The sequence below is a fragment of the Avibacterium sp. 20-132 genome, assembly GCF_023611925.1.
Classification (GTDB): domain Bacteria; phylum Pseudomonadota; class Gammaproteobacteria; order Enterobacterales; family Pasteurellaceae; genus Avibacterium.
The window spans coordinates 1,530,001-1,587,671 of record NZ_CP091456.1 but is presented as its reverse complement, the minus strand read 5'-3'; the positions used below and the strand labels follow the sequence as shown (position 1 = coordinate 1,587,671).

General features: G+C 38.3%; 53 protein-coding genes, 2 rRNA genes and 2 pseudogenes (2 of these 57 only partly in view). 30 read left to right on the top strand and 27 right to left on the bottom strand.

Annotation, left to right across the window (positions count from 1 at the left end; translation table 11 throughout):
• Together L4F93_RS07550 and trxA are read left to right on the top strand one after the other, a co-directional pair.
• Nucleotides 1-894: the 3' portion of a 2-hydroxyacid dehydrogenase gene (locus tag L4F93_RS07550; protein WP_250349718.1), read on the top strand. 102 nt of this gene lie to the left of the window's left edge; 894 of the gene's 996 nt are visible here — the last part of the coding sequence; the start codon falls outside the window, past its left edge; its stop codon occupies nucleotides 892-894.
• Nucleotides 895-1,002: 108 nt separating this feature from the next.
• Nucleotides 1,003-1,326, top strand: a complete 324-nt coding sequence (trxA, locus tag L4F93_RS07545) for a thioredoxin (RefSeq protein ID WP_250349717.1) — start codon at nucleotides 1,003-1,005, stop codon at nucleotides 1,324-1,326.
• 117 nt (nucleotides 1,327-1,443) lie between these two features.
• Here trxA and L4F93_RS07540 read toward each other — a convergent pair whose 3' ends face one another.
• Nucleotides 1,444-3,159: a protein-disulfide reductase DsbD gene (locus L4F93_RS07540; protein WP_250349716.1), complete on the bottom strand. Its 1,716-nt coding sequence runs from the start codon at nucleotides 3,157-3,159 to the stop codon at nucleotides 1,444-1,446.
• A 239-nt stretch (nucleotides 3,160-3,398) separates the two neighbouring features.
• Between L4F93_RS07540 and L4F93_RS07535 the strand changes: the two genes are divergently transcribed.
• The 6 genes from L4F93_RS07535 to L4F93_RS07510 all read left to right on the top strand — a co-directional run bounded on the left by L4F93_RS07535 (nucleotide 3,399) and on the right by L4F93_RS07510 (nucleotide 7,418).
• The gene (locus L4F93_RS07535) at nucleotides 3,399-3,665 is read left to right on the top strand and encodes a type B 50S ribosomal protein L31 (protein WP_103852717.1); all 267 of its coding nucleotides are present in this window, start codon (nucleotides 3,399-3,401) and stop codon (nucleotides 3,663-3,665) included.
• A gap of 9 nt (nucleotides 3,666-3,674) precedes the next feature.
• On the top strand, nucleotides 3,675-3,818 hold the full coding sequence (gene ykgO / locus L4F93_RS07530; RefSeq protein WP_017806982.1) for a type B 50S ribosomal protein L36: 144 nt from the start codon (nucleotides 3,675-3,677) through the stop codon (nucleotides 3,816-3,818).
• Nucleotides 3,819-4,042: 224 nt separating this feature from the next.
• Nucleotides 4,043-4,756 (top strand): two-component system response regulator ArcA, encoded by a 714-nt coding sequence (gene arcA / locus L4F93_RS07525; RefSeq protein WP_250349715.1) that lies wholly within the window; start codon nucleotides 4,043-4,045, stop codon nucleotides 4,754-4,756.
• Between the two features lie 140 nt (nucleotides 4,757-4,896).
• Nucleotides 4,897-5,526: a lipoprotein insertase outer membrane protein LolB gene (gene lolB / locus L4F93_RS07520; protein ID WP_250349714.1), complete on the top strand. Its 630-nt coding sequence runs from the start codon at nucleotides 4,897-4,899 to the stop codon at nucleotides 5,524-5,526.
• Nucleotides 5,526-6,419 (top strand): 4-(cytidine 5'-diphospho)-2-C-methyl-D-erythritol kinase, encoded by an 894-nt coding sequence (gene ispE / locus L4F93_RS07515; protein ID WP_250349713.1) that lies wholly within the window; start codon nucleotides 5,526-5,528, stop codon nucleotides 6,417-6,419. Before lolB ends, ispE begins: the two co-directional genes overlap by 1 nt.
• 51 nt (nucleotides 6,420-6,470) lie before the next feature.
• Nucleotides 6,471-7,418 carry a ribose-phosphate pyrophosphokinase gene (locus tag L4F93_RS07510; RefSeq protein ID WP_250349712.1) on the top strand — a complete coding sequence of 316 codons (948 nt, stop codon included), beginning with the start codon at nucleotides 6,471-6,473 and terminating at the stop codon, nucleotides 7,416-7,418.
• Between the two features lie 118 nt (nucleotides 7,419-7,536).
• On the opposite strand, the gene miaB is transcribed toward L4F93_RS07510, so the two are convergent.
• A complete protein-coding gene (gene miaB, locus L4F93_RS07505; protein ID WP_250349711.1) occupies nucleotides 7,537-8,961 on the bottom strand; it encodes a tRNA (N6-isopentenyl adenosine(37)-C2)-methylthiotransferase MiaB in 1,425 nt (474 codons plus the stop codon).
• A 200-nt stretch (nucleotides 8,962-9,161) separates the two neighbouring features.
• Between miaB and L4F93_RS07500 the strand changes: the two genes are divergently transcribed.
• Nucleotides 9,162-10,334 carry an FAD-dependent monooxygenase gene (locus L4F93_RS07500; RefSeq protein ID WP_250349710.1) on the top strand — a complete coding sequence of 391 codons (1,173 nt, stop codon included), beginning with the start codon at nucleotides 9,162-9,164 and terminating at the stop codon, nucleotides 10,332-10,334.
• Between the two features lie 47 nt (nucleotides 10,335-10,381).
• Here L4F93_RS07500 and cpdA read toward each other — a convergent pair whose 3' ends face one another.
• The 9 genes from cpdA to thrA form a co-directional block, all read right to left on the bottom strand.
• Nucleotides 10,382-11,212 carry a 3',5'-cyclic-AMP phosphodiesterase gene (cpdA, locus tag L4F93_RS07495; RefSeq protein WP_250349709.1) on the bottom strand — a complete coding sequence of 277 codons (831 nt, stop codon included), beginning with the start codon at nucleotides 11,210-11,212 and terminating at the stop codon, nucleotides 10,382-10,384.
• 143 nt (nucleotides 11,213-11,355) lie between these two features.
• Nucleotides 11,356-11,985 carry an ADP-ribose diphosphatase gene (nudF, locus tag L4F93_RS07490; protein ID WP_250349708.1) on the bottom strand — a complete coding sequence of 210 codons (630 nt, stop codon included), beginning with the start codon at nucleotides 11,983-11,985 and terminating at the stop codon, nucleotides 11,356-11,358.
• Nucleotides 11,986-12,105: 120 nt separating this feature from the next.
• On the bottom strand, nucleotides 12,106-12,513 hold the full coding sequence (psiE, locus tag L4F93_RS07485) for a phosphate-starvation-inducible protein PsiE (protein WP_250349707.1): 408 nt from the start codon (nucleotides 12,511-12,513) through the stop codon (nucleotides 12,106-12,108).
• A 10-nt stretch (nucleotides 12,514-12,523) separates the two neighbouring features.
• Nucleotides 12,524-13,210 (bottom strand): M15 family metallopeptidase, encoded by a 687-nt coding sequence (locus L4F93_RS07480; protein ID WP_250349706.1) that lies wholly within the window; start codon nucleotides 13,208-13,210, stop codon nucleotides 12,524-12,526.
• Between the two features lie 9 nt (nucleotides 13,211-13,219).
• On the bottom strand, nucleotides 13,220-14,356 hold the full coding sequence (gene dapE / locus L4F93_RS07475; protein WP_250349705.1) for a succinyl-diaminopimelate desuccinylase: 1,137 nt from the start codon (nucleotides 14,354-14,356) through the stop codon (nucleotides 13,220-13,222).
• Nucleotides 14,357-14,369: 13 nt separating this feature from the next.
• Entirely contained in the window at nucleotides 14,370-14,717 is a 348-nt protein-coding gene (locus L4F93_RS07470; protein WP_250349704.1) for an ArsC family reductase, read from the bottom strand.
• 204 nt (nucleotides 14,718-14,921) lie between these two features.
• Nucleotides 14,922-16,196: a threonine synthase gene (gene thrC, locus L4F93_RS07465; RefSeq protein ID WP_250349703.1), complete on the bottom strand. Its 1,275-nt coding sequence runs from the start codon at nucleotides 16,194-16,196 to the stop codon at nucleotides 14,922-14,924.
• 180 nt (nucleotides 16,197-16,376) lie between these two features.
• Complete coding sequence (gene thrB / locus L4F93_RS07460; protein ID WP_250349702.1) at nucleotides 16,377-17,321, bottom strand: homoserine kinase; 945 nt, start codon at nucleotides 17,319-17,321, stop codon at nucleotides 16,377-16,379.
• A 9-nt stretch (nucleotides 17,322-17,330) separates the two neighbouring features.
• On the bottom strand, nucleotides 17,331-19,778 hold the full coding sequence (gene thrA / locus L4F93_RS07455) for a bifunctional aspartate kinase/homoserine dehydrogenase I (RefSeq protein WP_250349701.1): 2,448 nt from the start codon (nucleotides 19,776-19,778) through the stop codon (nucleotides 17,331-17,333).
• 290 nt (nucleotides 19,779-20,068) lie between these two features.
• On the opposite strand from thrA, the gene L4F93_RS07450 reads away from it, so the two are divergent.
• The 5 genes from L4F93_RS07450 to priC all read left to right on the top strand — a co-directional run bounded on the left by L4F93_RS07450 (nucleotide 20,069) and on the right by priC (nucleotide 24,059).
• Nucleotides 20,069-20,770 (top strand): YggS family pyridoxal phosphate-dependent enzyme, encoded by a 702-nt coding sequence (locus L4F93_RS07450; protein WP_250349700.1) that lies wholly within the window; start codon nucleotides 20,069-20,071, stop codon nucleotides 20,768-20,770.
• 70 nt (nucleotides 20,771-20,840) lie between these two features.
• Complete coding sequence (gloA, locus tag L4F93_RS07445) at nucleotides 20,841-21,248, top strand: lactoylglutathione lyase (protein WP_250349699.1); 408 nt, start codon at nucleotides 20,841-20,843, stop codon at nucleotides 21,246-21,248.
• 77 nt (nucleotides 21,249-21,325) lie between these two features.
• A complete protein-coding gene (gene rnt, locus L4F93_RS07440) occupies nucleotides 21,326-21,979 on the top strand; it encodes a ribonuclease T (protein WP_250351661.1) in 654 nt (217 codons plus the stop codon).
• A 53-nt stretch (nucleotides 21,980-22,032) separates the two neighbouring features.
• Nucleotides 22,033-23,391 carry a Na+/H+ antiporter family protein gene (locus L4F93_RS07435; RefSeq protein ID WP_250349698.1) on the top strand — a complete coding sequence of 453 codons (1,359 nt, stop codon included), beginning with the start codon at nucleotides 22,033-22,035 and terminating at the stop codon, nucleotides 23,389-23,391.
• Nucleotides 23,392-23,498: 107 nt separating this feature from the next.
• On the top strand, nucleotides 23,499-24,059 hold the full coding sequence (gene priC, locus L4F93_RS07430) for a primosomal replication protein PriC (RefSeq protein WP_250349697.1): 561 nt from the start codon (nucleotides 23,499-23,501) through the stop codon (nucleotides 24,057-24,059).
• Nucleotides 24,060-24,085: 26 nt separating this feature from the next.
• Here priC and L4F93_RS07425 read toward each other — a convergent pair whose 3' ends face one another.
• Nucleotides 24,086-24,436, bottom strand: coding sequence for a helix-turn-helix domain-containing protein (locus L4F93_RS07425; protein ID WP_250349696.1), 351 nt, complete (start codon nucleotides 24,434-24,436; stop codon nucleotides 24,086-24,088).
• 323 nt (nucleotides 24,437-24,759) lie between these two features.
• Here L4F93_RS07425 and L4F93_RS07420 point away from each other — a divergent pair, with 323 nt between their 5' ends.
• From L4F93_RS07420 to L4F93_RS07385, 8 genes are all read left to right on the top strand, one after another.
• Entirely contained in the window at nucleotides 24,760-25,665 is a 906-nt protein-coding gene (locus L4F93_RS07420) for a helix-turn-helix transcriptional regulator (RefSeq protein ID WP_250349695.1), read from the top strand.
• A gap of 14 nt (nucleotides 25,666-25,679) precedes the next feature.
• A complete protein-coding gene (locus tag L4F93_RS07415; RefSeq protein ID WP_250349694.1) occupies nucleotides 25,680-26,633 on the top strand; it encodes a dynamin family protein in 954 nt (317 codons plus the stop codon).
• 120 nt (nucleotides 26,634-26,753) lie between these two features.
• Nucleotides 26,754-29,066, top strand: a complete 2,313-nt coding sequence (locus L4F93_RS07410; protein WP_250349693.1) for a dynamin family protein — start codon at nucleotides 26,754-26,756, stop codon at nucleotides 29,064-29,066.
• A gap of 117 nt (nucleotides 29,067-29,183) precedes the next feature.
• Nucleotides 29,184-29,816, top strand: coding sequence for a hypothetical protein (locus tag L4F93_RS07405; RefSeq protein WP_250349692.1), 633 nt, complete (start codon nucleotides 29,184-29,186; stop codon nucleotides 29,814-29,816).
• A 4-nt stretch (nucleotides 29,817-29,820) separates the two neighbouring features.
• Nucleotides 29,821-32,955, top strand: a complete 3,135-nt coding sequence (locus tag L4F93_RS07400; RefSeq protein WP_250349691.1) for an ATP-binding protein — start codon at nucleotides 29,821-29,823, stop codon at nucleotides 32,953-32,955.
• A gap of 76 nt (nucleotides 32,956-33,031) precedes the next feature.
• Nucleotides 33,032-33,682 carry an HNH/ENDO VII family nuclease gene (locus L4F93_RS07395; RefSeq protein ID WP_250349690.1) on the top strand — a complete coding sequence of 217 codons (651 nt, stop codon included), beginning with the start codon at nucleotides 33,032-33,034 and terminating at the stop codon, nucleotides 33,680-33,682.
• A 2-nt stretch (nucleotides 33,683-33,684) separates the two neighbouring features.
• Nucleotides 33,685-34,092: an SMI1/KNR4 family protein gene (locus tag L4F93_RS07390; protein WP_250349689.1), complete on the top strand. Its 408-nt coding sequence runs from the start codon at nucleotides 33,685-33,687 to the stop codon at nucleotides 34,090-34,092.
• Nucleotides 34,093-34,159: 67 nt separating this feature from the next.
• Nucleotides 34,160-34,822 (top strand): HEPN domain-containing protein, encoded by a 663-nt coding sequence (locus tag L4F93_RS07385; RefSeq protein ID WP_250349688.1) that lies wholly within the window; start codon nucleotides 34,160-34,162, stop codon nucleotides 34,820-34,822.
• A 74-nt stretch (nucleotides 34,823-34,896) separates the two neighbouring features.
• Here the strand turns inward: L4F93_RS07385 and fabB are convergent, their stop codons facing one another.
• Nucleotides 34,897-36,117 (bottom strand): beta-ketoacyl-ACP synthase I, encoded by a 1,221-nt coding sequence (gene fabB, locus L4F93_RS07380; RefSeq protein ID WP_250349687.1) that lies wholly within the window; start codon nucleotides 36,115-36,117, stop codon nucleotides 34,897-34,899.
• Between the two features lie 157 nt (nucleotides 36,118-36,274).
• On the opposite strand from fabB, the gene mnmC reads away from it, so the two are divergent.
• Nucleotides 36,275-38,326, top strand: a complete 2,052-nt coding sequence (gene mnmC / locus L4F93_RS07375) for a bifunctional tRNA (5-methylaminomethyl-2-thiouridine)(34)-methyltransferase MnmD/FAD-dependent 5-carboxymethylaminomethyl-2-thiouridine(34) oxidoreductase MnmC (protein ID WP_250349686.1) — start codon at nucleotides 36,275-36,277, stop codon at nucleotides 38,324-38,326.
• Between the two features lie 53 nt (nucleotides 38,327-38,379).
• On the opposite strand, the gene metG is transcribed toward mnmC, so the two are convergent.
• Nucleotides 38,380-40,431, bottom strand: a complete 2,052-nt coding sequence (gene metG / locus L4F93_RS07370; protein WP_250349685.1) for a methionine--tRNA ligase — start codon at nucleotides 40,429-40,431, stop codon at nucleotides 38,380-38,382.
• Nucleotides 40,432-40,610: 179 nt separating this feature from the next.
• On the opposite strand from metG, the gene apbC reads away from it, so the two are divergent.
• Nucleotides 40,611-41,735 (top strand): iron-sulfur cluster carrier protein ApbC, encoded by a 1,125-nt coding sequence (apbC, locus tag L4F93_RS07365; RefSeq protein ID WP_250351660.1) that lies wholly within the window; start codon nucleotides 40,611-40,613, stop codon nucleotides 41,733-41,735.
• 296 nt (nucleotides 41,736-42,031) lie between these two features.
• Here apbC and rpsO read toward each other — a convergent pair whose 3' ends face one another.
• The gene (gene rpsO / locus L4F93_RS07360) at nucleotides 42,032-42,301 is read right to left on the bottom strand and encodes a 30S ribosomal protein S15 (RefSeq protein ID WP_250349684.1); all 270 of its coding nucleotides are present in this window, start codon (nucleotides 42,299-42,301) and stop codon (nucleotides 42,032-42,034) included.
• Nucleotides 42,302-42,475: 174 nt separating this feature from the next.
• On the opposite strand from rpsO, the gene L4F93_RS07355 reads away from it, so the two are divergent.
• The 3 genes from L4F93_RS07355 (at nucleotide 42,476) to L4F93_RS07345 (ending at nucleotide 46,218) form a co-directional block, all read left to right on the top strand.
• Complete coding sequence (locus L4F93_RS07355) at nucleotides 42,476-43,570, top strand: sugar diacid recognition domain-containing protein (protein WP_250349683.1); 1,095 nt, start codon at nucleotides 42,476-42,478, stop codon at nucleotides 43,568-43,570.
• A gap of 122 nt (nucleotides 43,571-43,692) precedes the next feature.
• Nucleotides 43,693-45,069 (top strand): GntP family permease, encoded by a 1,377-nt coding sequence (locus tag L4F93_RS07350; protein ID WP_250349682.1) that lies wholly within the window; start codon nucleotides 43,693-43,695, stop codon nucleotides 45,067-45,069.
• A gap of 12 nt (nucleotides 45,070-45,081) precedes the next feature.
• On the top strand, nucleotides 45,082-46,218 hold the full coding sequence (locus L4F93_RS07345) for a glycerate kinase (RefSeq protein WP_250349681.1): 1,137 nt from the start codon (nucleotides 45,082-45,084) through the stop codon (nucleotides 46,216-46,218).
• 259 nt (nucleotides 46,219-46,477) lie between these two features.
• On the opposite strand, the gene ruvB is transcribed toward L4F93_RS07345, so the two are convergent.
• From ruvB to L4F93_RS07305, 8 genes are all read right to left on the bottom strand, one after another.
• A complete protein-coding gene (gene ruvB / locus L4F93_RS07340; RefSeq protein ID WP_250349680.1) occupies nucleotides 46,478-47,485 on the bottom strand; it encodes a Holliday junction branch migration DNA helicase RuvB in 1,008 nt (335 codons plus the stop codon).
• A 13-nt stretch (nucleotides 47,486-47,498) separates the two neighbouring features.
• The gene (gene ruvA / locus L4F93_RS07335; RefSeq protein WP_250349679.1) at nucleotides 47,499-48,113 is read right to left on the bottom strand and encodes a Holliday junction branch migration protein RuvA; all 615 of its coding nucleotides are present in this window, start codon (nucleotides 48,111-48,113) and stop codon (nucleotides 47,499-47,501) included.
• 86 nt (nucleotides 48,114-48,199) lie between these two features.
• On the bottom strand, nucleotides 48,200-48,760 hold the full coding sequence (gene ruvC / locus L4F93_RS07330; RefSeq protein ID WP_250349678.1) for a crossover junction endodeoxyribonuclease RuvC: 561 nt from the start codon (nucleotides 48,758-48,760) through the stop codon (nucleotides 48,200-48,202).
• A 77-nt stretch (nucleotides 48,761-48,837) separates the two neighbouring features.
• Entirely contained in the window at nucleotides 48,838-49,578 is a 741-nt protein-coding gene (locus L4F93_RS07325; protein ID WP_250349677.1) for a YebC/PmpR family DNA-binding transcriptional regulator, read from the bottom strand.
• A gap of 373 nt (nucleotides 49,579-49,951) precedes the next feature.
• A complete protein-coding gene (gene nudB, locus L4F93_RS07320; protein ID WP_250349676.1) occupies nucleotides 49,952-50,395 on the bottom strand; it encodes a dihydroneopterin triphosphate diphosphatase in 444 nt (147 codons plus the stop codon).
• 42 nt (nucleotides 50,396-50,437) lie between these two features.
• Nucleotides 50,438-52,207, bottom strand: a complete 1,770-nt coding sequence (gene aspS, locus L4F93_RS07315; RefSeq protein WP_250349675.1) for an aspartate--tRNA ligase — start codon at nucleotides 52,205-52,207, stop codon at nucleotides 50,438-50,440.
• Nucleotides 52,208-52,291: 84 nt separating this feature from the next.
• Nucleotides 52,292-52,588 carry a type II toxin-antitoxin system RelE/ParE family toxin gene (locus L4F93_RS07310; RefSeq protein ID WP_250349674.1) on the bottom strand — a complete coding sequence of 99 codons (297 nt, stop codon included), beginning with the start codon at nucleotides 52,586-52,588 and terminating at the stop codon, nucleotides 52,292-52,294.
• Nucleotides 52,589-52,879 (bottom strand): type II toxin-antitoxin system RelB/DinJ family antitoxin, encoded by a 291-nt coding sequence (locus L4F93_RS07305; protein ID WP_250351659.1) that lies wholly within the window; start codon nucleotides 52,877-52,879, stop codon nucleotides 52,589-52,591. It lies immediately after the preceding gene.
• Nucleotides 52,880-53,076: 197 nt separating this feature from the next.
• On the opposite strand from L4F93_RS07305, the gene cmoA reads away from it, so the two are divergent.
• Nucleotides 53,077-53,802 carry a carboxy-S-adenosyl-L-methionine synthase CmoA gene (gene cmoA, locus L4F93_RS07300; RefSeq protein WP_250349673.1) on the top strand — a complete coding sequence of 242 codons (726 nt, stop codon included), beginning with the start codon at nucleotides 53,077-53,079 and terminating at the stop codon, nucleotides 53,800-53,802.
• Nucleotides 53,803-54,236: 434 nt separating this feature from the next.
• Here the strand turns inward: cmoA and L4F93_RS07295 are convergent, their stop codons facing one another.
• Together L4F93_RS07295 and L4F93_RS07290 are read right to left on the bottom strand one after the other, a co-directional pair.
• Nucleotides 54,237-55,424: a porin gene (locus tag L4F93_RS07295; protein WP_250349672.1), complete on the bottom strand. Its 1,188-nt coding sequence runs from the start codon at nucleotides 55,422-55,424 to the stop codon at nucleotides 54,237-54,239.
• Between the two features lie 354 nt (nucleotides 55,425-55,778).
• Nucleotides 55,779-56,210 (bottom strand): annotated as a pseudogene (locus L4F93_RS07290) (phage head morphogenesis protein); the annotation flags it as partial.
• 92 nt (nucleotides 56,211-56,302) lie between these two features.
• On the opposite strand from L4F93_RS07290, the gene L4F93_RS07285 reads away from it, so the two are divergent.
• Both L4F93_RS07285 and L4F93_RS12450 read left to right on the top strand, forming a co-directional pair.
• Nucleotides 56,303-56,491, top strand: coding sequence for a hypothetical protein (locus L4F93_RS07285; RefSeq protein ID WP_250349671.1), 189 nt, complete (start codon nucleotides 56,303-56,305; stop codon nucleotides 56,489-56,491).
• A gap of 123 nt (nucleotides 56,492-56,614) precedes the next feature.
• Nucleotides 56,615-56,870 (top strand): annotated as a pseudogene (locus L4F93_RS12450) (lipopolysaccharide kinase InaA family protein).
• A gap of 211 nt (nucleotides 56,871-57,081) precedes the next feature.
• Here L4F93_RS12450 and rrf read toward each other — a convergent pair.
• Nucleotides 57,082-57,197: ribosomal RNA gene (gene rrf / locus L4F93_RS07280) — 5S ribosomal RNA — on the bottom strand.
• A 113-nt stretch (nucleotides 57,198-57,310) separates the two neighbouring features.
• A 23S ribosomal RNA gene (locus L4F93_RS07275) occupies nucleotides 57,311-57,671 on the bottom strand (it continues 2,538 nt past the right edge of the window).

The window sequence follows — 57,671 nt, the reverse complement described above, 5'->3', positions numbered from 1 at the left end:
ACGGAATCGACAGCGAAAATGGCGGAACATTGCGATGTGGTGTGTATTTTCGTGAATGACGATGGCAGTCGAAAAGTATTAGAAAAACTCGCCGCACTTGGCGTAAAAATGGTGGCGTTGCGTTGTGCTGGTTTTAATAATGTCGATCTCAAAGCAGCACAAGAATTAGGCATTCAAGTGGTTCGTGTGCCAGCCTATTCACCAGAGGCGGTGGCTGAGCATACCGTTGGTTTAATGCTAACGCTAAACCGTAAAATTCATCGTGCTTATCAAAGAACAAGAGAAGCGAATTTCTCTCTTGAGGGTTTAACCGGCTTTAATATGCACGGACGCACCGTTGGCGTGATTGGTACAGGAAAAATCGGCATTGCGGTAATGCGCATCTTAAAAGGATTTGGTATGCATATTTTGGCTTACGATCCGTTTAAAAATCCTGTTGCCGAAGAATTAGGCGCAGAATATGTTGAATTAGATGAATTGTATGCAAAATCACATATTATCACGTTGCACTGCCCTGCTACGCCAGAAAATTATCATCTACTCAATCGTGATGCCTTTGCTAAAATGCGTGATGGGGTGATGATTATCAATACAAGTCGTGGAACATTGATTGATACACAAGCCGCAATAGATGCGTTAAAACAACGTAAAATTGGCGCATTAGGAATGGATGTGTACGAAAATGAACGTGAGCTATTCTTTGAAGATAAATCAAACGAAGTGATTCAAGATGATGTCTTCCGCCGTTTATCATCGTGCCATAATGTACTTTTAACAGGGCATCAAGCATTTCTTACTGAAGAAGCGCTAACCAGTATTTCTAATGTTACCTTAGAGAATATTTATACCTTGCAAACAGGTAAGCCTTGCCCTAACCTAGTGTTATCTTCTTAACTTTTAACAATTGAACTGATTAGTGTGAGCAACTTGATTTTATGCTATGATGCCCACACTTTAGCAATCACGCCAATATGGCTAGAAACAAAAAATAAGGAAAATAAAATGAGTGAAGTATTACATACTACTGACGCCACTTTCGAGGCAGATGTTTTAAGATCTGATGTCCCTGTATTATTAGATTTTTGGGCGCCTTGGTGTGGTCCTTGCCGTATGGTTGGCCCTATTCTTGATGAATTAGCTGCAGAACTTGGTGATAAAGTCAAAATCGTAAAAATTAACATTGACGAAAACCAAGCCACCCCAGCCCAATTTGGCGTTCGCAGTATTCCAACATTATTAATGTTTAAAGAAGGAAAAGCTGTCGCAACACAAGTAGGTGCATTACCAAAAAATCAATTAGCGGCATTTATTGCGCAAAATAGTTAATTTCCTCTAAAAAATAACCTCATCAAATGATGAGGTTATTTTCATTTCAATGGTAGAAATTTTGCATTCTCTCTCTTCCTTAACTTGGCAAAGTTCCCAAAATTACACAAAATTTATCTACTTCAAACGCTCTTTCAACCAATGAAAAAATGTATCGCCATTCATAAATCCTGTAATTCGAGCGGATTCAATTTCATTACCTTGCTGATCAAAAAAGATAAGGGTTGGTAACCCTAGCACATTTAATTTTTCCATTAATGCTTTGTTTTCATTGCTATTTTTTGTCATATCAACTTGTAACAATAAAATATTGTCAAACGCCTGCTGAACCTTGGGATCAGAAAAAGTGTATTTTTCAAATTCCTTGCACGCCACACACCAATCAGCGTACAAATCAAGCATAGCAAAAGTGCGGTCGTTTTTTTGCAAGATTTTTTGCAGCTCTTCATAAGTACTTACTTTTTGAAAAGTATTTTGATGAGCGTTTGTTACTTGCACTAAATTAGATTCAGCCCACAGCCACCCTTGCAAGGGCTTAACCAACATCATTGCTAAGATGAAAAAGCCAATACGCAACACCCAGCCAATGCCTCGCGCCTTTATTTGCAAGCCTGCCCATAAGCAGAAAGACACACCAAGCAACGCCCATAAGCGGTTTTCCCAGATTTCGGGCAAAATGCGAGAAAGTAGGAAAACTGGCAAAGCAAGCATAACAAAGCCGAAAATCACTTTCACTTTTTCTAACCAATCACCCGATTTTGGCAAGATGCGATTACCGAAAACCGTAGCTAGAATCAATGGCACGCCCATTCCTAAGGCGAGTAAATAAAGGGTAATCGCCCCCGTAAATAAATCACCGCTTTGCGCGACATAAAGTAATGCCCCCGATAATGGCGCGGAAGTGCAAGGTGATGCCACAAGTCCTGCGATCATTCCCATTACAAAAACGCCACCAAACGCACCGCCCTTTTGTTTTTGGCTTAATAAGGTCAGCTTTGTTTGCAATGATGAAGGCAATTGTAAGGTGAATACACCAAACATTGATAAGGCAAGCAAAATAAAAATCAACGATAAACCGATTAGCACATAAGGACTTTGCAGTGCAATTTGAAACGGCAAGCCTATCGCAGCCACCGCTAAACCAAGCAAGGTGTAAGTCAATGCCATTCCTTGAATATAAGCCAAACTCAAGCCTAAGGCACGCACGGTGCTTGGACGTTGCCCGCTACCAATCACCACCGCGGAGAGCAACGGTAACATTGGCAATACACAAGGGGTAAATGCCAAACCAACGCCTAATAAGAAAAAACCAAACACAGCATACTTGCTTTCAAAGAGACGTTGCGCCAAAGATTGCTGTTCATTTAATGCTGGCATAAGTGCGGTGTTTTTGGGCGAAGATTTTTCTACTAAATCTAATGATGAAGGCTGCCATTGCACAATTTTGGTTTCTGGCGGGTAACAAAACCCTTTGGTGCAACCTTGGTAGGTCACGCTAACTGTGTGTGGTGTTGTTGATGAAATTGGCACAGTTAAGGCTAAATGATTACGGTAAATTTCCGTTTCACCAAAAAATTCATCTTGATATTTTTCTGCGGGTGGAAACGGTAAATGTGCGACTTTTTGTTCCGCTTGTTCAACTGAAATTTCTTTTTTATAAAGATAATAATCGGGTGCAATTTGCCATATTAACTGCAAATTCTCCCCATTAGATTGGGTAGAAAATTGAAACGCCTCATCCGCGTGAAAAAATCGCGGTTTGCTATCAAACAGCCCTGCCTGTGCCACAAGTGCGGTACAAAAACAAAACAAAAAGGTAAAAATCTTTTTCATTCTCGCTTACTACCCTGATTAAATATTAAAACATAAAGCTCATTTGTGTGGGCTTATTCTAGCACAGTATCAACAGGCTAGATGGATAAAAAGTCTTGAGTTCTTTCACTTTATCTTATTTTCTTCGCTTACCTTCACCTTACTTAATTCTTAAAGAAAAATAAGAGTTGATAATCGTTATTATTTGATATAGTATGCCCACCTTAGTTATTTCGCAATAAAAAATAAGAGGCTATCAAATGAAAAAAGGAATTCATCCTGAAAATTACCGTACGGTACTTTTTTATGACAGTAACGCCAAACAAGGCTTTTTAATTCGTTCTTGTGCCAGAACTACACAAACGATGAAATGGGAAGATGGCAAAGAGTATCCCGTATTTATGTGTGATACCTCCTCTGCCTCGCACCCATTTTATACTGGCAAAACAAGACAAATTAATAATGAAGGCAGAGCAAGTAGCTTCCTGAACAGATATAGCAAATTTGGCTCACTCAAATCAAAATAAGGAGACATTATGCAGGTCCTTTCCTCATTAAAAACCGCAAAAACACGCCATCCTAAATGTAAAGTGGTTCGCAGACACGGTGTTGTTTATGTCATTTGCAAAGAAAACCCTCGCTTTAAAGCACGACAAGGTGGAAAAAAGAAAAAGCGTTAATTATTTGTAACATTATTTATCCATATCGCCCTCTAAGTTTGCTAGAGGGCGTTTTTTTCTTATCGCCTTAAATCCATTAAACCTATGATTTAGATCATAAAATTAAACAGAATTCACCACTTATACTTGTTACAATAATGTTGCAATTATACAATGGCGAACTTAGAATACCTCAGAATTATTAGTTTAAATCGCCAATAAAAATTGGAAAGGAAGACGTTAATATGGTTACAGCAAAAGTTTTGATCGTTGAAGATGAAGCCATTACAAGGAACACGCTAAAAAGCATTTTTGAAGCAGAAGGATATGACGTATTTGAAGCCAATGACGGCGTACAAATGCACAACATTCTTTCCAGCCAAGAAATTAACCTAGTCATTATGGACATTAATTTACCCGGCAAAAATGGACTAATGCTTGCACGAGAATTGCGTGAAACAACCAACACCGCGTTAATGTTCCTCACTGGGCGCGATAATGAAGTGGATAAAATCTTAGGCTTAGAAATTGGCGCGGATGATTACATCACCAAGCCATTTAATCCAAGAGAATTAACGATTCGTGCGAGAAATTTATTACAACGCACTATGGCTGAAAACACCAAACACACCTTGCAACAAGTGGAACAATATCGTTTTAATGGCTGGACGTTAGATCTCAACAGCCGCACATTGATTAATCCAGAAGGTGAAGAATACAAACTACCGCGTAGTGAATTCCGTGCGATGTTACAATTTTGCGAAAACCCGGGGAAAATTCAATCTCGTGAAGAATTATTGAAAAAAATGACTGGACGTGAACTAAAACCGCAAGATAGAACCGTGGATGTAACCATTCGCCGCATTCGTAAGCATTTTGAAGATCACCCTGATACCCCAGAACTTATCTCCACCATTCACGGTGAAGGATATCGTTTTTGTGGGGAAATTGAGGCATAAGATAAGCGAATTTTTTAAGTGCGGTATAAAAATAAAAATTTTTCCACCGCACTCATTTTTTGCTTTCTCTTCAAACGGCTTGCCTTTACTAATTTCCACTAACCCCTTAAAATGCTCCAAAATTTTTCTGGTATCACATAATGAACTCCTTAAAAACCCTTTTTATTCCTTTAATTATCAGTTTGTTACTGGCTGGCTGTGCGCTTGATATTGATGAGAACCGTCCAACCAATGTGCAATATATTGAAAAAAACGACCGCACTTGGCAGCAACATTTGCAACAAATTCAACAAATCCAAGCCTATCACGCAGAAGGGCAAATTGGCTATATCAGCACCAAACAGCGCTTTTCTACTGCCTTTGATTGGCAATATCAAACCCCCACCGCCTATACACTGATACTTTCTTCTGCACTAAGCCGCGCAAAACTTACCTTCAAAATGCACACGCAAGGTTTAACCATTTCTGATGAAAAAGGTAATCAGCGTTCTGCAAAAGATGCGCAACGATTATTACGTGAAATTATCGGAATGGATATTCCTCTCACCCAACTGGCCACTTGGCTAAAAGGGGAACCAAACAATCAGCAAGATTACAACGTAGGGACAAACCATTTGCTGGCGAACTTCACTTATCGCATAAATGATGAACAATGGACGGTAGATTATTTGAATTATCACCAAGAACGCTCGCCCGCCTTGCCACGAGATATTTTGCTAAAAAACGCCCAACAAACCTTAAAAATTCGCGTTAATCATTGGAAATACTAATGAAAAATTATCATTTTTCCACCGCACTTTTAAATCCACCAAAAAATGGACGATACCGCTTTCCTAGCCCTGCAAAATTAAATTTGTTTCTTTATATTAATGGACGCTTGGAAAATGGCTACCACGAATTGCAAACCCTGTTCCAATTTCTGGATTTTGGCGATTGGCTAGACATTGAGGTAAGGGAGGATTCACAGATTCTTCTCTCACCAGAGATACCTCAATTAAAACAAGAAGAGAATCTCATTTATCGTGCCGCGCGTTTACTCCAACAGCATACAGGTTGCCAACTAGGCGCGAAGATTCACTTGGATAAAATCTTGCCAATGGGAGGCGGCGTTGGCGGAGGCTCATCAAATGCGGCGACGACACTGGTAGCACTTAATACGTTGTGGAATACCCAATGTTCTCTTAAAGACTTAGCGGAATTAAGCTTACAACTGGGGGCGGATGTGCCAATCTTTGTTCACGGTAAAGCGGCTTTTGCTGAAGGAGTAGGAGAAAAAATTGATTATTGTTATCCACCAGAAAAATGGTATGTGGTGCTAAAACCTGAGGTTTCTATTTCAACAGGGCTTATTTTTCAAGATCCTCATTTGCCACGCAATACCCCCAAAAAGCCTCTTTCACAACTTTTAGCTGAAAATTATACAAACGATTGCGAAAAAATTGTGCGAGATCATTATCCAGAGGTTGAAGAACTACTGGGCTGGTTGTTACAATATGCCCCCGCAAGACTAACGGGAACAGGGGCTTGTGTTTTCGCAGAATTTGACGATGCTCAATCTGCTCAAGCAGTATTTCTAAATAAGCCAAAAGACTGTTTTGGTTTTGTTGCACAAGGAGTGAATGTTTCGCCATTGCATCAAGTGATGAAACATTTATTCAAATAAGATCAATATGTTACACATTCTTCCATCTAAAATTCTGAGGTTAATTTTACAATGCCTGACATAAAACTTTTCGCTGGTAATGCAACGCCAGAACTAGCAAAACGAATTTCTGAACGCTTATATCTCTCACTGGGTGATGCCACTGTGGGACGTTTTAGTGATGGAGAAATTCAAGTTCAGATCAATGAAAACGTGCGTGGTAGTGATGTTTTCATTATTCAATCAACCTGCGCGCCAACAAATGATAACCTAATGGAATTACTTGTGATGGTTGATGCCTTACGCCGTGCATCAGCAGGCCGTATCACTGCGGTAATCCCTTATTTCGGCTATGCGCGTCAAGATCGCCGTGTACGCTCTGCTCGTGTTCCAATCACAGCAAAAGTCGTGGCAGATTTCTTATCAAGCGTTGGGGTGGATCGCGTTTTAACTTGTGATCTTCACGCAGAACAAATTCAAGGTTTCTTTGATGTCCCTGTGGATAACGTATTTGGTTCTCCAGTGTTAATTCACGATATTTTAAAGAAAACCGATCTTGAAAATCCAATCGTTGTTTCGCCTGATATTGGCGGTGTGGTTCGCGCTCGTGCAGTTGCTAAATTGCTCAACGATACCGATATGGCAATCATTGATAAACGTCGTCCAAAAGCGAATGTCGCACAAGTAATGCATATTATTGGTGATGTGGCTGGACGTGATTGTATTCTTGTTGATGATATGATCGATACAGGGGGAACACTATGCAAAGCAGCAGAAGCCTTAAAAGAACGTGGTGCGAGACGTGTCTTTGCTTACGCAACCCACGCAGTATTCTCTGGGTCAGCCGCGAAGAACCTTGCCAGTGATGCCCTTGATGAAATCGTCGTAACCGATACAATCCCACTTATTCCTGAAATCAAAGCGTTAGGTAAAGTGCGGGTGCTTACGCTTTCAAGTATGCTTGCTGAAGCCATTCGCCGTATTAGTAACGAAGAATCGATCTCTGCAATGTTTAGCTAGTTGCATAGATACACAAAACAGAAACAACAAAACAAAAAGCTGATTACATTGTAATCAGCTTTTTTTCATCAAGATCTCAGTGCTTAAAAATTGACATTATCCCCACAGGTTCAGCAAGTTAGCCTTGATAATGCCCTACACCGAGTTCATCTTCCTTGCGCGTGCGGTTAATCACGGCTTGTGGGGATTGCACGACACGCAAACCCATTTGATCTTCGGTGCGCACAACATCACCACGCAGAGAGTTGGTGAATACATCGGTGATTTTAATATCAACAAACTTACCAATCATATCTGGTGTTCCGATAAAATTCACAATCCGATTTGTTTCAGTTCGACCAGTCAATTCCATAATATCTTTTTTAGAGGGGCCTTCCACTAACACGCGCTGTTCTGTGCCAAGCATTGCCCGGCTAAATTGTGCCGCTTGATTGTTAATGCGTTGTTGTAGCACATATAAGCGTTGTTTTTTCTCCTCTTCGCTCACATCATCAGGAATATCCGCTGCAGGTGTTCCCGGACGTGCAGAATAGATGAAGCTAAAGCTCATATCGAAATTTACTTGTGCAATCAGATTCATTGTATCTTCAAAATCTTGCTCTGTTTCGCCGGGGAAACCAACAATAAAGTCAGAGCTAATCTGAATATCCGGGCGTACTTTGCGTAATTTGCGAATAATGGATTTATATTCCAATGCCGTATGCCCACGCTTCATTTGATTTAGAATACGATCTGAACCACTTTGTACAGGTAAATGTAAAAAGCTAACTAATTCAGGGGTATCCGCATAAACCTCAATAATATCATCCGTAAATTCAATCGGGTGGCTCGTGGTAAAACGCACACGATCAATGCCATCAATCGCCGCCACTAAACGCAATAATTCAGCAAAAGAACAAATCCCCCCATCGTGCGTTGGCCCGCGGTACGCATTCACATTTTGCCCTAATAAATTCACTTCACGTACGCCTTGTTCGGCTAGCTGTGCGATCTCAAATAGCACATCATCTAGCGGACGGCTCACTTCTTCGCCACGGGTATAAGGCACAACACAGAAAGTGCAATATTTATTACAGCCTTCCATAATAGACACAAAGGCCGTTGGCCCTTCAGCACGCGGTTCTGGTAAACGGTCAAATTTTTCAATTTCAGGGAAACTCACGTCCACCACGGAACTTTTCCCTCCACGAATCTGATTGATCATTTCAGGCAGGCGGTGCAAGGTTTGTGGGCCAAAGACAATATCAACATAAGGCGCACGGCTACGAATATGATCGCCTTCTTGTGAAGCCACACACCCCCCTACGCCAATCACTAACGCAGGATTTGTTTTCTTTAATTCTTTCCAACGTCCTAACTGATGAAACACTTTTTCCTGCGCTTTTTCACGAATAGAACAGGTGTTTAACAGCAACACATCCGCTTCTTCAGGAATCTCGGTTAATTCCAAACCGTGCGTACTATTTAATAAATCTGCCATTTTTGAGCTATCATACTCATTCATCTGACAGCCCCACGTTTTAATATGTAATTTTTGCGTCATAATTTGCTTTAAAATCGTTTAACCTGTAAAAATCAACTGGCTATTTTACCGACTTGTGCGAATGGTGGCTAGTTAAAATAATCTTTTCTTTTGAATTTTACTCATAAAAGGTAAACTAACGGGCAATGAAAAAGGTCTGTGCGGTATAAAAATAACGAAAAAAACCACCGCACTTTTAGCTAGGATAAAAAGAGGCAAAAATGGATACACAACGCGATGTGATTATTGTTGGTGGTGGAATGGTAGGCGCCGCTTGCGCCGTGGGATTAGGGCAACAAGGATTAAATGTGCAACTGATTGAAAGCGCCCCATTGCCAACCTTTTGTGCAAACTCGCCTTATGATTTACGCATTTCCGCCATTAGTCTTGCCTCAGTGCAATTATTGCAACAATTACAAAGCTGGCAATATATCGAAAAAATGCGTCTTTGTCCCTATCGAGCCTTAGAAACGTGGGAAATTGATGGCTTTTCGACCTACTTTCATTGCGAAGAATTAGCGCATTCCGAACTCGGTTATATGGTAGAAAATAATGTTATCCAGCTTGGTTTATGGCAAGCCTTTTCATCACTTGAAAACGTGAAAAGTCGCTTACAAGCGAAAATAGAACGTGCAGAAAAGTGCGGTGAAAATTGGCAGATTTTTTTAACCAATGGCGAACAGTATTCCGCCCCTTTAGTGATTGCCGCAGACGGGGCGAACTCGCAACTTCGTCAAATAGCTGGCATTGGTGTAACCGGCTGGCAATATCGGCAAGATTGTTTATTGATTTTAGTGGATACGGAATTGCCACAACAAGATACCACTTGGCAGCAATTTTTCCCTTCAGGCCCGAGAGCCTTTTTACCCCTCGAGGGGCAACAAGCTTGTCTTGTGTGGTATGACAGTCCTGAAAAAATCAACCAGTTGAAACAATTATCCAAAGAAAAATTAGCCCAAGCCATTGAACAAGCCTTCCCTGCTCGATTAGGTCGCATTAAGGTGCAACAAACGGGCAGTTTTGCGCTCACCCGCCGCCACGCTCAACACTATTATCGTCAAGGCATTGTCCTCGTAGGGGATGCTGCCCACACGATAAATCCATTGGCTGGACAAGGCGTAAACTTAGGCTTTAAAGATGTCAAAGCCCTATTACAAGTCATTGAAAGTGCGCGACAAAATCAACAAAATTTGGCTTCTGATGAAGTATTAAAACGCTATCAAAATTTGCGTATGAAAGATAATTTACTGATGCAATCCGCGATGGATTTATTTTATAAAGGTTTTAAAACCGAGTTATTGCCAGTTAAAGTAGCCCGTAACTTAGCCTTATTCCTTGCAGGGAAAGCTACGCCACTAAAAAAACAAGCGTTGAAGTATGCCTTGGGGTTGTAATAGTAAGTGTAAAAATGCGGTGAAAAATCACCGCACTTTATCTTTATTTATTCATAGCCTTCACCTAACAGATTCGGCAAAAATTGAGCTTGTTGGATTCGTTTGACACGTGTTTCAATACGTCCATCACTATACAATTCAATTTCACGCCAGCCCGGTTGTAGTGTATCCAAGGCAAAGCTATTGCTATCAGGCTTAAATTGGATACAGGTAGATGGCGTTGCCATTACTTTGTAGCCTTTCCATTCGCTATCTACCGCTTGGTGAATATGGCCATATAAAATGCCTTTCACATTATTAAATGGCGATAACGCATAGGCTAAATCTAAAGAATTGCGTAAATTATGCTGATCTAGCCAAGCAGAGTTGGTTGATAAAATATGATGATGTAGCACCACCAAAGAATAACGTTCAGGATAATCTTTTAGCTTGGACAATAACCAATCAATTTGATATTGTCCTAACTGTCCGTGAGGCACACCAAAAACTTGGCTATCAAGCATTAAAATTTGCCAATGTTCGCCAATTAACAAATGTTTGAATGGGTTAATATTGCCATGAGTATGATTCAAAATATCAAACATTTTTGGCTGAAAATCGTGATTGCCGGGGATCCAAAACACCATTTTCTCAAGTGTTTGCACCATTTTACAGAAACGGAGATACCCCTCACTACTGCTATCTTGTACTAAATCCCCTGTTGCAAGGACAAGTTCATAATTAAAATTGCTTTGTTTAATTTCACTTAATACTTGGCTGAAACTGGCTTGTGTATTAATACCAAGTAACTCACCACTTTCATCCTTAAACAAATGAGGATCTGTAATCTGCACCAAACGGACAACTTCTTCTTCCGTTGGGTATGTATAAGTATTCATAAAAATACCCTCTCCTCTTGTTAATTTATAATAATACATCGCTATACGTTACAAACTTCAAAAAAATTTGCATTACCTAAATCTGAAAAATGTTAACTGGATCATAGTTTATGGCTAAATTTCTGATGAAAATTCGATTCAGCTCACATTTTTTTCCATTGTTTCTGTAAATCAAGGTAATTTAGTTGTAGCCATAATAAGCCTGTAACCGCAAGTCCATTATCAATCTTACCATTGCAAATCCATTCATAAGCGGTTTGACGGGGGATCACGTGAACACGAATATCTTCATTTTCATCTGCCAATCCATGAATGCCTTGTGCCTTACCACTATCTACCTTGCCTACAAATAAATGAATACGCTCTACAATGCCACCGGGGCTATCCCAAAACTGCATCACTTCACGTAAATGTTCTACTTGTACGCCTGCTTCTTCTTGGCTTTCTCGTTGAGCAACCTCATTAGGCAACTCACCTTCTTCAACCATACCTGCAATGAGTTCTAATAGCCAAGGAGATTGACTAAGCTGTGGATTATAAGCCCCTATGCGTACTTGCTCCACCATCACCACACTATCCACATCAGGATCATAAGCGACCACCACAGAGGCCGCACCTTTTACGAGCAATTCACGGGTTACCACCCCACTTTCACCACCAGCAAAAAGTTTATGCTTAAAATAGACCTTCTTTAAATTAAAAAAACCGTCATAAAGCGGTTCTTCCTTGATAATTTGAATATCTTGCTGAGTAAATTGTTGCAAATCAGACATAAACAATCCTCGTTATAAATTGTTTGCTAAGAATACGCCAGTTTTTTACAAAAAAAAATGTAATTCTTCTTACTTTTGTTGAAAAATTTGACCTTGTTCACAAAATTTTTTCTTAATAGGTTAACTTTTTCTCAATCGATCTGAACTGACTAAAAATAATGCCATAACCATTAGCAAAATCGATCCAGAAAAGAGTAATGTATTCACTGGGCTAGAATGATCGACAATAATTAATCGCACCATTGCGGTAATTCCGATATATAAAAAATAGCGTAACGGAAAATGATAGTCAGTTTTAAAATATTTCACAATCAGGGCAAGAAACTCAAAATATAAAAAATACACAACAATTTTTTCGACCAACAAATAGGAGGCTTCTTCCGAATGCTCAAATAGCACTAATGCTAAGCCATAGGTTTCTTTGGCAAGAAAAATCACCAAAATTAAAGCAAGAATTAATAAGGAAATGTTTAATGTCCACTGCAAAAGCGAAGAAATTGCTTGTGGGAAATAATTTTTTTCATTCATCGTGATTCAATCAAATAAAAAAGTGAGTAAAAATTTGTGGTAGGCGTTCAATCAGTAAAGCTTTTCCTGCCACCTCTTCATCTTGCCAAGCTTGCAATAATATTTCAGGGCTAAAGATTTGGCGAGCCTGCTCGGCTAAAGGTAAATAGCTAATATGCCAAGGTTCATAGCCAATCTGCAGACGTGCTGGCATGTTAGAAAAAGGGAAATAAAAATCAAAGATTTGTACATTTTCTTGTAACCATTGACTCAGTTCCGCAAAATATCCCCCTTGTTCATATTCCCAAGGCTCTAATTGTAACTTCTGATGTTGGGGTAATAAATGAGGATCAAAAACATCAATTTCAGTTCCCCAATGGTGTCGACTTCCGCCCGGTAATGCTGACCAGCGTAAAATGGCTTGACACTTTTGCCAATCAGAATAATTCGCTAACGCTAAGGCTTCCCCCTGATCATTATGCACCTTTCGTTTTCCCTCAAATTTTTCATTCCAAATTCCCTGTTGTCGCTGAAAATCCCGAAAACTACTGGCAGGCTGTAAATTAAAGCCATTTTTAACCGCACTTTGCTGTAATGCTTGAAAGGCCTTTACCGCATCAGGCTGAAGGGAATGTTGAAGCGAAAACGGACAAGGTAAAGAAACTAAATGCTCACGAGATTTTCCCGTGAGCATCGCAGATGTTAATGTTTTTGCCATAAATTCTCCTTATTCCGCATTTAGCAAATTGATGAGCATTTGCTGATACACATCACCTAATGTGGCAAGATCTTGGCAACTCACACATTCATTGACTTTATGAATCGTGGCATTTAATGGCCCAAGTTCCACCACTTCGGCGCCCATTAAGGCGATAAAACGGCCATCGGAGGTGCCACCTCCCGTTTCAAGTGCGGGGGTAATTTTGGCAATTTTTTCTAAGCTATCCACGACAGCATTCACTAATTTACCCGGCTTGGTTAAAAAAGGTTTACCCGATAAATTCCACTCAATGCGATAATCAAGTTGATGCTTTTCTAGCATTTGCTTTACGGTTTGCTTAATTAGCTCGTCCGTTACTTCAGTGCAATAGCGTAAATTAAACTGCACATAAAGCTCGCCGGGGATCACATTATTACTGCCTGTTCCTGCTTGAATATTGGCGATTTGTAAGCTAGTTGGCGGGAAAAATTCATTACCCTGATCCCATTGGTAGGTGGTTAATGCTTTTAAAAAATCAACGGCTTTATGCACGGGGTTATCCGCTAAATGAGGATACGCAACGTGTCCTTGTACACCTTGAATATAAAGGTTACCTGTAATCGAACCACGGCGACCATTTTTTACTACATCACCTAATTTTTCAGCACTTGAAGGCTCACCAACTAAACAATAATCAATCAGTTCACCTCGTTCCATCAGGGTTTCCACCACGCGTACTGTACCATCTTTTGCCGCGGCTTCTTCATCAGACGTAATTAGCAATGCAATCGTCCCGGGGTGATTTGGATTGGCTTTCACATATTGCTCTGCTGCCACCACCATTGCGGCTAATGAACCTTTCATATCAGCTGCACCACGTCCATAAAGCATATCATCAACAATTTGTGCGGAGAAAGGGGGATAATCCCATTGCGTTTCATCACCCACTGGCACCACATCAGTATGCCCTGCAAAGGCAACCACAGGGCTTGTTGAGCCGTGTTTTGCCCATAGATTTAATGTATCATTAAAAGGTAGCCATTCAATCTCAAAGCCCAATGCTTCTAAGCGCGTAGCAATAAGTTGCTGACAACCTCGATCATCTGGACTAATAGAAGGACGTTGGATCAACTGCTGTGCTAAAGTAACAATTGTGTTTTTCATTATTTAACCTTTCTTATTTACCAAAAGCCTTTGCATATGCCGCAACGTCAAAACCGATTAACGCAATGTTATCTTGTAAAATAATCGGACGTTTAATTAGCGTAGGCTGCTCTGCTAATACCTTAAGTGCGGTGTTTTTTGATAGATTTTTTTTCACCTCTTCCGCTAAATTACGCCAAGTAGTACTACGTTTATTCAGCAAATTTTCCCAACCAAATTGACTTTCGGCAGTTTCCAACCAAGCCTGTTCTAATCCCTCTACACGATAATCGTGCAAACGGTATTCAATCCCATTATCTATTAGCCATTTCAAGGCTTTTTTCACTGTATCGCAGTTTTTTATACCATAAACTGTAATCATTTTTTGTCCTATGTCCTTTTTATTAGCTAACGGGCGGACACACAGGCCCGCCCTTACATATTAATTATTCATTTATCAAAATATTCTTTGTAACAAAATTCTGTTTAGCAAACCTTAATCAAGCATATAGATTTTTATAACAGCTCAACGAATGTTACCACGCAAAATCTCGCCTAGGGGTGTACCTATCTGCCCTTAGAAGTATTATTTCAACAAATATGCTCTTAATGTCGCAAAATCATTGTCCATTTCATCAGAAAGTAATGGCAATTTATTGTGTTTATCCAAGGCTTCAGGTAATGGAAGTTCAAGGGATAAAATTCGTTCGACACTTTCTTTGAATTTTGCTGGATGTGCGGTACAAAGGAATAACCCCGTTTCTCCCGGTTGTAAATCTTGTTTCAATACGCCATAGGCAATTGCACCGTGTGGTTCACATAAATAGCCTTGGTTATTCATTGCACGTAATGTTTGTTCGGTCTGTTCATCATTCATTGCCGCAGAATGAAGATCAGATAATTCCCAATGATTGCGTTTAAATAACTCTTCTACACGTGGCCAGTTATTCGGGCGACTCACATCCATCGCATTGGATAAGGTTGCAACGGTGTCATTTGGCGCCCATTCGCCAGTGCGTAAATAACGTGGTACCGTGTCGTTCGCATTAGTTGCGGCGATAAAACGTTTAATTGGTAATCCCATTGTTTTAGCGATTAATCCTGCTGTAAGGTTACCAAAATTGCCACTTGGTACAGAAACCACAAGATTTTCACGCGCTGCTTTAGGAAGCTGCGCCACCGCTTCAAAATAATAACAAACTTGTGCCAATAAACGACTAATATTAATTGAGTTAGCTGAATTTAAACCAATCGCTTGACGCAGCTCCGCATCATCAAATGCTTGTTTTACTAAGGCTTGGCAAGCATCAAAATCACCATTAATGGCGATAGTACGAATATTTCCACCTAGGGTACAGAATAATTTTTCTTGTAGTGGGCTGATTTTTCCTTTTGGATATAAAATCACCACATCAATATTTTCTAAACCATAGAAAGCGTGTGCCACAGCCGCCCCTGTATCGCCTGATGTTGCCGTTAAAATGGTGATTTTGCCATCTCCACGCACAGTCGCGAGCGCTTGTGCCATAAAGCGTCCACCAAAATCTTTAAATGCAAGGGTAGGTCCATGAAATAATTCTAAAGCATAAATATGATCTTCAACTTTTTCTACTGGTGCAGGAAAAGTAAAGGCATTTTTAACCATTTGGGCCAATTTATCCGCTGGAATTTCATCACCAATTAACGCCCCTAGAATTTTTTGACTACGCTCAACAAGCGGTAAATCAAGTAAAGCATCAATATTCTCTAGGTGTGGAATAATTTGCGGAAAAAATAAGCCTTGATCTTTGCCTAATCCTTGACGAACCGCCTGTGCGAAATTCACTTGTTCTTCGGGGTGTTTGATGTTGTATAAATTCATAATTAATCCGTTTGAGTTTTGATTTTGTCTAAAATTTTTTATCTTTGATAATTGATAACAGGTTTCGCTGGTTAAGCAATTTAGTTTCTTTTGCTTACCCAAAAAAAGTAAGCAAAGAAAAGGGAACCTGCCCAAACCTCTTTTCTCGTTTTATTGCCATTTGGCAATTTATATGGGATTTTAGCCCAATTCCCTTGCGCCCTGATTATCTACCTTACAAACATGGACGAAGCCTTCGTTGTTTTGTAAATAATGGTTTTCTAAATAAGTGGCCACTTTACTTGCTGTTCCTAAATCAGGGGCAATAGCAAACATTGTTGGCCCCGATCCAGAAATGCCAGAAGCTAGTGCGCCCAAATCACGTACCGCTTGTTTTACTTCCGCAAAATTAGGTAATAATGCTTCACGATAAGGTTCTGCAATCACATCTTTCATCATATATGCAGCGAGTGCTTCTTGCTGTGTATGACAAGCGTGAACAAAACTACCTAAATGACGACCGTGCGTAATCACATCTTGACGTGTGTAGCTCTTCGGTAAAATCGCGCGTGCTTCAGAGGTTGAAACTTCAATACCCGGGTAGGCCAACACCCAATACCAATTGTCAAAAAAAGGTAATTGCTGACAAATATTGCCGAGAGATTGTACCATTAATTGCACCCCACCTAAATAACAAGGGGCAACATTATCATAATGAATTGAACCTGAAATACGCCCTTCCAGTTCCCCCATCATTTCTAAAAGTTCCATTTTAGAAAAAGGCTCATTATGAAATTTATTTAATGCCACCAACGCCGCCACAATAGAACAAGCACTTGAGCCTAAACCTGAGCCAATTGGCATATTTTTTTCCAATGTTAGGCGTAATGGCTTGATTGTGCCATTGCGTAGTTTTAACCGTTCACTAAATAATACATAGGCTTGATAAACAATATTTTTTTGCGGTTCTTTTGGCAATTTACGCACAAAATACCCCGCACTTTCTAATTCAAAACCTTGCTCGATTTCTTCTATTTGTACGACATCACCCAGTAATGAGCCATCAATAGGTGATACAGCCGCACCCAAAGTATCAAACCCGACACTAATATTCGCACTTGAAGCTGGGGCGTAAATTCGTAACATAAATGCTCCTTAATGATGTAATGTTCTTAAAATATCCGCAAAAATACCGGCTGCTGTAACGGCATTCCCCGCCCCATAACCACGTAATAATAATGGAATAGGTTGATAATAACGGGTGTAAAATGCAAGGGCATTTTCGCCATTTTTCACTTTATATAGCGGATCATCTTGCCCTACTGCCACAATAGACACTTTACATTTTCCGTTTTCAATTTGTCCGACATAACGCAAGACTTTACCCTCTGCTTTTGCTTTTTCTACACGATCATTAAACTCGGCATCAAGCTGTGGTAACATTGCCATAAACTCATTCACCGATTTACCTTCCGCAAATCCTTTTGGTAACACGCCTTCCACCTCTACATCGGTTAATTCCAATTGCATTCCAGCTTCACGTGCTAAAATAAGCAATTTACGCGCCACATCTTGCCCTGATAAATCATCTCGTGGATCGGGTTCAGTAAAGCCTTTTTCACGGGCTAATGCGGTAACTTCTGAAAGGGATAAGCCCTCCTCCAACTTGCCAAAAATAAAGGAAAGCGAACCAGATAAAATCCCACTAAAGCGAATTAATTCGTCCCCTGCGGCTAATAAATTTTGCAAGTTTTCGATCACAGGCAAGCCCGCGCCCACATTGGTTTCATACAAGAATTTATGTTGGCTTTTACGTGCATTTTCACGCAATAAATTATAGTACTCGAGTTCTCTGGTGTTGGCTTTTTTGTTTGGCGTAACCACGTGGAAACCCTCGCTTAAAGCACGCGCATACAAGCCTGCAACACTTTCCGCTGATGTGCAATCCACAAATACAGGGTTTACAACGTGATGTAATTTAATAAAAGAAAGCAACACATCAAAATCAGAGGGCTGTGTGGCATTTTCCAAATCTTCTTGCCAGTGATCCAGATTTAGGCCATTAGCATCAAGTAACATTTTATTTGAGTTTGCAATGGCACAAACGCGGATCTCAATGTCCTTTTTTGCTAAATAATCTCGCTGATTTTTTACCTGCTCAATTAATTCACTCCCTACGCCACCTACTCCAACGAGAAAAATGTCCACCACTTTTTTGTTATTAAAAAGGGCTTGGTGCGTTGCTTTCACCGCTTCAATCGCTTTATTTTGTGGCACTACGGCAGAAATAGAACGCTCAGAAGATCCTTGTGCAATCGCCACAATGCTGATATTTGCTTGGGCTAGGGCAGAAAAGAAACGCGCAGCAATCCCTTTCGCTTGTCGCATTCCTTCGCCCACAACGGAAATAATCGAAAGATCTTTAATCACCTCAATCTCTTCAAGATCTTGATTTTTAAGTTCTTGTGCAAATTCCACTTCTAAGGCATTTTTAGCAATATCAACTGCTTTTACCGGCACACAGAAACTAATGCTATATTCAGAAGACGACTGAGTAATCAAAATAACCGATACTTTTGCTTTAGACATTGTTGAGAACACGCGCGCTGCCATTCCCACCATTCCTTGCATTCCCGGCCCTGATATGTTGAACATCGCTAAATTATCTAAATTCGTGATCCCTTTTACTTGTAATTGTTCAGATTGTGCATTGCCATCAATAATTGAGCCTTTGGCTTCAGGGTTACCGGTATTTTTAATTAAACAAGGGATATTAGCTTGGACAAGCGGTCCGATAGTCCGTGGGTGGATCACTTTTGCACCGAAGTAAGAAAGTTCCATTGCCTCACGATAAGAAAGGCTTGGCAATAGGCGTGCATCAGGAACCAAACGAGGATCGCAAGTAAACACGCCATCTACATCCGTCCAAATTTCACAGACAGAAGCATTCAAACAAGCAGCTAAACAGGCAGCAGAATAATCCGACCCATTACGTCCTAATAGTACAAGTTCCCCCTTATCATTACCTGCGGTAAACCCTGCCATTAACACAACATTTTTCTTTGGAATACGAGTGGCATCAATACGTTTGGTCGATTCCTCAATATCCACAGAGGATTCTAAATAACTTCCTTGTGCCAATAATTTTTCCACCGGATTAATCACCGTTACTTCGTAACCACGTGCTTCAAACCACGCTTTCATCATTGCAATAGATAATTTTTCACCACGGCAATCAATGGTTGCTTTTACCGCATCGTCTAACACGCCTTTGGCACGAATTTCGGCTAATAATTCTGCAATTTGTGCAAATTCTGCATCAATCACGGCCTTACAATCGGCAAGATCAAACTTTTCATTTTCTGCATATAAGCCATTAATAATGGTATAGAAAATTTCACGTGCTTGATTAAAATCGGTATCGGTAGGAAGGTTTTGACTGGCTTTTTCAGAAAGGGCAACAAGATAATTTGTAATCTTCGCAGGCGCGGATAATACCCCTGCTGCTTGCTCTTCTAAATGAGCTTTTTCAATCAATCGGGCTGCTTGCGAAAAGCGTTCTGGATTGGCAAGCGATGTGCCACCGAATTTTAAAACGCGCATAGAAATCTCCTAAAAATAATGTTGTGAAAGTTAAAATACTTATAAAAAAACCCGCACTTTAGAATGCGGGTTTCTTGTGTTCCTGTGTTTAACGCACTACCCCGCCCCATTCATTGTAATAATGGTAATCATCGTGGTGGTAAGCATTGTGATAGTACGTTGCATTGTTAATTTTTTCTTAATAAAAAATGTGCTGTTAGAAATACCGAAATTTTCACGCCTTGTCAAATAGAAAATGAATAATATAGAATATTTCCTTAAGGTTTATAAAAAATAGGTTATTCCCGACAATGGATATTCAACATAATTTGCAACAGGTACAACAACATATTCAGCACGCTTGCCAACAAGCACAACGTCATTCAGCAGAAATTACCCTCCTTGCTGTGAGCAAAACAAAACCGGTCGAAGCCATTCTTACGGCTTATCAAGCTGGACAACGTCAATTTGGTGAAAATTATGTCCAAGAAGGGGTAGAAAAAATTCAACAGCTTGCTGACAACCATTTAGATCTAGAATGGCATTTTATTGGTCCATTGCAATCAAACAAAACACGTCTTGTTGCAGAACATTTTGATTGGATGCAAACCCTTGATCGTAGCAAAATTGCAGATCGTTTAAATGAACAGCGCCCTCATTATAAAAAACCACTGAATGTCCTTATTCAGATAAATATCAGTGATGAAAAAAGCAAATCAGGTATTCAGCCTACGGAAATGTTGCCTCTCGCAGAGCATATCAAAAACTTACCGCACTTATGTTTACGAGGGTTAATGGCAATTCCCGCACCGACCACCGATATTGCACAGCAAAAACACGCATTTCAACAAATGCAACAGTTATTCCAGCAATTACAGCAGGCGTTGCCTGAATGTCAAATTGATACCCTTTCGATGGGAATGTCTGATGATCTGCATTGTGCCATTGAATATGGCGCAACAATGGTTCGCATCGGAACGGCAATTTTTGGGGCAAGGGATTATAAAGCCTAAACTGTATAATGCTTTTTTATTCACGCTATGGCATAATGCCTGTTCGTTTAAGCAAATAAGGGGATAAATAATGCGAATTTTACATACAATGTTACGCGTGGGCGATTTAGATCGTTCAATCAAATTTTATCAAGATGTATTAGGTATGCGTTTGCTACGTACCAGTGAGAATCCCGAATATAAATATACCCTTGCATTCCTTGGCTATGGTGATGAAGAGACGTCTTCCGTTCTTGAGCTGACTTATAACTGGGGCGTCAATGAATACGAGCTAGGTAATGCCTATGGTCATATTGCTATTGGTGTTGATGACATTTATGCTACTTGTGAAGCCGTGCGTCAAGCTGGCGGTAAAGTAACCCGTGAACCCGGCCCTGTAAAAGGCGGAAAAACCGTGATCGCCTTTGTTGAAGATCCCGATGGTTATAAAATTGAATTTATCGAAAATAAAAACGCTCAAGCTGGCTTAGGCAATTAACCCCTTAAGAGTTATACAAAGTGCGGTGAAAATTTCACTTAAATTTTACACCGCACTTTTTATTAATAAATAATATGATGACTGATACCCCCACAGAACCGATAAACTATAATTTATTAAAGCACCGCTTTCGTGGTTATCTCCCTGTTGTGATTGATGTAGAAACCGCAGGCTTTAATCCACAAACAGATGCGTTATTAGAATTAGCCGCGATTACACTAAAAATGGACGATGAGGGGTTACTGATCCCTGACCAAAAATGTCATTTTCATATTAAGCCGTTTGAAGGGGCGAATATTAACCCAGACTCATTAAAATTTAATGGCATTGATATTGATAACCCATTGCGAGGGGCAATTTCCGAAAATATCGCAATCAGTGAATTATTCAAAATGGTTCGTCAAGCACAAAAACAAGCAGAATGCCAACGTGCAATTATTGTGGCGCATAATGCCACCTTTGACCAAAGTTTTCTGATGGCAGCGGCAGAACGTGTAAAGGCAAAGCGTAACCCTTTTCACCCTTTCGCAATGTTTGATACCGCAACCTTAAGTGGTTTTATGTTTGGACAAACTGTTTTGGTAAAAGCGTGCCAAGCGGCAAATATCCCCTTTGATCATAAACAAGCACATTCAGCTTTATATGATACAGAACGCACAACGGAATTATTCTGTTATATGGTCAATCACCTTAAACAACTTGGTGGTTTCCCTCACCATATCACAGAATAAGTGCGGTAATTTTTTTATTTATTTTTTCTATTATTTTGAATAAGGACTATGCAATGTTACTCTCTAACCCTGTTGTTATCTCGATCATTGTATTGCTTGCATTAAGCCTATTGCGTATCAATGTGGTTATCGCCTTGATTATTTCCGCATTAACGGCTGGTTTATGCAGTAATCTTGATCTTAGCCAAACAATTCAAACCTTCACAGGTGGCTTAGGTGGCGGTGCCGAAGTGGCAATGAACTATGCTATTTTAGGTGCTTTTGCTGTTGCAATCTCGAAATCGGGTATCACCGATCTCCTTGCCTTTAAAGTTATCCAAAAATTAGGCCATTCGCCAACAGGGCTTTCAATGGCAGGCTTTAAATATTTTATTTTAGCCGTGCTTGTGATTTTCTCTATTTCATCACAAAACTTATTGCCTGTGCATATTGCCTTTATTCCCATTGTTATCCCTCCACTTTTAGCTATTTTCAATAAACTTAAGCTAGATCGCCGTGCGGTTGCTTGCGTGCTAACCTTTGGTTTAACCGCAACCTATATGCTTTTACCGGTGGGATTTGGGAAAATCTTTATTGAAAGTATTTTAGTAAAAAATATTAATCAGGTTGGCGAACCACTAGGCTTACACACTAGTGTTGGCGAAGTCTCTCTTGCGATGGGCTTACCTGTTATCGGAATGATCTTAGGCTTGCTCACGGCGGTATTTATTACTTATCGCAAACCGAGAGAATATGCGGTGGCAGACAAAACACTTAGTACCGCTGAAATTGAACAGCATATTGCAAATATTAAACCTTTCCACATCATCGCAAGCCTCATTGCGATTGTGGTTACCTTTGGCTTACAGTTGTTTACCGATTCTACCATTATTGGCGGTTTAGCTGGTTTAGTCATTTTTGCCCTATGTGGTATTTTCAAACTCAAAGAAAGTAACGATATTTTCCAACAAGGCTTACGCCTTATGGCAATGATTGGCTTTGTGATGATTGCAGCCTCAGGTTTCGCAGCGGTGATCAATGCCACAGGTGGCGTAACTGAATTAGTTCAAACCTTCAGCCAAGGCTTAGGCGCAAACAATAAAGGATTAGCCGCATTCTTAATGTTAATCGTTGGATTATTTATCACAATGGGCATTGGCTCATCTTTCTCAACGGTACCAATTATTACCTCAATCTATGTGCCACTTTGCTTAACCCTTGGCTTCAGCCCACTTGCAACGGTCTCTATTGTTGGTGTCGCAGCGGCACTTGGTGATGCAGGCTCACCAGCTTCGGATTCTACATTAGGCCCAACATCAGGCTTAAATATGGACGGCAAACACGATCACATTTGGGATTCCGTTGTCCCTACCTTTATTCACTACAATATCCCACTCATTATTTTTGGTTGGATTGCTGCAATGTATTTATAAATTATGTTATACACAAAATAAGCAGTAAAAGGACATCACAAGATGTCCTTTTTTATGCGATAATTTTCCACTGCGTAAATCTCACTAAATAAATATTGAACAGAAAGATGAACAAAACCCAACTTATTCAAGCATTACGCCAAAAAATAGCACAATGCTACCAACAATATCCTGTATCAGACACACAAAAAATCTATGCAAAATTTGACCGCACTTTATTTAGTGAAGATTTTCAACATTTCAAATTTTATCGCGCAGAATTAAACAACACACTCGCCCAAATAGAACGCCTGCAAGAAAACGAATACACTCAGTGTCAATTTTATACTGAAAAACTGCTCGCCCAACTGCAAGCCTTATTAGATGCCCTCAAACAACACAAAAGAAGAGATAAAAAAACCTTTACTAATCCTTCTCCACAATCAGCTCAAAACAAACAACAGCACGCCATCCATCGCCTTCCACCAAGAGAACGATTAGCTAAATATTACGAAGCCTTACAAGCATTAAACCAAAAAATCGCTCACCAACAAGATCAATATATCCAAACACAAAACGAATTAAAAAAACAACAGCTTCAACAACTTATCCGCCACACAGAACAACGCCGTACCCGTTGTTTAGAAGCGATTGAATTATTAGAAGAGCATTTAGATAATACGCAATAGAAAATCGCCGTATCAAAACACGGGCTTTATTTTTCAGAATAGGCTTTCCATTTTAACATTCGCTCAATAATTGTGATTAATTCTGCGCGTTCATAACTATCTAAACCGTGCAATAATTGTTCTAATTGTCTTGCTTGATCCATTGAACGATTACTACTACTTGTTAATAAATCCGCAATTTCACAATGAAAGATTTCTGATAATTCTAATAAACGCAAAATATTAGGTACAGACTTGCCTCGTTCCATTCTTGACACCGCATCATTACTAATATCTAAAATTTCTGCCAACTGTGCTTGAGTCAATCCTACCGCTTGACGATATTTTGCAATCGCTTGACCTATTGTAAGTAATAGCTGTTCATCTTTATCAAGCATTGTTCCCTCTCCTTATAATAAAGAGAGAATAATAGATATTGACTTCTATACATAAATAGCGGAACATACTTACATTAGATCCTAAACATCTAATATCATATTTATTACAAATCTATTTTTGAGCGAAAAGCGAAAAGCGAAAAGCGAAAAGCGAAAAGCGAAAAGCGAAAAGCGAAAAGCGAAAAGCGAAAAGCGAAAAGCGAAAAGCGAAAAGCGAAAAGCGAAAAGCGAAAAAATTTTTATTGGACGACACAACCTGACGCAAGTCTTTTTTTAACTTAATTTAAAATAACTTTTAATGAATAGCCCATAAGTGAAAAGTTATGAAGAAAACGCATCAGCTTGCACAACGCTTAAGCATAATTTTATCCCAGCTCAATTTGGGAAAACGTCTTGATATTAATGAGTTAGCAGAGGATTTTGATGTATCGATCAGAACCTTACAACGTGATATCAACGAACGCCTTAATTTTCTTCCTTGGGCAGAGCTAGGACCAAGATTTTATAAACTAGACCGCCAAAAATTGGATATTCTCACCGAAGAAGATATCCAACGTTTTGCCCTTTTCGCCAGTATCTCCAATCTTTTTCCAAGTGTCGATAAGGCCTTTTACCAAGAAAAATTAACTCAGTCGGTGCTAGTTAAAGGTTTTCAATATGAAGATGTATCACATCTTCAAGCACAATTTAATCAATTAAAACAAGCCATTAGCAACAATAATTTTATTTCATTTAAATATTGTAAACTCACCACTCAGCAAACAAATTTTTACCAAATTGCGCCCTACTCACTGACTAACAAAAATGGAATCTGGTATCTAATTGGCACCGATCAACATCAAGACAACAAACAAAAAACCTTTTGCTTTACTCAAATTAGTCAGCTAGAGGTACTTGCAGAAACCTTTACCCCAAATCAGCAATTTATCGAAGAAATTAAAAGGAATGATTCACTCTCGCACGGAAATATGATTGCTGAAGTTGTCATTCAAGTGTCAGCTTTTGCTTCACCTTTTTTCCTGCGTCGTAACTTACTCCCTAATCAAAAATTAGTGCATAAGCTAGAAAATGGTGAGTTACTGCTTGCTGCTCAAAATGTAAATCCATTAGATATTTTACCGATTGTGCAATATTGGATTCCTCATCTTGTGATCATCAGCCCACAAAACTTACAAATAGAATTGCAAAATAACTTAGCACAATACTTAAATAAAATGGAAAGTAAATAGGAAATATAAAGTAAATGAAAAGAAATCTATTCGAGGTAATCGTAGTTGGCACAATGAGTGCAGGAAAATCGACATTTATCAATGCCCTTATTGGTACGGAATTATTACATTCAGCTAATCAAGCTACAACAGCAACCATTACACGTATCCACGATAAAGATAATAAAAGTTTTTTTTCAGGTTCTGCTTATAATTATGATGGTAAGCTAGTTGAAAAATCTCGTAATATCAATGCAGAAATTTTAAAAAAATGGAACAAAGCTCCTGAAATAAAAAAAATTAATATTGATGGCGATATCCAAACTATTAAAAATACTCGTGCCGAATTAGTAATCTATGATTTACCCGGTCCCAATAATAGTCAAAATGATAATCACGAGTTATTAACAATGGAAGTCATTAATGACAAGGAATATGGATTGATTCTTTATTTATTAAATGCCACACAGTTCGGTATTAATGATGACCGATTATTATTAGAAAAAATCTATAATACAATAAAACAAGATACCAAAAAAGAAATTATTTTTATCTTAAATAAAGCAGATGAAATTGATACAGAAAAAGAATTAAGCATTGTTCAACTAATTAAGAATGTTGAAAAATACTTAAACGAGATTGGATTTAAATTCCCAAACATTATCACAATCTCAGCAAAACAGGCGTTACTATTTCAAAAACTACTAAATAGCGATGTTTTTTCTAGAAGTGAAAAGTATGATTTATCTGTTTTACTCGAATCCCCAGAGTTTTTATTTAAAGGTGCATCAAGCCTATCAAGAAAAAATAGAAAATTAGCTCAATCATTCATACAGACTAATCTCTCTCAAGAAGATAATGAGATTTTAGCAAATAACAAATCAATAAAAGAGATTAAAGAATATTATTATAATACTGGATTTGGTGAGATTTGTTATTTATTACAGAATAAAATAGATCATACATTTAATAAAATAAAAAAAGTTTAGAAAGATTTTTTCTTATCTAATAAACAAGAGTAAATCTATTTTTATACTAACAAGCTTAAATTGGCTTTATTAAAATGCAAAACTTTGATTAATCAACTTAAGTAAATAAAAGGAAAAATTATGAACTCCATTTATATCGAACATAATCCGTTTACAATAAAAACAACATTTCTTATTAATGATGAAAAACCTGACGAACAGATTTTCCTAAATAATTATGTAAATCGAAGAATTCAACTTTGGATTGAAGGATTCTTTAAAAAAGTGGGAGATGAATTATTCAATGGCACTAACTTTAAAGTTATTTTTAAAGGACTTGAAAATGATGCAGTTGATGTAAAAGCAGATATTGAAAAAACCAACTCAAATATTAAATTTGAATGGATTAAAGTTGCTGATAGTGATAACCGTTTAAATGATATTAAGCATCTAATTCATAAAGCTGAAAAACATCCACTGTTTTCAGAACAAATGAAGCAACCTAAAACCCAAGAAAATTTAGAGAAAGCATTAAGTAATGATTTTGATATTTATGTTGCAGCTACAATGTCTGCAGGTAAATCTACCTTCTTAAATTCATTATTAGGGAGTGAACTACTTCCCGCGGCAAATGAAGCAACAACCGCAATTATTGCTGAAATCACCGATAATAAAGAATTAGATAAAGGCGTGTTTAAAGGGCAACGTATTGATAAAGCAGGAAATTGTGTAGAAAAATCTGATGAGGTTACTCTTAATATATTAAAGGATTGGAATAGTACCGAACTTCATAAAGATACCGCTATTATTAAACTAGAAGGAAATGTGCTTGGTATAAATGCAAGAGAGAACATTCGTTTAATTTTAACAGACACTCCCGGTCCAAATAATAGCCAAGATAAAGATCACGAGATCGTAACATTTAGAAAAATTCAAGATAATACTAAAAAGCCATTAATTTGTTACTTGTTAAATGCTACACAAATCGGTATTAATGATGATAAACAGACATTAACTATGATTGCAGAAACAATGAAACAAGGTGGGGTACAGAATAAAGATCGTTTCTTATTCTTATTAAATAAAGCAGATTCTTTTGATGAAGAGAAAGGCGAAAGTATTCAATCTATTTTAGAAAAATGCAAAGACTATATAAAAAGTTTTGGTATTGCTGATCCTTTAATTTTCCCAATTAGTGCCAGAAATGCTTCTTTACTTAGAAAACGTCAATTTAATTTTACCTTGAGTCGTGCAGAAATGAGCGACTTGAGAAACTGGGAGTTTCGTGCCTTAGATGATAAAGAAGATAATTATATTGGCATTGACTTCACCAAATATATGCCATTAAGTACGCCAGTGAAACAAAAATTACAGAATGAAGAGAATATCGCATTATTACACACTGGTATCCCAGCCATTGAAGCAGTAATCGATAACTATATTGATAAATATAGCATACCTGAACGTGTTTTCCGTGCTTATGATGCCCTTAAAAATGTAACAAATATCGCAAGAAATAAAGAAGATCTTATAAAAAACTTGGAATCATATCAGGAGCAAAGAGAAAAGATAAAAGATGCGCTACAAAGCTTAAAAGATGCTAAAAAAATAAGAGAAAGCACCGAAAAAGATTTAGATAAACTAATAGATCAAGCTAAAAAAGATCCTGATAAACTTTCACTAGCTAAGCCATTAAATAAAATCAATACGCTAGAAGCACAGATTCGTGAAATGATCGAGCTTGAGGGGGAAGCATTTAAATCTGATAAAAATAGAAGCAAGTATAAAACAGATCATGGGATTAACGAAGTTATTAAACAAATTGGTAATAAATTTGAACATCAAAAAGTTGAATTAATTTCAGAATCTGAAAATTTAGTCTTAAATACCCAAGATAAGATTCAAGAGGAATTGATAAAAATTTATAAAGAACATCTTGAGGCTTTCTTCAGCAATATTAATATGCCTAAGGTTCCACTAGCAAACCTAAAAAAAACAATGTCTAGCATTGGTTACAACTTTAGTTTAGAAAAATTAAAATCCGCTAAAAAAATAACACAAACAGAAGAGGTAAAAGTCGGAGAAAGATCAAGAACTGTATGGTGGAATCCATTCACTTGGTGGGACGATCCTGAAGATATTTACGAAGAAATAGAGATTTTCGATGCGAATACTACCTGGGACGATGTTATATCTCCTATGCTTGATAACGAATTTAACTCATTTTTTAGATTAGTAGCCACTAAAACTGAAATGGATATTGAAGAGCAAATTAACACTTTTAGTGAGTTTATTAGTGAAGAATTTGCTAAACAAATGACTAACATCAGTCAAGATATGGAAGCCAAAATGAGAGATGATAAAAATCTTAAAGAGGCAATTCAAGAAGCAGAAAAAAATCTGGAAAAAATTAAAGCGTTTGAAAAAGAAATTGATGATGTTATTGCTTTATAAAGGATAGATATAAAAGAAAGGATTTTAAATAAAGAATAAATATTTTTCTAGATGAAATTTGACCGCACTTAAAAAAATATGCGGTCAATTTTAAACAACTAAATGAGAGAAAAAACAATGGATACACAAAAAAGACCAAACCTCACAGACTTTATTCCCGTTGAATATTTAAAAAAGGCATTAGATAAAAATGATTTATCTGATATTCGTTCTGCATTAATGACGATTTTGAAGAATTTTTCGCTTCCTATCGAAACGGTACTAGCATCAATTTATTATGTTTATGAGAAAAATAACGCAGTATTTGAAGAGGCTGAAGAAAGTATCTATGTTTCACCAATTAGCGATGATGAAAATGATTGGAATAAAAATTATTTTTACCAACAGCAAGTTTTCTTAAATCGTAATTTTACTTTAGAGCGTATTCTACACTTACTAAACGTGCGTGAGACGTTGATGAAAAAAGGCGATCCTGATTTCCAAATGTCCAATAGATCACAATCTAGCATAAATAGAGCAGAAATGAGTACAACACTGAAAATAAATACATCTGAATCAAAAGGGAATAATGGCTCACAAACATTTAATAAAACACAATCAGATATCAAGAGAAAAGAGAATAGAAAAACGGCTAACTCATTGTATGAACCTAAGAACAACAATGATTTTATAAAAACTGTTTGTTTAATTGGTGGAGTCGTATTAGTTGTAGCTACAGCCTTATTCTTATATCTAAAAAACGGAGATTAAATCAATGTCTGATAAAGTTAAACTGGCCGAACTTAGCCAAAAAACACAATCCTCATTAGATAGTACATATCAATTATTAAATAAACAATATTTGGCAACATTAAACAATGAGGAATTACTCCCTTTAGTGCATAATGAAAGTATTCATCTTGCAACTGATATACGCATTTTCCGTATTGAACGTATTATTTTAGAAAATAAACAATCAATGCTAGAAAGTTTAACTGCAACCTATGCTACATTAGGTACAGCCGGACATTCTGTCTTTCTATTTCTAAATAGTGATGGTAAAGAGACAACCATTTATCTAGGAACAAAAGGTAAAGCCAAAAAATCTTTAGGAAATGCAGCAGGAAAATTACTGAAAGAAACAATTAATGGACATTTCTCAGGCACTCAATTAGTTTCATTAAATGGTAACGAAATTGAAGAATTAGTAAATAAATTAGATGAAAGTGATAAAAATATTACTGCTGTAACCAGTGTTCCATCCTTATCTACCGATGAACGTGAATACTTTATGCAGGGATTAGAGCATTTTATTGATGCTGCTGAAGGACGCATATATCAAGCATTAATTCTTGCAGAACCTGTAAACACTATGGAATTAGATTTAATTCAACAAGGGTATGAAGGAGTAGCAACCCAGCTTTCTCCATTATTAAAAACAACCTTATCTTATGGTGAAAATGAAAGTGATAGTGTAGGACTTAGTATTAGTGAGAACATTAGTCAATCACTTGGTAAAAGTTTAGGTCTCACTGAAACCAGAGGAACAAGTGAATCGCACTCTGAATCAACTGGTACAAGTGTTGCATATTCAATGGGGGGAAATTACTCTAGAAGTATAACTGGCGGAGTAAGTATCGACTTTGCATCAATATCATCAACTTCATCAATTGGCGTTTTTGCCAGTAAAACAAATACTAAGAGTACGACATTTACCACAACAACAGGAAGCAATGAAAGCCAAAGTCAGTCCCAAACTACCTCAACGACTGATAGTTACGGAACAACAACAGGAAGAAATGTAAATCGCACGCTTGGTACAAGTAAGCAACGTTCGATTGAATTTACGAATAAAACCATTGAACTATTGTTGAAAAAGGTGGATCACAACTTAGAGCGTATTGATGAAGCACGACGTTATGGCGGATGGAATTCTGCTGCTTATTTTATTAGTGAGGATTTAGCCACTTCACAAGCACTTGCCAGTATGTTTTTTAGCTTAATGCGTGGTAATACATCAAGTGCAGAAGATTTTGCCTTTACAATATGGAATAAACAAGATCCAAACAAAACAAAAGAAGTACTTACATGGCTGAAGAATTTTTCTCATCCAAGAGTGTCAGGGAATTTTGTAAAAGGTGTTGATATTCCATTTTTTACGCCCGCGGTCTTAGTTTCAGGAAAAGAAATGGCCATTCAACTAGGTTTACCACGTCGCTCTACATCTACGGTTTCCGTATTAGAAGGAAAATCTTTCGGAAGAAAAATTCAAGTCATAGATGCAGTAGGAAGTGTAAATTCTTCTAATAAAGATAAGCCAAAAGTCGAATTAGGTAAGATTTTCCATTTGTGGTCAGAAAAAGCACAAGTAGTTAATTTAGATTTGCAAACTCTATCTAGTCATATTTTTGTTACAGGTTCCACTGGCTCTGGAAAAAGTAATACCGTCTATCAATTACTTGATCAATTCAATAAAAATGAAGTGAAGTTTATGGTCATTGAGCCAGCCAAAGGGGAATACAAAAATGTATTTGGACATCGTGAAGATGTTGCTGTTTTCGGCACAAATCCAAAACAAGCCAAATTACTAAAAATTAATCCATTCAAATTCCCAGCTGAAGTACATATTTTAGAACATATTGATCGTTTAATTGAGATCTTTAATGTTTGTTGGCCAATGTATGCTGCGATGCCAGCAGTACTTAAAGATGCAATACTTTCAGCCTATGAAGCCAGCGGTTGGAATTTAATTTCTTCTACAACAAGAACACCAAATCGTTTTCCTAGTTTTGTTGATTTGCTACATCAATTAGAAATTGTGATTGAAAAATCAAATTATTCAAGCGAAATGAAGAGTAATTATAGTGGTGCATTAGCAACTCGAATTAAATCATTAACAAATGGTTTAAATGGTCAAATTTTTAACGCTGATGAATTAGATAACTCATTACTCTTTGATGAAAATGTCATTATTGATTTAAGCCGTGTCGGTTCACAAGAAACAAAATCGCTGATTATGGGAATCTTAATAATGAGATTAAGTGAACATAGAATGGCTACAGCAACAGGAATGAATGAACCTCTGAAACACATTACAGTTTTAGAAGAAGCCCACAATATCTTAAAACGCACTTCAACGGAACAAAGTTCAGAGGGTTCTAATGTTGCTGGTAAATCGGTTGAAATGCTTTCAAATGCGATTGCTGAAATGCGAACTTATGGAGAAGGTTTTATCATTGCAGATCAATCACCAAATGCAGTGGATATTTCTGCAATCCGAAATACTAATACGAAAATTATTATGCGTTTACCAGACGAATCAGATCGCCGTTTAGCCGGAAAAGCTGCTGGAGTTAATGATGAACAATTAGAAGAAATAGCTAAATTACCAAAAGGTATCGCTGTTGTTTATCAAAATAACTGGCTTGAGCCAATCCTGTGTAAAATTGCGTATTTTGATAGTGAAGAAAAACCTTATCAATATGTTGCCAATGAAGAAGATGAAAAGAAAATCTTCAATGAACATTTAATCCGTTTCTTATTACATAAACAGCTAGAAAATGAAAGCCAATTTGATATTAATGTATTAAAAAAAGGGGTAAATCGGTTTAGTTCATCAGCTCGTAAAAGCTCATATTTACACAAATTAATTCAACATTATGAACAAAAAGGCAATTCTCCATTTTGGGACTGTCCAGATAAGACATTTAAAATTCTACTAGATTTTTTTGATTTACAAAATGGAGTAACTCAACGAATCAAAGAACTTCAATCTAGACAAGATAATATTCAAGAAAAAGAGGTTAATGAATTAATTCAACTTATTATTGAGAATTTACATCATAACTTTGAAAACACGAGGAATATTGAAGGATTTATACATAATACAATCAGAAAAAATTTACTATAAGTCATATATTAAATTCTCATTCAGCTGAGAATACCTAACAGAATATAAAATAACTTTATAAAGACTAGGAGTTTATATGTTCAATAAATTAGAAACACAAGAAACACCGTCGATAGACAAAAAAGAGGTCAATAGCAAAGAGTTACCAGTATGGGCTGATGATAAAATTACTATTGAAGATATTTTTGATGAAGCTAATATAACTGACAAAGTCGCTACTGACACTAAAGATCCTTCTAACTCAGAAAATGTTATGGATTGTTTAGCTAAAGAACACTTTACGCCAGTGAAAGAAGAAACCATTGAAAAACTCACATTAATCTGGCCTTCCGAAATAGTTGATATGATAAAATCAGAAGAAGAGGCTGATATTTATCAAGGGGCAAGCTTAATGCCAAAAGAAATTAATGGGAAATTTGTTCTATGCAAAGAAGATATTGATCTTAATCAAAAAGATGAATTAGGGAGAACTAACCTAGGTAGAATGCAACAAGGACTTGCACCTTTAGATAAAGGTGGTAAACCAATTGAGCTTCATCATATTGGACAAAATCAAAATTCACCTCTCGCTGAATTAACTTCAAGAGAACATAGGGGACCAGGTAATCACACTATATTGCATGATGTGAAAAAAGAATCTGAAATAGATCGTGAGAGTTTTAAAAAAGAAAAAGAAGAACACTGGAAAGAACGTGCTGCTGAAATCATAGAAAAACAAGGAGTATAACAATGAAAGAATTAGCAAATAAATTTGTAGCAAAAGGTGCTATTATTCGCCCAGCGAATGAAAATGAAATTTTATCAGCTGAAAGACAGTTAGGTATAAAATTTTCATCTGAATATAGAGATTTTTTATCTAGTTTTGGTATATTAAGTTACAACAGTGATGAAATATATGGATTAGGAGTTTCAACTGATTACTATCTTAATATTCTTAACTTACTCAAAGAATTTAAAGAATATAATGTAAACATTCCTAATAATTATATTCCTTTATTAGATATTGGAGATGGTCAATATTATATTTATGATAATAACGACGGTAAAATATATGTATGGTCGGCATCCAGTAACTCTATTATAAAAAACAAACAAAATTCATTAACAGAATTCTTATTAGATATATTAGAACAATAACCGTATGCTAATATCTTAATATATGCTATCCTACTAATTATAAATTATATTTAGTGAGGATAGCTTTATGAGAGATATATTAACTCTTACCACTTATTTTAAACAAAATAAAGATTCCCAAAACTACTCCGACAACTTTAAACTCCGTATCCACCGCGCATTAAGTTGGTTAAAGCAGGCTGAAGCCACTGAAGATTTAGATACTAAATTTATTTTTCTTTGGATAGCGTTTAATTCTGCTTATGCTAAAGAAATGAAGAACTTAGAAAATAAAGAGCGGGTTAATTTGAATGAGTTTTTATTACGAATTTGTAGTTTAGATGAAGAGCAAACTATTTATACTCTAGTATGGAAAAATTTTTCCCAGCCTATTCGTTTACTTACAAATAATCAATTTATTTTTCAGCCATTTTGGCGCTTTCATAATGGCGATATTACCGAACAACAATATCTTGAAGAAGAGAAATATGAACAGAAACATTTGCTTTCTGCATTAGAAAAACAAAATACACCTCAAATTTTGTCTATATTATTTGGGCGTCTTTATACGCTGAGAAATCAGATTATTCACGGTGGTGCAACTTTTAATAGTTCTGTTAACCGTGAGCAATTAAAGGTAAGTTGCCAACTTCTTTCTTTATTTTTACCCACAATGCTTGAAATTATGATGAATAACTACGATAAATTAGATTGGGGTAAACCGTTTTATCCATTAGTAAAAAATAAATAAAAAGTATCACTAATCATACAAAAAAATAAAGCAGGTATTTAACCTGCTTTATTTTTATGTCTTTTTAATGAATATTATTTTGTATAACGTCTAAAAACTAAGGTTGCATTTGTGCCACCAAAACCAAAGCTGTTTGACATCACGGTATTTAAGCCCGCATTTTCTTTGGTTTTTGTTACGATATTCATCCCTTCAGCTTGTGGATCAAGAGTTTCAATATTAATGCTTGGGGCAATAAAATCGTTATCTAACATTAATAATGTGTAGATGGCTTCGTGCGCACCTGCAGCACCTAAGGAGTGTCCTGTCATTGATTTTGTAGACGAAATCGCAGGTTGGCTTTCACCGAATACGTTTTTAATTGCACCAAGTTCTTTCACATCACCAACGGGTGTTGACGTGCCGTGTACGTTGATGTAATCAATTGGAGTATCTACGGTTGCCATTGCTTGTTTCATACAACGCTCTGCCCCTTCTCCACTCGGTGCAACCATATCATAACCATCTGAAGTTGCGCCATAGCCTACGATTTCTGCATAAATTTTTGCACCACGAGCAAGGGCGTGTTCTAATTCTTCAACGACAACCACCGCGCCACCACCTGCGATAACAAAACCATCACGGTTTGCATCATAAGCGCGAGAAGCTTTCTCTGGCGTATCATTATATTTTGTCGAAACCGCGCCCATTGCATCAAACTCTGTTGCACATTCCCAAGAAAGTTCCTCAGCACCACCTGCAAATACGATATCTTGTTTGCCTAATTGGATTAATTCTAGTGCGTGTCCAATACAATGTGCTGAAGTCGCACAAGCTGAACTAATGCTGTAATTGACACCACGAATTTTATAAGGGGTCGCTAAACAGGCTGAAACGCTTGATGCCATTGTTTTGGTTACCGCATAAGGCCCAACGGCTTTTACACCACGAGGCCCACGCACAGCATCACACGCGATTAATTGGTTATGTGCTGAACCTGTTCCAGCACCAATGACCAAGCCTGTACGATCGTTAGAAACCTGTTCTTCTGTTAATCCGGCATCTTCAATGGCTTCTTTCATTGAAAGATACGCATAAGCGGCTGCATCGCCCATAAAACGGTAAACTTTACGGTCAATTAATTCTGAAGGAGTAATTTTAAGTGTTCCTGCGATATGGCTACGCATACCCATTTCGACAAATTCTGGCACTAATTCAATGCCTGATTTGCCCGCTTTTAATGAAGCTAACACTTCTTCTTTATTGTTACCGATACTAGAAATGACGCCGAAACCAGTAATTACCGCTCTTTTCATAAATTATTCCTTTTGGGTTGAAAGAGTAAATAGATTTGTCGGTCGCTAACTTACTACGAAATGAAAATATTGCAAGCATTTCTTTGAAGGTTCGACCAATCCAGAAAATTCCGTTATTATAGCAAACTCAATCAGTACAACAAAGATAACCACACCGATGTTTAAACTTAATCACGCCGAGATTTATTTTAACCAAGAAAAAACGCCTGTTTCCGCTACATTTGATGATGTTTATTTCTCTAATCAAGATGGATTGGCAGAAAGTCGCTATGTTTTTCAAGAAGGAAATCAATTGTGGCAACGTTGGCAAGATTTTGAACAATCTCATTTTGTGATCGGAGAAACAGGCTTTGGTACAGGGCTGAATTTTTTTGCCGTAACCACGCTCTTTCGCCAATTTAGACAAGCTCATCCCCATAGCCCATTAAAACGTCTGTTCTTTATTTCTTTTGAAAAATATCCATTGAATCAAACCCAGTTAGCCGAAACGCACCTGCCTTATGCGGAGTTTACTGAGTTAAGCCAGCAACTTTGCCAACACTGGCAACCAATGATTAGTGGCTGCCAGCGTTTTCATTTTAATGAAAGCACATTAGATGTTTGGTTTGGCGATATCGCAGACAACTTACCGCAACTTGGTGATTATATGCAAAACCGTATTGATGCGTGGTTTTTAGATGGCTTTTCTCCGAGTAAAAACCCGCAAATGTGGAATGCGCAACTTTATACTGCAATGTTCAATTATTGCAAACCGAATGGAACATTTGCCACCTTTACGGCAGCCAGTGCGGTGCGAAAAGGGTTAGAAAGTGCGGGTTTTTGCGTACATAAACGCAAAGGCTATGGCAAAAAGCGTGAATGTTTAGCTGGCGTAAAACCAGAAAATGACAAAAAAAATCACCGCACTTTGGCGATCTTAACCCCTTGGTATTTGGCTCAATCAGCTCCGTTGAGCAAACCGCGCCCTAGCAAAGTAGATCAACAAGATATTGCCATTATCGGCGGGGGAATTGCTTCCGCCTTTACTGCCCTGTCTTTATTACAACGAGGCGCAAACATCACCTTATATTGCGAAGACGAGCAAACCGCTCTCAATGCTTCTGGCAATAAACAAGGGGCATTTTATCCACAACTTAGTGATGATGATAAACGTAATATTCGTTTTTATATCCACGCATTTTTATATGGGCAACAGCAATTACATTGGGCTATTAAACAGGGAATTGAATTTGAACACGCTTTTTGTGGCGTTGCCCTCTGTGCTTATGATCATAAAAGTGCGGTGAAATTAGATAAAATTTCTGCGTTAGATTTGCCTGAAACCTTATTCCAATCGCTTTCCCAAGCTGAATTAAGCGAAAAAGTCGGTTTACCACTGCCTTGTGGTGGGGCATTTCTTCCACAAGGGGCTTGGCTTGCTCCTTGTCAATTAGTGCAAAATTTATTTAGTTATCTAGCCGAACAGGGCGTAAGCATAAAAACATCGCAAAAAATTACCGCACTTTCACTGCCAGATGAAAATTGGCAATTAACCAATGCACAGGGTGAAACCTTTTCTCATCACATTGCCATTATTGCCAATGGACATCAGCTAAAAAACTTTCATCAAACGAAAGAATTGCCGGTTTATCCCGTGCGTGGGCAAGTGAGCCAAATTCCCACAACACCACAATTAAAGCAACTGAATGCCGTGCTTTGCTATGATGGTTATCTCACCCCTGCCGATCAACATCAAACGAGCCATTGCATTGGGGCGAGCCACGTTCGCGATAATCAAGATCGTCAATTCAGCTCACAAGAACAGCAACAAAATCAACATAAAATTCAACATAATCTTGCGGGGGCTGAATGGGTGAACGCGATCGATACATCTGACAATCTTGCCCGTGTTGGCGTGCGTTGTGCGGTGCGAGATCGTATTCCAATGGTCGGTAACGTGCCAGATTTTACTCAGCAAGTAGCAGACTACAATAATTTGTTCAATCTTCGCCGCCGCAAACAGCCCATTCCACCAGCCGCAATACATCGTAATCTTTATTTAATCGGGGCATTAGGCTCAAGGGGATTAACTTCCGCCCCTTTACTTGGCGAAGTCCTTGCATCATTAATTTACGGCGAACCCTTGCCATTAAGTGAAGATATTTTGCATCAACTCAGCCCAAATCGTAGTTGGATAAGGAAATTGCTAAAAGGCACGCCTGTCGCATAAACAAAAAAGGCGAACCTGATGTTCGCCTTTTCGCTATTTCCTCTTACGCTTGATTACTTCACGCGCGCCCCTGCTTTTGCACCAGAATCAACATCAAGTAAGAATAAATCTGCGCCACCACTGCCCGCAGAAAGAATCATTCCTTCTGACATACCAAATTTCATTTTACGCGGTGCGAGGTTGGCAACCATAATCACCATACGCCCCTCTAATTCTTCAGGTTTATTGTAAGCCGCCTTAATCCCAGAGAAAACTTGGCGTTGTTCAACGCCTAAATCTAAGATAAATTTCAATAATTTGTTACTTTCAGGCACTGCTTCACATTTTAGCACTTTAGCAACGCGCAAATCTAATTTGGCAAAATCATCAATGCTGATCGTGTCTTCAAAAGGCTCAATATCTTGTGAATTTTCTACCGCACTTTTCTCGCTATGGGATTGTGGAAGTAATTGTGCATTTTCAGCTTTAGATGCCTCAATCATTTGTTCAATTTGTTTCATCTCTAAACGAGAGAACAATGCCTTAAATGGTGCAATTTTATGCGCGAGCAAAGGTGTTGCAAGGTTGTCCCAAGTAATTTCGGCTTGCAAAAAGGCTTCGGCACGCTCTGCCAATTTCGGTAACACTGGTTTTAAATACCCCATTAATACACGGAAAAGTTGGATACCCATTGAGCAAACTTGCTGTAATTCTTGCTCTCGCCCTTCTTCTTTGGCAATAACCCAAGGTGCTTTTTCATCAATATATTTATTCGCTTTATCCGTTAATGCCATAATTTCGCGGATCGCTTTACCAAATTCGCGATTTTCATAATAGGCTGCAATTTGTTCAGATTGTGCGGTAAATTCAGCAAATAATTGTGGATCTTGCAAGGTTGCGGCAAGCTCGCCATCAAAACGTTTTTGAATAAACCCTGCATTGCGTGAAGCAAGATTAACTAATTTATTCACCACATCGGTGTTTACTCGTTGAACAAAATCCTCTAAATTGAGATCAAGATCGTCAATTCTATTCCCCAATTTCGCCGCATAATAATAGCGTAAATACTCTGGATCTAAATGTTTTAAGTAAGTTGCCGCTTGGATAAATGTGCCACGAGATTTCGACATTTTTTCGCCATTTACGGTAACATAGCCGTGAACAAAAATATTATCTGGCTTACGCAATTCTGCCCCTTCTAACATAGCGGGCCAAAACAAGGAGTGAAAATACATAATATCTTTACCAATAAAATGATAAAGTTCCGTTTGGCTGTCTTGTCGCCAAAAATCGTTAAAGTCTAAATCCCCTTTACGCTCACAGAGGTTTTTAAACGATGCCATATAACCAATTGGCGCATCAAGCCAAACATAGAAATATTTGTTTTCTGTATCAGGAATTTTAAAGCCAAAATAAGGGGCATCACGAGAAATATCCCACTGTTGTAAACCCGCTTCAAACCATTCTTGCATTTTGTTCGCCACTTCCTGTTGCAAAGATCCAGAGCGAATCCACTCTTTCAACATTGCTTCAAAACTTGGTAAATCAAAGAAAAAATGCTCACTCTCTTTCAACACTGGCGTTGCACCTGAAACCGTAGAGCGTGGATTAATTAATTCTGTTGGGCTATATGTGGCAGAACAAACTTCGCAATTATCACCATATTGATCAGGGGATTTACATTTTGGGCAAGTCCCTTTAACAAATCGATCAGGCAAGAACATTTGTTTTTCAGGATCGAATAATTGTGAAATAGTACGGCTTTTGATAAAACCATTTTCTTTTAATTTGCGATAAATACATTGTGCCAATTCACGATTTTCTTCACTATGGGTAGAATGATAGTTATCAAAGCTAATATTAAAGCCTTCAAAATCTGCAATATGTTTCTTCTGTACATCGGCAATTAACTGCTCAGGCGTAATACCCATTTGATCAGCTTTCAACATAATTGGTGTGCCGTGCGCATCATCGGCACAAACAAAATAAATTTCGTTGCCACGCATACGTTGGAAACGCACCCAAATATCGGCTTGGATATGTTCAAGCATATGTCCTAAATGGATAGGGCCATTGGCATAAGGCAATGCACAAGTGACTAAAATTTTACGAGGTGAATTTGACATTATCTGTTCCTTTATCATCAGAAAAATTGTGCCGAATTTTACCTTATTGACGGTATTTTTTCCAGTTCAAGGCGGTTTATCTCAATTTATACTTAACAGCACCGCGTTGCCGTGTTTAAATATACCAACAAATTTACTCAACTATTTACTTACGATCGACTTAACAATAGGAAATAATGATGAGCATTCATTTTTCAGCGAATTTAAACGAGGCGCAACAAGCCGAGATTCAACAACGATTCCAACAATTTAAACAGCAAAGCTTACAGCGTGATTTAATTAGCCTCAATGCAATCAAAAAAGTAGAACTCGGTGCAGGCGTTTTACGCATTGAAATTGCGATGCCTTTTGCTTGGAATAGCGGTTTTGAACAATTAAAAGCGGCCCTAACTAAGGAATTAGAAAAAATTACCCAAGCACAAGAAGTAAAATGGGTGCTGAACTATCAAATCGCCACATTAAAACGTGCCAATAACCACCCCGCAGTGAAAGGTATTAAAAATATCATTGCGGTGAGTTCAGGTAAAGGTGGTGTGGGCAAATCCACGGTTTCAGTAAATTTAGCTTTAGCCTTACAAGCGCAAGGGGCAAAAGTGGGATTACTTGATGCCGATATTTATGGTCCTTCCGTACCTCATATGCTTGGCGTCGCAGATCAACGCCCAACCTCGCCAGATAACAAACACATTAATCCTATTGAAGTATATGGACTACGAACCAATTCAATTGGCTATTTAATGGAACCAGATAATGCCACCATTTGGCGTGGGCCTATGGCAAGCAGTGCATTAAGCCAACTTTTGCAAGAAACCCTATGGGCAAAAGATGGCATAGAGCTGGATTATTTAGTGATTGATATGCCGCCGGGAACGGGAGATATTCAGCTTACGCTCTCACAACAAATCCCTGTAACCGGGGCGATTGTGGTTACTACCCCACAAGATATCGCCTTAATTGATGCGATTAAAGGGATTTCAATGTTCCAGCGTGTTTCTGTCCCTGTGCTTGGTATTGTGGAAAATATGTCGGTGCATATTTGTAGCCACTGCGGTCATCACGAACCAATTTTCGGCACTGGTGGTGCTGAAAAAATGGCAGAAAAATATCAAGTAAAAGTCCTCGCACAACAGCCATTACATATCCGCCTACGTGAAGATATGGATAACGGTAAACCTACAGTGATTTCTGCCCCAGACAGCGAAATTGCCCAATCTTTCTTACAGTTAGCAGAAAACGTTGCCAGCGAACTTTATTGGCAAGGTGAAATTATTCCAAGCGAAATTTTATTTAAAGCGGTGGAATAAACCTATTCGCACTTCACCAAGTGCGGTGCTTTTTTCACAAATTTTTCAACGCATCTAATTTCAATATAAGGGCGGTTTGATGTATTCGCCCTTATATCGCTTAACTAAAAAACGACTGGCGATAAAGCACTAAGCCTGTACCATATGATGTAAAATTGCCTCATTCTCTCATACATTAGTGCGGTGTTTTTTTCGGCAATTTTACGCATAAAAGAAAATTCATTCTGCTCATCACCCAATCTTGGGCATAAAAAAACGCTCAATCTCTTGAGCGTTTTCTTTACTTAATTTAATGATTAGCGACGTAAACCTAAACGCGCGATAATTTCGCTATATTTAGCTAAATCAGTACGTTTTAAGTAATCTAATAATTTACGACGACGAGAAACCATACGTAACAAACCACGACGACCGTGGTGATCTTTTTTATGAACAGCAAAATGACCTTGTAAGTGGTTAATTTGCGCTGTTAATAATGCAATTTGAACTTCTGAAGAACCAGTATCTTTTGCATCACGACCAAACTCAGCAACGATTTCTGCTTTTTTTTCTGTACTTAGAGACATAGTTAAATCCTCAATTATAGGGGTTAATCATACATCAAACGCCGATCTCTAATTCAGCGCCGACAAGGAGCGATAATTGTAGCGGTTAAGCAAAAAAATGCAATAAATATCTTGGGGAAATACATATTTTAATTATATGATTTAATCAAGTTTGATTTCATTTTCAGGTGGATTATGGAACTAGATCAACAAGTCGCACAGAAAATAGTGAAACGAGCAATGCATATTATTCCGAACAGTGTCAATGTAATGGATAAAAATGGGATCATTATTGCTTCAGGAGATACCTCCCGTTTAAATCAAAAACATATTGGTGCGGTGATTGCAATTCGAGAAAATCGTGTTGTGGAAGTCGATGAGCTCCTTTCGCAAAAATGGAATCAAGAAGCGAAACCCGGTATCAATATTCCGATTAATTATCTTGGTAAAATTTTTGGCGTGGTGGGGGTCTCAGGTCACCCAGAGGAAGTGCGTCCTTATGCCGAATTGGTAAAAATGACTGCGGAATTAATTATTGAACAATATATTTTAATTGAGCAAGAGCGTTGGTCTCATCGTTATAAAGAAGAATTTATTTTACAGTTAGTCGATAATTCACAAAAATATCCTTTACTTGCTCAACAAGCACATTTCTTTGGCATTGACCTATCCCTTGATTACATAGTCGTATTGATTAATCTATGCCATTCCAATCAGAACCAATTACAAGAATTAGTGAACTACTTACAGCAGCAAAATGTGCTTTTTGCCATTCATTCTCTGGACTCGGTACTCATATTATTCCCCGCCAGTGAACGCCAAAATAAAAGATTACTGAAAACACTTGTTCCACCGCATTGGAATCTCCGCGCCTATAAGATTGTTGTAGGTGGCTTTTTAGGCGGAAATGAAAAACTCTCCCTTTCTTATAAAACCGCATTAAGTACGTTAAACTATGGATTAAAATTTTTTCCGAAAAAAGCAGTTTACTTTTTTGAACAGTGCCAACTGCCCGTTTTATTAGATGATTTAACGGATTCTTGGCAAGCTAAGGAATTGTTAAAACCAATTAATAAACTTTATACTCAAGATACTAATCAACAATTACACAAAACTTTACAACAATATTTTTTGTCAAATTGTGATCTCCCTCTCACCGCTCAAAATTTATTCATTCATATTAATACGCTACGTTATCGCCTTAATAAAATTGAACAAATAACTTCTTTATCTTTCAATAGGATAGAGGATTTGTTTATCTTTTATTTAAGTATATTATTAAAAAAGTGATTTGTCCTTTTTGACAAGTTATTACTGATTTTTATCCTATTTTTTGTATCTTCGGATAAAGCATTCTCTATTAGGAAAAACAATAATATGAGTGATGATTAATCCTATAAAGGAGAAATAATATGACAGGCATCGCACTCATTATTAGCTTTATCCTTGCTATCTTGATGATGATTTTTATGATAGCGAAATTAAAAGTTCATCCATTCCTCGCTTTAATGAGCATTTCCCTTGCTTTAGCTCTTCTTGCTGGCATTCCTCTCACAAAAATTCCCTCAATGATTGGGGTGGGTTTTAGCGGAACATTTAAAAGTATCGGAATTGTGATTATTTTTGGTGCAATTATCGGTATGGTACTAGAAAAAACAGGCGCAGCCTTAAAATTGGCGGATATCGTCGTTAAACTGGTTGGACAAAAACGACCTGAACTTGCAATGCTTATTATGGGCTGGGTTGTGGGTATTCCTGTATTCTGTGATAGTGGTTTTGTTGTGTTAAACCCAATTCGTGAAGCTATTCAGAAAAAAATTGCCGCAAATCCTGTTGGCACAGCGGTTGCGCTTAGTGCCGGTCTCTATGCCGCACACGTATTCATTCCACCAACACCGGGACCAATTGCCGTAGCTGGTGGTTTAGGCTTAGAGCATAATTTATTATTAGTGATTCTGATGGGAATTACAGTGTCTATTCCTGTGTTAATCGCAAGCTATCTTTTTGCCAAATTTATTGGCAAGCGAGTTATCTTACAAGATGAGACGAACGATGAACTTATTGCTCAAGGCTATGAAGCGTTATTGCAAAAATATGGCACGTTACCCAATGGTTTTCTGAGCTTTGCCCCTATCTTTGTACCGATTATTTTAATGGCATTAGGTTCAATAACTAAAATTTCAGGCACAACAGGAGACATAGCTAACTTCGTTTTATTCTTAGGTCATCCGATTATTGCCTTAGGTGTTGGGCTAATTTTCGCTATTATTCTGATTTTTCAATGTGGCAAAATCAAAACATTTGAAACCTTAACAAATGATACCCTAAAACTTGTTGGCCCTATTCTGTTTATCACTGCAGCGGGTGGCGTATTAGGTAAAGTCATTGTTGAAGCTGGCTTTGTAGAATATATTAAAGAAAACGCACATATTATTAGTAGTGCCGGTATTTTCTTTCCATTTATCATCTCTGCAATTTTAAAAACGGCGCAAGGCAGTTCAACCGTAGCGATGATTACCACCGCAGCAATTATGGGAATGTTTAACGTTGATGATTCTCTAATGAATGCTTTGGGTTTAACCAGTGAAATTGCGGCTGCACTAACCGTAATAGCAATTGCAGCAGGCGCAATGTGCGTTTCTCACGCGAATGATAGTTACTACTGGGTAGTTACAAACTTCAGCAAGATGACCGCACAACAAGGGTATCGTACACAAACCGCACTGACTTTTATTATGGGAATCGTGGGGATTAGCACGGTTTATGTTCTCTCCTTAGTTTTACTTTAATGGAAATTGATAATGAAAATACTCATTGCACCAGATTCATTCAAAGAAAGCTTAACCGCTCTTGAAGTAGCGGAGGCGATTGAAATTGGCTTTAAAAAGATTTTTCCACAAGCTCAATATTGTAAAATCCCAATGGCTGATGGTGGTGAAGGTACGGTGCAATCCTTGGTGGATGCCACCAAAGGAAAGCTAATACGATGTGCTGTCACTGCTCCGTTAGGTAATAAAATTGATGCATTTTGGGGGCTTTCTGGTGATGGTAAAACCGCATTCATTGAAATGGCAGCGGCTTCTGGATTGCATCTTGTACCAATGGAAGCACGCAATCCATTGAAAACCACCAGTTTTGGTACGGGAGAATTGATTTTAGAGGCATTAAATTATGGCGTTAAAAAAATTATTCTAGGTATTGGAGGGAGTGCAACCAATGACGCAGGTGTAGGAATGTTGCAAGCCTTAGGCGCATGTATTCTCAATGGTGAAAATCAGCTTTTAAGCTATGGTGGCAAGCAGTTAATTAACATCGTTCATATTGATTTACACCAGCTTGATCCGCGTTTAGCCCAAGTACAAATTGAGGTTGCTTGTGATGTGAGCAATCCAATGTGTGGTGAGACAGGGGCATCAGCAGTATTCGGGCCACAAAAAGGGGCAACGCCTCAAATGGTTCAGCAACTGGATGTCGCACTTGCACATTTTGCACAAACCGTGTGGCAACAACTTGGTATTGATATTGCTAACCAAGCGGGAGCTGGCGCGGCAGGAGGAATGGGCGGTGGGTTATTGCTTCTCCCTAAAGTGCGGTTGAAAAAAGGGGTAAATATTGTATTAGAAACCTTAAATTTTGCCACACAAGTACAAAATGCGGATTTAGTGATTACAGGTGAAGGCAGAATGGATGGGCAAAGTGCATACGGAAAAACGCCAATTGGCGTCGCTAAAGTAGCCAAACAATTTGGCAAGCCTGTTATTGCTATCGTAGGTTGCCTACGAGAAGATTACGAAGTGGTGTATGAGCAGGGTATTGATGCGGTATTTCCCATTATTCGTCAGCTAGACAGCTTGGAAAACACCTTACGATCAGGAAAAGAAAATCTGATTTCAACCGCACAGAATGTTGCCCGATTTTATCAGTTAGCCACAAGATAACTTGAGTTCAGCTCAAAGTGCGGTGCAAAAATTAAGAAAATTTGTACCGCACTTAATTTATCTATGGAATAGTTTTTTCATTCGCTTTTCTTAATTAAACGTGATTACCACATCTTATCAGGACTAAATATAATGCGATCCAAAATCCTCTTTTATCTCATTATACTTTGAGTGAATATTTAGCTAATTTGCGATGAAATTTTCTACCTATCTTGCAAGCAAATGGTTCGCTCCCCTACTTGCTCCTTTCTTTTCTTGCTTAGTCGGTGAGTTTATTGACACCAAAATGGCGATAGGTTCGTAATGTGGCGATACGTCCTCTTGGTGTACGTTGTAAAAAACCTTGCTGAATTAAATAAGGCTCAAGCACATCTTCAATGGTTTCGCGTTCTTCACCAATGGCGGCAGCAAGGTTATCTAACCCCACAGGGCCACCGTCAAAGCGTTCAATAATTGCGTTTAGTAATTTGCGGTCCATAAAATCAAAACCAGCCGGGTCCACATCCAACATTGAAAGGGCTGATTGCGCAATTTGTGCGGATATTTGGCCTGCATTTTTTACATCCGCATAATCACGCACGCGACGTAGTAAACGGTTTGCAATACGTGGTGTGCCACGGGAACGGCAAGCAATTTCTTGTGCGGCATCTTGTTCAATGGCTAAATTTAAACATTGCGCACTGCGTGCCACAATAGACGTGAGATCTTCCACTGAATAAAATTCTAAGCGTTGCACAATGCCAAAGCGATCTCGCAAAGGGGAAGTGAGCGAGCCAGCTTTAGTCGTTGCACCAATTAAGGTAAAAGGGGGTAAGTCTAATTTGATCGAACGTGCGGCTGGCCCTTCACCAATCATAATATCAAGCTGATAGTCTTCCATTGCGGGATACAGGACTTCTTCAATCGCAGGGGAAAGGCGGTGAATTTCGTCAATAAATAGTACATCGTGCGGTTCGAGATTGGTAAGCATCGCAGCAAGATCACCTGCTTTTTCTAATACTGGCCCAGATGTGGTGCGGATATTGACGCCCATTTCATTGGCTACTATATTTGCCAGCGTGGTTTTTCCTAAACCCGGAGGGCCAAAAATTAAGAGGTGATCGAGCGCATCTTGACGCAACTTTGCTGCTTGAATAAAAATTTCCATTTGCTCACATACTTGTGGTTGCCCCACATAATCAGTGAGTAATTTAGGACGAATCGCACGATCAATATATTCTTCATCAAATTTTTCTGTTGCGCTAACAATTCTATCTACTTCAATCATTATTCTGCCTTATTTATAACGCTGCTTTTAGGGCTTCGCGGATTAATTGTTCACTATTAAGTGTTGGATCGGCGACTTTTTTCACCATTTTTTCCGCCTCACTTGCTTTGTAACCTAAAGCAATTAATGCCGCTACCGCATCATCAATATGCATATTTTCTTTGTTTGATGATTTTTCAACCATAGGCAAATGGGTACTTTCAATAAAGAAATCGGCTTGTTGTAAATCTTTAAATTTCCCTTTTAATTCAACCAGTAAACGTTCTGCTGTTTTTTTTCCAACGCCCGGAATTTTAACTAATTTAGACAATTCTTCACGTTCTATGGCATAGGCAAATTCATTTACTGACATTGCAGATAAAATTGCTAAGGCTAATTTAGGCCCAACGCCATTGGTTTTAATCAGTTCGCGAAATAGACTACGATCTTGTTTATGAGAAAAACCAAATAATAAATGGGCATCTTCTCGCACCACCAAATGGGTGAATAATGTGGTTTGTTGCCCTGTTTCTGGTAAGTTATAAAAGCTGGTCATTGGCAATAAAAGTTCATAGCCGACGCCTTGTACATCAAGTAAAATTTCTGGTGGTTGCTTCTCGACTAATAATCCTGTTAAACGGCCTATCATAATTTCCCCTTAAAACGATTTGCCATAGCATAAAATAAAACTGGATAAATATCCAGTTTTAAACAATAAATTTTCACCCTTAACGACTATAAACGAAAACGCCCTCGGCTATATCTAGGACGTAAAAGTGCGGTGCTTTTTACGCCTGTTTTTTGCATATTTTGATTAACTTGAGCAAGTTGGGCGGCAGAATGAGCGTGGGTGATGGCGATAGCTAAGGCATCTGCCGCATCGGCTTGTGGCTTTGCAGATAATTTGAGGATTCGCATTACCATTTCTTGTACTTGGGTTTTATCCGCAGCGCCTGTTCCGACCACCGTTTGTTTTACTAAACGAGCCGCATATTCAAACACTGGTAAATCTTGGTTCACCGCAGCGACAATCGCCACGCCACGTGCTTGCCCGAGTTTTAATGCAGAATTGGCATTTTTTGCCAAAAAGACCTCTTCAATGGCAAACATTGTAGGGTGGAATTGGGTGATAATTTCACTCACACCAGCATAAATTCGTTTTAAGCGTGTGGGCATATCTTCTGCCTGAGTGCGAATTACGCCGCTACCTAAATAGTCTAATTTAAGTCCAACTTGGCGGATCACCCCATAACCCGTTAAACGAGATCCCGGATCGATACCTAAAATAATTGCCATCTTTTTTCCTAAATGAAAAAGGTGCTGATAAGATCACGCACCTTTTAAATTATCGTCAATAAAATCAATGTGAAAAATTAAAGTAGTGCCGCCACTTCATCACTGATTTCACCATTGTGATAAACGTTTTGCACATCATCACAATCTTCCAGCATTTCAATTAAGCGTAATAATTTTGGTGCGGTTTCTGCATCAAGATTCACCGTAGTAGATGGGATCATTGTGACTTCTGCTTCTTGAATTTTAAAGCCAGCTGCTTCAATCGCTTCACGCACGGCGCTTAAATCTTCCCACGCAGTATAGATTTCAAAGCTACCATCTTCTTGCGGTTGGATATCATCTGCGCCCGCTTCAATCGCCGCTTCTGTTAAAGCATCTTCATCCGCTTCAGCAATCAAAATTAAGCCTTTTTTACTGAATAAATATCCTACCGAGCCTTCTGTGCCTAAGTTTCCGCCACATTTGGTGAAACTTGGGCGAACTTGTGAAATCGTGCGGTTTGCATTATCGCTTAGGCATTCCACCATAACCGCTGTGCCGCCCGGGCCATAGCCTTCATAGACTTTGGTTTCCATATTCGTATCATCGCCACCGCCTACACCACGGTCAATGGCACGATTAATGGTATCACGTGTCATATTGTTAGAAAGGGCTTTATCCACCGCCGCACGTAAACGTGGGTTGGCACTTACATCACCACCACCTAATTTTGCTGCGGTAACTAATTCACGAATTAATTTAGTAAAGATTTTTCCACGTTGGGCATCTTGGGCGGCTTTACGGTGTTTAATATTCGCCCACTTACTATGTCCTGCCATTTTTTTTCCTTCTATTTTCTGTGATCTTTTTGATCTTGAGTTTAATTAAATTTGTTTATTTTTATAAATCGGGTTTCGCCGTTGCGACTTACTTTTTCTTTGCTCGTACAAAGTAAAAGTAAGCAAAAAGAAAGCACGCCCGACTTCACTGCTTTTCTTCACTTGGTTGAAATTTTCTTTACGCAAAATTCAGAACTCGCTACGCTCAAACACGCTGAATTTTGCTAAAAATTTCAAGTCGTTCAGGCAATTCAGACGGGATCAAGCTGAACGCTGATATTATTTATATTATTCCCCAAGTGCGGTGAAAAATTCTCTTATTTTTTCATCGCATCTTTCCCCTTTTTAGCAAAAAGAGGCGAGGGGAGATTTATCAGCCTTTATTTATTAAATATTTCTTTATCGCTGCGGCATTATTTGGCGATTTTGTTAGCTGTATGGCTTCTTGCGCCGAAACCCATTTAAAAGCTAAATGCTCAGTTAATTGAGGCTCAAATTCTTGTTCAACCGCATATAAAAACCAATATTCTCGACAGTGCGTGATATTCGGTGCGTATTTATAGCGGAAATGAGGAAAAATTTCAAATTCTACGCTTTCATTGCAATCAAAAAGTGCGGTGGAATTTGGTGAAATTTTTAACCGCACTTCTTCCCAAAGTTCACGAATCACCGCTTCTTTTGGTGTTTCGCTCTTTTCTATTGACCCCGTTACCGACTGCCAAAAATCAGGATCATCTTTGCGTTGCAACATTAAGACCAGATTTGTCTTTTTAGCATAGATAACAACTAAAATACTTTGCGGATTTTTGTAATTCATACAAGATAAGACGTGGGTGTCCCCACGCCTATTTACCTAAAGTTATTTCTCGTTTTTTACCACGCTAATCCCTAATTCGGCTAAAGCTTGTGGATTCGCATAGCTTGGCGCTTCTGTCATTAAGCACGCCGCGGCGGTGGTTTTCGGGAAGGCGATCACATCACGAATGTTGTCTGTGCCAGTTAAAAGCATCACTAAACGATCTAACCCGAAAGCCAATCCTGCGTGTGGTGGCGTACCGAATTTTAAGGCATCAAGTAAGAAACCAAATTTTTCATATTGTTCTTCTTCATTAATGCCAAGAATACGGAAGACCGTTTGTTGCATTACTGGGTCAAAAATACGTACAGAGCCACCGCCTACTTCGTAACCGTTAATGACCATATCATAAGCATTTGCTACTGCTGAGGTTGGATCTTGCTCAAGTTGTGCTGGGCTGAAATCTTTCGGTGAAGTGAACGGGTGATGCATCGCGGCAAGATTGCCTTCTTCATCACGCTCAAACATTGGGAAATCAATGACCCAAAGTGGTTTCCATTCGTCTAAACGGGTTAAGCCTAAATCACGACCTAATTTCAAACGCAATGCACCCATTGCATCTGTTGCCACGTTCCATTTATCCGCACCAAAGAAGAGAATATCGCCATTTTGTGCTTGTACACGTGTTAATAAAGCATTCAGAACATCTTCAGATAAGAATTTAGCGATTGGGCTTTGCACCCCTTCTAAGCCTTTTTCAAGCTCATTCACTTTCAACCAAGCTAAGCCTTTTGCGCCATAAATGCCGACAAATTGAGTATATTCATCAATTTGTTTACGCGTAATGTTTGCGCCATTTGGCACACGAATCACGGTAACACGGCCATTTGGATCATTAGCTGGGCCGCTAAATACTTTGAAATCAACCTCTTTAACTAAATCAGCCACATCGACCATTTCTAATGGATTACGCAAATCAGGTTTATCTGAACCAAAACGTTGCATTGCTTCTTGCCACGTCATCATTGGGAATTTGCCGAGATCTACGCCTAAGATCGCTAACCATAATCCGTGGATCATCTGTTCCATAATTTCACGCACTTCTGGTGCGGTTAAGAACGAGGTTTCCACATCAATTTGGGTAAATTCAGGTTGACGATCAGCACGCAGATCTTCATCACGGAAACATTTTACAATCTGATAATAACGATCAAAGCCAGACATCATCAATAATTGTTTAAACAATTGTGGTGATTGTGGTAAGGCATAGAATTTCCCTTTATGGACACGGCTTGGTACTAAATAATCGCGCGCACCTTCAGGGGTGGCTTTCGTTAGCATTGGGGTTTCAATATCTAAGAAACCGTGATCATCCATAAAACGGCGTACGAAACTGGTAATCTTCGCACGAGTTTTCAAGCGTTGCGCCATTTCAGGACGACGTAAATCTAGGTAACGATATTTTAAGCGTTGTTCTTCTGTATTATTTTGGTTGAAATCCAATGGCAATACATCCGAGGCATTATAAACAGAAAGAGATTTTGCCAACACTTCCACTTCGCCTGTTGCCATTGTTTTATTAATTTGATTTTCAGGGCGTGCAATGACTTCACCTTTAACTTGAATACAAAACTCATTGCGTAAATTGGCTGCCGCGCTCAATGCTTCTTGATATTTAGGATCAAAACAAACTTGCACAATCCCTTCGCGATCGCGTAAGTCAATAAAAATAAGTCCACCTAAATCACGGCGTTTATTCACCCAGCCACTTAGCGTAACCTCTTGCCCAATGTTGTTGCGGTTTAATGCCCCGCAATAATGAGTTCGCATCATAATATTTTCCTTTAAAATTTTAAAAAGTGATAACAGCGGAATTATAGCGGAAATCGAGGGCGGATAGAATTGTTAATTGAGAAGTTATGCAAAAACTTCTGAATGTGTGTTTAACCGAACTAATTTTAGGCATTGTTGTTCAATTTTATAAATTAGCACGAGATCATTGAGAATATGGCAATCCATATAGCCTTTCAAATTATCTTTAAGTGGATGATTTTTATATTCGGCAGGCAGGGTTATCCCATTTGTTAAGTAATGCATTACTTCCAAATAGCGGGGATGAACAAACAAGTGTGGCATTTTTTTGGCAAGTTGTACTAAATCTCGCTTAAATTCTTTTGCCATTTCAATTTCATTAATTGGCAACGGCTGGCTCATTTATTCTTTTCCTTCGGCTTTTTGTTTTAGTAAAGAGGCAAGATCAGTATTAGCATCAAGAGAAAACCGCTCAGCTTTTCCATTTTCAATTTCATCCATTGCCATTAACGTTTTTGTATTAGGTTGCAAATAATTCAAACTTAAAGGAATAGCTTTAGTCGCAACAATTTCCGTTAAAAACATATTGAATACCTGTGAGGGAGTAAGACCATATTGTGCAATCACTTCAAACGCCTCGGTTTTTAAATGCTGTGGCAAACGAAAATTCACCACCGCATTATTGTTCGTCATTGTTGCCATAATAAACCTCTTGATAGATTAAGTTAAGTTTATGGCATTATATTGCATATACATTATCATTACAAATTAAGCTTAATCTATTTTCATTTGTGAGAACCACCGTCTTACTCTAAAATACAAGCAAAATAAAGTGCGGGGAAAATTTTATTAATTTTCAGCACATTTTAGTGAAAAATTTAGGATAAATAATGACTAAAGATACCCTCTTTTCTGCCCCGATTAAAAATTTAGGCGATTTTACTTTTGATGAAAATGTCGCGGAAGTGTTTCCCGATATGATTCAACGTTCTGTGCCGGGATATTCTAATATCATTACCGCAATTGGTATGTTGGCAAGCCGTTTTGTTACGCCTAATTCAAATGTGTATGATCTGGGTTGTTCCCGTGGTGCAGCAACGCTTTCTGCCAGACGTCATATTCAGCAACCTAATGTGAAAATTATTGGGGTGGATAATTCGTTGCCAATGGTAGAGCGTTGCCGTCAGCATATTCAGGCTTATCACAGTGATATTCCCGTTGAAATTTTATGTGATGATATTCGTCAAATTCACATTGAAAATGCCTCAATGGTGATTTTGAATTTCACCCTGCAGTTTTTGCCTCCGCAAGATCGCACCACGCTACTGACAAAAATCTACCAAGGTTTAAACCCAAATGGGGTGTTAGTGTTATCGGAAAAATTCCGTTTTAATGATGAAAAAATTGATGATTTACTGATTAATCTGCACCACGAATTTAAACGAGCCAATGGTTATAGTGAGCTAGAAGTTAGCCAAAAACGTACCGCACTTGAAAATGTGATGCGAACAGATGAGATTGAAACGCACAAAGTGCGGTTAAAATCCATAGGATTTTCTCACGTTGAACTGTGGTTTCAGTGTTTTAATTTCGGTTCAATGATTGCCATTAAATAATGAAAAGGCGCTCATTCGTTTTGATTGCACTATTAGGAACGGTAATTCATCCCCTTTATGCTCAAGATAGGGGAGTTACCGGCCTTTCACAACTGAGTATAGATCCGCTTTTCACGCGCGATTTTATTATTTTTATAACCGCACTTTAACAAATCCACAACAACTTATTACTACCAGCCAAAAATTAGGGACTGAATTGCTTTATGAATACCAGAACCTTAATGCTATTGCAGTGCATATTCCTGAGAAATTGGATCTTCGATTGTTAGAAAAGCAGTTAGCAAACCTTAACGGTGTATTACAAGTAAACCCATCACAGGTCATGCAATTGCATGAAAAATAGAAATTTAAAAGTAACCGATTCAAAGTTAGCACATATTAAAAAAGCCACGTCAAACGTGGCTTTTGGGATAGATAAATATCTAATCTAACAATTAGAAGTAAACGCGTAAACCAACAGCATAACGGTTATCTTTAGCGCTTTGAGTTTGACCTTTAACTTTCACATCATTGCCACCAATAGTACCAGTGCCTTTAACGCGTGAATGTGCATACTCAACATAAGCTACTACATTTTTGTTAAATGCATAATCTGCACCAACAAGATAAACATTTTCTGTTAATTTCTGATTTTTAGCTACATCTAAAGTCCCAACTACAGAACGTAAGAAGTTTGCATCGCCTTTATCGAAACTTAAGCCTGCTTTGTTACCTTTATATTGATTACGTTCCCAAGCGGCATACACAGAAGCGTTCTCTAAATATTGGTATTTAGCCGCAACTTCTAAGAAACGACCTCTTCCTTCTTGATCTTGGGTTTGGTGATCTTTGTAATAAGATTGACCATACTCAGCACCGAAAGTTGCTGGCCCATAAGTAAATTGAGAAGCTACACGCCAAGATTGAACTTTACGACCTGTTCCTGTTGTTTTTTTAGCTTGAACTGGAGGAGTAGCATCTTTATTCGCAGCCTCACCATTGTCATACACTTCTACAGTATAGCCAGCATTTAAATTTACCCCAACGTCAGCGAATTGACCTGCATAAAATGCAGATGTACCATAAGCATATTTAAGGTCTGAAGCTTCATTCTGTTTCTTAGCTTGACCAAAAGTATAATCAGCGCCAAAACCTAAAGTTTGACCTTCAGCTAATTGAAAATCTGCTGAGCGGAAAGAAACGACTTTATCACCACCAGTGAATAAGTTATTGTTACCACCGAATAGATAAGAATGATCATTAAGCTCTACTGCATCACCAGTAGTATCTTGTTTACCAAATGAAACACGACCAATTTCATCTTTTTGAAGTGCTAACCACAATTTATTAGTTTTAATATTATTGAATGAAGAACCAGTATCCCATTTATCACCACCATCGTTGAAACGTAAACGAGAGTAACCGATTACTTTAACACCTTCACCTAAATCGTGTTGTGCTTTGAATTCTAAGCGTGAACCAACGTTACGAAGGTCAGCACGTTCATTATCGTTGAATTTACCTAAAGCTACATCAAAACGACCGCCTACATCTACTTGTGTGCCATCGTTGTTATAAACTGTTGCCGCGCTTGCTGAAGTTGCTACAGCTGCAACTGCTAATGCTAATAATGTCTTTTTCATAATTAAATTCCTTTCAGAATTAAGTTGTTATAACAAATTTTAAAGTTAGGCTAAAACTTTTCTTAAAAGAAAATGTCAAAGCTGACTTCACTTGAAGCACGGCTATATTGGCAAAGAAATATTCAAGTGTCAATGTAAAATCTGAAAAAGTTCATTGTATTTAGTGATCAAGATCACATATTTTAAGAAAAAATCCATCTCTATATTTGCTTAATGCGGAATTTGTATGAATTTGCACCTAATGTATAAAATATAAATAATGATGACTTATCAAGATTACTTAAGGCATATAAGAGCTAAAGTTAATAACAGTATTAAATTCTCTTTCAAATTGAGCAAAATCCCATTTCAACCCCCGCCACTCATTTCCCGTTTAGCAAATTGGTGAGCGAGTTTTTCGGGGTACAGGTCTAAATTGGGTTTATAACTTGTGCGCCCCACGTTGTAATCAAAGCCACGGTCAGTAATCACCCAACGATCTTCATTGACCTTAAACGCCGTGGTTTTCTCGGTTTCTCGTTGGTTAATTTTACGCTCATATTCCACCAATCGCCCTTCGCCTTGGCTAACTTCGAGGTTACGCCGCTTAATATCCCGCTCGGCAAGGGCAATCACCGTACAACGGCAATTAAAGCCATTAGGCGGGTAAAAGGTGTGCCAGAATGGATCATCGTAGGCATATACTAAACCATTCATTGCGCTATGACTTGGGCGGGTGCGATCATCATTGACGGCGCTATATTGCCAATAAGGGCGGTTATCTACATTATCTCGCATTTGTTGATACCACTGAGCAAAATCACCATCCTCAAAAGAGCAATGATTTTGTCGAATAAATAATTAACAAAAAAGCACCGCACTTACAAAATCGCTCAAATATGACTTATTTGAGTGAATTTTGGGTATTACGCGTAAAAAAGACAGCCCGCTATAAAGGAGAGCAAAAACCAGAGCAAGTAGCCGCTTATCAACATACATTGGAACAATACGATGAATATCAAGCCGTTTTATTGATGAAACAGGATTGGATACCTTTTATTACCGCCCTTATGCCTAATAATTGCTAAACGATACTTGCGCACATCATCTGTTGCAGCTCAAATCAAAGACCAAAATAGCCTATAATTACACTCATGATTTATTCAGCCACGATGGATAGGCGTTTATTTGAAGCAGAGTTTGAATGAGTATTGCGACTAATCTGTCAATTACATGATCGACAAATTTGCCACACCAACCTCAACCCCCATACTATTTTAGTACAACATTTCGTCACGCCAGAACAAAAATATTGGCTCTTAGAAATGCACAGAAAAATCGGGTAATAGTTGGAAAGCCCAAAATCTAACTAAATTACACCGCTCTTTTAATAAAGAGGGAAATAAACTGGCAATTCAATTTACTCAGCCAGATTGGAATGAAATTTTAGTTGGATATTGTAAATAATTTAGCAGCTATATAAATCCTTTTCTCTTATTTTGAATAAAAATAGAAATTTTTATTTGACTTTGCAAAAAGTGAATTTTAAAAATTTAATAACCTACTTAGATTTCAATCCTCTTTTATCTTTTGAGTAATAGAGTGAAAATATCCTCCTCCCTCCAAAAATGGAAAAACGCCACTGAGTTCCCTCAATGGCGTTCTTCTTTCATTCAAAACCTGGCGGTGCCCTACTCTCACATGGGAAACTCCCACACTACCATCGGCGTTACAGCGTTTCACTTCTAAGTTCGGCATGGATTTAGGTGGGTCCACTGCACTAACGCCGCCAAGATAATTCTTTCGCTTATCTAAAGCTTATCTCTCTTATCTACAGACTTCAAAGCCTTTCGCTCTAAAATCCCTACTCTCTCAATCAAAAACAAGCCAAAACCCTTGAGCGTTGTATAGTTAAGCCTCTCGGGCAATTAGTACTGGTTAGCTCAACGACTCACATCGCTTACACACCCAGCCTATCTACGTCTTAGTCTCAAACAACCCTTACCAACTTAAAGTCGGGGAGAACTCATCTTAAGGCAAGTTTCGTGCTTAGATGCTTTCAGCACTTATCTCTTCCGCATTTAGCTACCCAGCAGTGCCTCTGGCGAGACAACTGGTACACCAGTGATGCGTCCACTCCGGTCCTCTCGTACTAGGAGCAGCCCCTCTCAATTCTCCAACGCCCACGGCAGATAGGGACCGAACTGTCTCACGACGTTCTAAACCCAGCTCGCGTACCACTTTAAATGGCGAACAGCCATACCCTTG

Coding starts and splice junctions, on each gene's coding strand:
- trxA (WP_250349717.1), top strand. CDS start 1,003: ATGAGTGAAGTATTACATACTACTGACGCCACTTTCGAGGCAGATGTT.
- L4F93_RS07540 (WP_250349716.1), bottom strand. CDS start 3,159: ATGAAAAAGATTTTTACCTTTTTGTTTTGTTTTTGTACCGCACTTGTG.
- L4F93_RS07535 (WP_103852717.1), top strand. CDS start 3,399: ATGAAAAAAGGAATTCATCCTGAAAATTACCGTACGGTACTTTTTTAT.
- ykgO (WP_017806982.1), top strand. CDS start 3,675: ATGCAGGTCCTTTCCTCATTAAAAACCGCAAAAACACGCCATCCTAAA.
- arcA (WP_250349715.1), top strand. CDS start 4,043: ATGGTTACAGCAAAAGTTTTGATCGTTGAAGATGAAGCCATTACAAGG.
- lolB (WP_250349714.1), top strand. CDS start 4,897: ATGAACTCCTTAAAAACCCTTTTTATTCCTTTAATTATCAGTTTGTTA.
- ispE (WP_250349713.1), top strand. CDS start 5,526: ATGAAAAATTATCATTTTTCCACCGCACTTTTAAATCCACCAAAAAAT.
- L4F93_RS07510 (WP_250349712.1), top strand. CDS start 6,471: ATGCCTGACATAAAACTTTTCGCTGGTAATGCAACGCCAGAACTAGCA.
- miaB (WP_250349711.1), bottom strand. CDS start 8,961: ATGACGCAAAAATTACATATTAAAACGTGGGGCTGTCAGATGAATGAG.
- L4F93_RS07500 (WP_250349710.1), top strand. CDS start 9,162: ATGGATACACAACGCGATGTGATTATTGTTGGTGGTGGAATGGTAGGC.
- cpdA (WP_250349709.1), bottom strand. CDS start 11,212: ATGAATACTTATACATACCCAACGGAAGAAGAAGTTGTCCGTTTGGTG.
- nudF (WP_250349708.1), bottom strand. CDS start 11,985: ATGTCTGATTTGCAACAATTTACTCAGCAAGATATTCAAATTATCAAG.
- psiE (WP_250349707.1), bottom strand. CDS start 12,513: ATGAATGAAAAAAATTATTTCCCACAAGCAATTTCTTCGCTTTTGCAG.
- L4F93_RS07480 (WP_250349706.1), bottom strand. CDS start 13,210: ATGGCAAAAACATTAACATCTGCGATGCTCACGGGAAAATCTCGTGAG.
- dapE (WP_250349705.1), bottom strand. CDS start 14,356: ATGAAAAACACAATTGTTACTTTAGCACAGCAGTTGATCCAACGTCCT.
- L4F93_RS07470 (WP_250349704.1), bottom strand. CDS start 14,717: ATGATTACAGTTTATGGTATAAAAAACTGCGATACAGTGAAAAAAGCC.
- thrC (WP_250349703.1), bottom strand. CDS start 16,196: ATGAATTTATACAACATCAAACACCCCGAAGAACAAGTGAATTTCGCA.
- thrB (WP_250349702.1), bottom strand. CDS start 17,321: ATGTTACGAATTTACGCCCCAGCTTCAAGTGCGAATATTAGTGTCGGG.
- thrA (WP_250349701.1), bottom strand. CDS start 19,778: ATGCGCGTTTTAAAATTCGGTGGCACATCGCTTGCCAATCCAGAACGC.
- L4F93_RS07450 (WP_250349700.1), top strand. CDS start 20,069: ATGGATATTCAACATAATTTGCAACAGGTACAACAACATATTCAGCAC.
- gloA (WP_250349699.1), top strand. CDS start 20,841: ATGCGAATTTTACATACAATGTTACGCGTGGGCGATTTAGATCGTTCA.
- rnt (WP_250351661.1), top strand. CDS start 21,326: ATGACTGATACCCCCACAGAACCGATAAACTATAATTTATTAAAGCAC.
- L4F93_RS07435 (WP_250349698.1), top strand. CDS start 22,033: ATGTTACTCTCTAACCCTGTTGTTATCTCGATCATTGTATTGCTTGCA.
- priC (WP_250349697.1), top strand. CDS start 23,499: ATGAACAAAACCCAACTTATTCAAGCATTACGCCAAAAAATAGCACAA.
- L4F93_RS07425 (WP_250349696.1), bottom strand. CDS start 24,436: ATGCTTGATAAAGATGAACAGCTATTACTTACAATAGGTCAAGCGATT.
- L4F93_RS07420 (WP_250349695.1), top strand. CDS start 24,760: ATGAAGAAAACGCATCAGCTTGCACAACGCTTAAGCATAATTTTATCC.
- L4F93_RS07415 (WP_250349694.1), top strand. CDS start 25,680: ATGAAAAGAAATCTATTCGAGGTAATCGTAGTTGGCACAATGAGTGCA.
- L4F93_RS07410 (WP_250349693.1), top strand. CDS start 26,754: ATGAACTCCATTTATATCGAACATAATCCGTTTACAATAAAAACAACA.
- L4F93_RS07405 (WP_250349692.1), top strand. CDS start 29,184: ATGGATACACAAAAAAGACCAAACCTCACAGACTTTATTCCCGTTGAA.
- L4F93_RS07400 (WP_250349691.1), top strand. CDS start 29,821: ATGTCTGATAAAGTTAAACTGGCCGAACTTAGCCAAAAAACACAATCC.
- L4F93_RS07395 (WP_250349690.1), top strand. CDS start 33,032: ATGTTCAATAAATTAGAAACACAAGAAACACCGTCGATAGACAAAAAA.
- L4F93_RS07390 (WP_250349689.1), top strand. CDS start 33,685: ATGAAAGAATTAGCAAATAAATTTGTAGCAAAAGGTGCTATTATTCGC.
- L4F93_RS07385 (WP_250349688.1), top strand. CDS start 34,160: ATGAGAGATATATTAACTCTTACCACTTATTTTAAACAAAATAAAGAT.
- fabB (WP_250349687.1), bottom strand. CDS start 36,117: ATGAAAAGAGCGGTAATTACTGGTTTCGGCGTCATTTCTAGTATCGGT.
- mnmC (WP_250349686.1), top strand. CDS start 36,275: ATGTTTAAACTTAATCACGCCGAGATTTATTTTAACCAAGAAAAAACG.
- metG (WP_250349685.1), bottom strand. CDS start 40,431: ATGTCAAATTCACCTCGTAAAATTTTAGTCACTTGTGCATTGCCTTAT.
- apbC (WP_250351660.1), top strand. CDS start 40,611: ATGAGCATTCATTTTTCAGCGAATTTAAACGAGGCGCAACAAGCCGAG.
- rpsO (WP_250349684.1), bottom strand. CDS start 42,301: ATGTCTCTAAGTACAGAAAAAAAAGCAGAAATCGTTGCTGAGTTTGGT.
- L4F93_RS07355 (WP_250349683.1), top strand. CDS start 42,476: ATGGAACTAGATCAACAAGTCGCACAGAAAATAGTGAAACGAGCAATG.
- L4F93_RS07350 (WP_250349682.1), top strand. CDS start 43,693: ATGACAGGCATCGCACTCATTATTAGCTTTATCCTTGCTATCTTGATG.
- L4F93_RS07345 (WP_250349681.1), top strand. CDS start 45,082: ATGAAAATACTCATTGCACCAGATTCATTCAAAGAAAGCTTAACCGCT.
- ruvB (WP_250349680.1), bottom strand. CDS start 47,485: ATGATTGAAGTAGATAGAATTGTTAGCGCAACAGAAAAATTTGATGAA.
- ruvA (WP_250349679.1), bottom strand. CDS start 48,113: ATGATAGGCCGTTTAACAGGATTATTAGTCGAGAAGCAACCACCAGAA.
- ruvC (WP_250349678.1), bottom strand. CDS start 48,760: ATGGCAATTATTTTAGGTATCGATCCGGGATCTCGTTTAACGGGTTAT.
- L4F93_RS07325 (WP_250349677.1), bottom strand. CDS start 49,578: ATGGCAGGACATAGTAAGTGGGCGAATATTAAACACCGTAAAGCCGCC.
- nudB (WP_250349676.1), bottom strand. CDS start 50,395: ATGAATTACAAAAATCCGCAAAGTATTTTAGTTGTTATCTATGCTAAA.
- aspS (WP_250349675.1), bottom strand. CDS start 52,207: ATGATGCGAACTCATTATTGCGGGGCATTAAACCGCAACAACATTGGG.
- L4F93_RS07310 (WP_250349674.1), bottom strand. CDS start 52,588: ATGAGCCAGCCGTTGCCAATTAATGAAATTGAAATGGCAAAAGAATTT.
- L4F93_RS07305 (WP_250351659.1), bottom strand. CDS start 52,879: ATGACGAACAATAATGCGGTGGTGAATTTTCGTTTGCCACAGCATTTA.
- cmoA (WP_250349673.1), top strand. CDS start 53,077: ATGACTAAAGATACCCTCTTTTCTGCCCCGATTAAAAATTTAGGCGAT.
- L4F93_RS07295 (WP_250349672.1), bottom strand. CDS start 55,424: ATGAAAAAGACATTATTAGCATTAGCAGTTGCAGCTGTAGCAACTTCA.
- L4F93_RS07285 (WP_250349671.1), top strand. CDS start 56,303: ATGACTTATTTGAGTGAATTTTGGGTATTACGCGTAAAAAAGACAGCC.